The following is a 57,671-nucleotide window of genomic DNA, read 5'->3' as shown; positions in this document are numbered from 1 at the left end:
TTGGTCTTTTCTAGGCGCTTTCTGCGGTATTGGGTTAATCGCATTTTTACAATCTCAATTTTTACCTAAACTGGAAAACACCTTTTTAGTAGGGTCGTTTGGAGCTTCTAGCGTTCTAATTTATGGTGCGATTGAAAGCCCTTTAGCGCAACCTCGAAATTTTATTGGTGGCCACATCATATCTGCTATTATAGGCGTTACGGTTTACAAACTATTCCCAGACATTATTTGGCTAACAGCACCGCTTGCTGTTTCGCTGTCTATTGTTTTTATGCAAATTACAAAGACGCTTCATCCACCAGGAGGCGCCACAGCTTTAATCGCAGTAATTGGTACAGAAAAAATAAAGTCGCTAGGTTATTTATATGTGTTATCACCCGTTTTATCGGGCACACTTATTTTGTTAATGGTAGCTTTAATTTTTAATAATGCCACGTCCAATAGAAGCTATCCAGCATCAAATAGAATAAAATAAAAAAGCAAGCTAAAATTAGCTTGCTTTTTCGTGGGGAGAGCAGGATTCGAACCTGCGAAGATGAAATCAGCAGATTTACAGTCTGCCCTCGTTGGCCGCTTGAGTATCTCCCCAAAACCGAGCGCAAATATATCATTGTTTAGCAATTATGCAAAATAAAAATGCAATAACTTCTCGACTTATTTCAAAATAAAAACATACATGCTCAATATGAGCTATTTAAGTAGCATTATAATTCATAACGCAACCTAAATGATACAAATAGCGGCTGTATAAAATATTCGGTAGCACTTACAGATACCACCCCTGTATTACTAGTACTTTGTGACTTGGTATTGAATAAGTTAGTCGCTTTAATTTCATATTCAAACTTAGCATCCTTATCTTTTTTGTATGCTAACGATGCATTTAAAAACTCATAACTATTAATCGTTTTTTCATCATCACTAAAATTATTATACGAGTAATCTGTTTTAAATGTTAGTGTTTTGAACATAAGCGCATCAAACTCTATAGATGGTGATTTTGTATAATACTTGGTATTATTATTACCTTGGTTGTTATCTTGAATGCTATAACGATAACCTAACTCAACATTAGGAGCTGTTTTGAAATTGGTACGCAGTTCTGTTCTATAAGTTTGAGAAAAACTCTCGCTCACCGATTGCAAATTCTGAATAAATTGATTAAATTTTGAATAATTAAAATTACCATTAATAGAAGCTCTAATTTTGCCAAATGTACGTTGAAAACGTCCGTTAGCACTTGCACTTTCATCTGCAAGTCCTGAATTAAAAGGCGAACTTACGCGTACCACGCTTCCTGGCTCGAAAATGGACGTATTTCTAATATTATCAATGCTTTTATTATAATTAAGACTTGCGTACACATTCGTGTAATTAAACATGTTAAAACTGTAATAAGACAGATTCACATTGTGCGACAAGGCACTTTCCAAGTCTGGACTACCAGAATACAGAGAACTATAACTATTTAACACCAAACCACTCGCAAACTTAGACACGTCGGTAAATTGGGTTTGCATGCGGTAGTTTAAAGTTACTTGCTCACTCTTTTTTAACTGCATAAGCATATTAAAATCGGGCAATAATCTAAAAAAGTTGTCGGTTGTTTTTGTACTAAACTGTGTATTGTTTGTACTGTAAGCATGTGCCGACACACCAGGAGTAAAGGTGAAAATTCCAGATTTTAATCTGTAATGTGCTGCTAAATAAATATCACTAAAATTGTATTTGATATCATTAACATCTAAACCATCATTAATTGTTGGTGTTGGATTATATTTTGAATCATCATCTAAAAACTGAAAGATATCTGAGTTAAACTTTTGACTACTTAAAATGGTTCCGAAGGTGAAATTAATATCACTTTTTTTATTCAGAATGTTCCAATAATCCAATTTAGCATCGACTTGATTGGACTGCACACGCTTATCTTGAGTGATATTATAACCTATTTGAGCGCCATCTAATCCCAAATTATTTGCCGTTCCTTCATAGTTATCTTTATCTTCTAAAATCGCGTTATAAAAAGGATCTTCATCTTGTAATAAATGCTGAACCTCTAAAGCAAAAATATTAGTAGCATCAAGCGTATAGTAATAATTTAAGTTTTGATTAATGCTGTAAGGTGTCGAACCTTCCAACTCATCAATATTCCCATTAACTGTTGAGAAAAAATTCTGGTCTTGAGATTCTTTTGAAACACGCCCCAAAATATCATAATCTAATTGATTACTAGCATTAGGTTTATACTTTGCAGACAGTTTAACCATACCCAAATCACTACGTTGCATGGTGTTACTTTCTGTGCTTTCATTAGGAATACCTAACTCAGGATCGGTATACTCGACATCACGATTTTCCTGCATCTCTGTTTTACTATTAGAAAAAATAGCAAACCCACTTAAATCCAATGCTTTGTTTGGCGACCAGCTAAAATTGGCTGCACCAAACTTGGTATTAATATCTTTAGCCCTGTTATTTTGCGCTGTTAAAAAGCCTAGGCTATTTCCACCTAAACTAATATTAGTACCACTACTTCTACTTGGGTTTCTAAAACCACCTGTAAAGTTGAAATAATCACGACGTGAAAAAGCTATTTCACCTAAATTATTTAAATCTGTAATGGTATTAATGCTATATGTTGGACTGTAATAAAACAACTTTGGCTGCAGTAAATACAAGCCATTTTGGTTTGAAGCACCACCACCAACTGTTACATTACCAAACCAAAAATTCTTTTTACCTTCTTTTAGTTTGATATTAATAGCCACATTATCTTGATTATTGGTTACACCACTTAATTGTCCAACCTCAGCATAATTTTTAAGCACCTGTACCTTATCTACCGCATTTGATGGAATATTTTGAACAGCTAATTTGGTGTCGCCATCAAAAAACTCTTTACCATCAACCATAATTTTTGAAACTGTTTTACCTTCCACTTGTATTTGTCCGTCGTCATTAATTTCAACTCCGGGTAAATTTTTAAGTACATCTCCTAATTTTCGTTCCGTTCCTTTATTAAAAGAATCGGCATTATAAATTAAAGTATCACCTCGAACAACCACAGGCATTTCGTAAACGATATTGACTGCATCTAGGGTATTATCATTCAATAATGTAAAATCCTTCACAACATCCTCTCCCTTCGATTCGAATATATTCTCGCCTGTTTTCATTCCTATATAACTTATTTGAAGTTTATAGGTCGCGTTCTTTTTCAAAGTAAGCTTATAACGCCCTTGGTCGTTTGTAATGCCATAACCATCTAAGGCTTTCGTTTCTTGATTTATGGCTACAACATTAGCTAACTCTAAAGGATTCCCGATGCTATCTTTTACAACACCTTCTAATTTTATTTGCGCAAAAGCGACCGAACTTGTTACTAAAAGTAGTAACACAGATATTTTTAGTTTCATTAATTTTAAAATGGAATTAATTATAGATTTTATCTACGGCCACCGCCGCCACCTCTATTAGACCTAAAGTTTTCGCGCATTTCTTCGGTTTTCTTTTTCACAATAGCATCGTACTCTGCTTTTGTAACTTCTTTCCCTTTTGAAGGCGCTTTAATAGCATCTTTATCTTCTGGGTTTAGCACTATTTTAGAACATAAAATAGTTGTTTTATCTGCATTTACTTCCAAAATTAATCCTGGTAATCCCCAATAATCATCAGGTCCTAAATTCACAGGAATCTGCATGGTATACCAGGCGACTATTTCTATCTCTTTAGTTGCTGGTGCAGTTTCCTCTTCGCTGTTTGGCGGTCTTCTAAAACTTGTAAAATCTGTAGCATCAATCGTTTTGGTTACCGTGGCTTTAAAACATGTATATTGACCTATTTGTTTTGTTTCACCTTCCATTTTCCAATTTAATTTGGGCAATGAATCTTTTATTAAAAATTGCTTTCCAAAAAACTCTTGTTCTTGTAAAAGCAATCTGTTTTTAACACTTTTATATTGTGGCCCGCCTGTAAAGCTTCCCATCATAGCACCCCATCTGCTACCTCCACTTCCTGGAGCTTCTAGCTTTTCTTCTTCCTTATAAAAAGATTCCGATTGGTTAAAGGTTAATATGAATGATTTTTCAAGCATACTTTTCATGCGGTCTGCAATTTGTTTTCTGCGTTCATCGCTCATATCACCGCCACCAAAACTGCTCATATCCACAGAAGTTTTAGATTCGTAATAGGCTTTTCCTTGAAAATCTTTTTGAGCAAATGCCATAACGGAAGCAAAAATGGCAAAACAAGTTATACTTATTTTAATAAAATGGTGTTTCATAGCTTATTAGCTTTTTAAATTCTGATTTAAAATTAATTAGACTTAATTCGCAGTATTTAGTTTAAAAACAGAAATGTTAAAGTGTTCTTAAATTAATTAACACCGCTAATTACCAACGAATGTCTGAATTATTTTGTGAAATTTCGTATTTTTCGCTTCATTATGAAATACTTCTTACACATCCTTTTTATTGTTTCCCTCTCGGTAAGTGCACAAAACCCCATTGAAGCCTTATTGATTGAAGAAACCAAGCTAGATGCTAACGTTTTTGTGAGCACCAATAACTTTAATACCACTTTCTACATTTTAGAAAATGTATTATTTAAGCAGACTACAGAAACCAAAGGCATTGATATTGGATATAGCAACTTTCAACTAGGCAACATAACCACTGTAAACACCTTCAACCCTTTAAAAATCAATGTTTTTTACAAAGATTTTAATACGGTTTTAATTTTAGATAATCGCTTAGCCGAAATATTTAAAGTTGATTTTAATAGCCTTCCCGATTACAAAAATGTATCGCACGTTTCTACAGGGGCTGATAACACTTTGTGGATTTTTAATGAAAACACACAGCAATTAGAACTGTTCGATTATAAAACCAAAACCACGCGCGCGCAAACTTTACCCATAAAAAATACTGTTATAGACATAAAAAGTAACTACAACCAGTGTTGGGTACTTACCAAAACACAACTATACGTGTATGATTATTTTGGAAATCTATTAAAAAAGATAGGAAACAAGGGATATGAATCACTAGCAACAGACAACGAAAACCTTGTTTTTAAGAAAGATAACCGTTTGTTCTATTTAAAAAAAGATACAGATACAATCACCCCTATTGCACTGCCTAATTTGTTGATAAATCAGTTTTTTGTAACCAACGAAACCTTGTATATTTACAGCGACGAAACCCTACATAAATACCAATTAAAAATCGACTAACCTTATGCATATTGCAATTGCTGGAAATATTGGCGCCGGAAAAACCACACTTACAAAGTTACTTGCTAAACATTATAAATGGGAAGCCCAACTTGAAGATGTTGTAGACAACCCATATCTAGATGATTTTTATAACCAAATGGAACGTTGGAGTTTCAATTTACAAGTATATTTCTTAAATAGCAGGTTTCGTCAAGTTTTACAAATTCGAGAAAGTGGTAAAGACATTATTCAAGACCGAACCATTTACGAAGATGCTCATATTTTCGCACCCAATTTGCACGCCATGGGTTTAATGACCAACCGTGATTACGAAAACTACAAATCGCTTTTCGATTTAATGGAATCGTTGGTAAAAGGTCCTGATGTCATGATTTACCTTAGAAGCAGTATTCCTAATTTAGTAGCGCAAATTCACAAACGTGGCCGCGATTATGAAAACACCATTAGTATTGATTATTTAAGCCGATTAAATGAACGTTACGAAGCTTGGATACATGGTTATACTAAAGGCAAACTTTTAATTATTGATGTTGATAAATTAGATTTTGTAGACAATCCTGAAGATTTAGGCTATGTAATTAACACCATAGATGCAGAAATAAACGGTTTATTCTAGCTCCTATTTATTCAACAATAAAACGACTTGTAACCCCATCTACTTTCACAAAATAAACACCTTTTGTGAAGCTACTTACATTGATTTTTTCAATATTGGAATCACTCGTTTTTTTCAATAATATTTTACCGGTCACATCAAACACTTCTAACGTTTTAATGGTATTTTGTGAAGATGAAATAGTTAATTCATCCATAGTTGGTACTGGATAAATTTTAAGAAGAGGTTTCACCTTAGCATATTCATTAACCGAAAGCGCATTTAAAGCTCCAAAACCAAGTTTTGTCCCAATATCGGACACCTTGTATGGTTTTAATGTTCCGGTAGCACCAAACTCTTCTGCTCCAGCATCAAAGGCAACTTCTCGAGTACCACCAAGAATATCGGCTGTTAAAAAGGTATAACTTCCAACACCTGTATTTATAGCAGGGCTTCCAGACTGTATTCTATAAAAATCTGTTCCGCTCGTTAATAACCCTGAACTCACTGTTTTATTAGAATTCACATTATTTGTTAAATCCCAAGAACCATTTTGAGTAATATTCCCTTGATAGATTGAAGATGCTCCTGTTGGTTTAGTTGTTTCCTGTAATGCTGAAATACTAGAATTCAACATGATATTATTCGCTACTATTAAATTTTCTGGAGCTAAAGTTAAATCGCTATTTATTTTAGTACCAATACGCATAGACAAATCGCAATTAACCATGGTGTTATTTACAATTTGTACGTTTTTAACTTGATAATACTCATTAAGTGCAGAACTTGGTTTTCCGTTAGAAACACTAATTCCACCTGTAGCACTCGAGCCTGAACCTCCAGGTTTTTTATAATTCGTGTTTTCTATGTAATTATTATATATTTTATGCCCTTCGCCTATAATGCGTATGCCTCCAGAAAACTCTCTGTTATTGGCAAAAAAGTAGTTGCCATAAACTTCAGAATTATTACCGTGCCTTAATGTTAAAGTGCCTTGATATTCTCTAAACGTATTGTTGTAATACTTATTTCTTCCACTTTTATTTGAAATAATTTCAACTTCACCAGACCAATTGTTAAATAAATTATCATAAACTTCAGTATAAGAGTCTGAAAGCGATGTACTACTACTTCCAATTCGAATGGCATCTTGGTCATTCAATCCGTTTACATCATTATTAACAGGAACTCTATCAGCAAAATAGTTGTGATGAATTTTAGAATAATTAGCATTAGTACCATCGCGATTATCATTAATAATACTACCAACACCATTTTTACCTATGAAAGAACAATAGCTTATTTGATTGTAGGTTCCATAAAGAACAATCCATTTAAAGGTATCAACTTGCTGAGCAACCGTTCCGTTATAGGAATCAATCTTCACATTTCGAACTTCACAATTCGTACAACTCGCATTACTAGAATCTCTAAATTCAATTATAGGTTCAATCTTTCCACTACTTGAAATAAGTCCTGAAGCATTTCTAAAAACAATACCTTCAAAAATAACATAGGCGCCCCCTAAACTAATATTTGTTCTCCCTTCGAAAAACACACTCCCTGGGTTTTGAGCTTTTATAATACAAGGTTGAGACTGGGTTGCAGTCACTTTAATAGAAATTTGGATGCTATTCCAAGTACCATCCGTTAACTCGATAACAGTACCCGCTTTCGCATTAGAAATTGCTGCTTGTAATTGCGTATTATTACTAACCACCTGTGACTGTGCCTTAAAAACAAATAACAACACGATTAAAAAGACTCTGTTTTTCATGATATATTATATTTTAATTGGAAAACCAATCTGGTTAACCAATTCAAATATAGTAACTTTTACCAATTATAAAGTGGAAAAAAGAAAAATTAATATACAGAAAAAAGAAAACCACGCCTTAAGCGTGGTTTTTATTAAATAATTATTATTGAAAAGCCTATTTTACGACTTTAACTTCAATCTCATTATCTTTTAAAGAAGCAATACTTGCTCTCACTTCAGTCTCATCACCTTGAAAGGTTTCATAACTTGTAGATTTCTCACCGTTTTTAGTAGTTACTGTAGTAACTACCGCCTTTACAGTGCCATCATCATTTTTATTCATATCTACATTTACCTCTTTTATAATTTCAGTAATCTCCGGAGCATTATTTGAAACATAAGCTGCAACAACATCAGAATCTAAAGCAATACTTGGCGCAATAACTAAAGCTACCACAGACATTAACTTTAATAGAATATTTAAAGAAGGTCCTGAAGTATCCTTGAAAGGATCTCCAACAGTATCTCCAACTACAGCAGCTTTGTGAGCATCTGTACCTTTCTTTCCTTGTTCTTCAATGGTTTTCTTAGCATTATCCCAAGCACCACCGGCGTTCGATTGAAAGATAGCCATAAGCACCCCACAGGTAGTAACCCCTGCAAGTAAACCTCCTAACATTTCAGCACCACCAATAAATCCTACAGCTACTGGCACAACAATGGCCAATAAACCTGGTAATACCATTTCTTTAATAGACGCTTTTGTTGAAATATCAATACATTTTCCATAATCGGCAACACCATCAGCAGCATCAAAAATAGCTCTATCTTCAGCTGACGCTTTAGTCATATCTGAATCGTATTTACGCATCACTACTAGTGCCGCTTTTAATTGTGGAATATCTCTAAATTGACGTCTAACTTCTTCAATCATGGCCATAGCCGCGCGACCTACTGCATTCATTGATAACGCAGAAAATACAAATGGCAACATACCACCAACTAATAACCCAGCCATAATTTTAGGCTGAGATACATCAATAGCCGTTACACCTGCTGTTTTCATAAAAGCAGCAAATAATGCTAAAGCTGTTAAAGCGGCAGAAGCAATAGCAAAACCTTTACCAACTGCAGCCGTTGTATTACCAACAGCATCTAATTTATCGGTACGCTCACGTACTTCTTTTGGTAATTCAGCCATTTCAGCAATACCACCTGCATTATCACAAATAGGTCCGTAAGCATCAACAGCCAATTGAATCCCTGTGTTTGCTAACATACCTACCGCTGCAATAGCGATACCGTATAAACCTGCAAAATGATGAGACACCATAATAGCAGCAGCAATTAAAAGAATAGGAATCATGGTCGACATCATTCCAACACCTAAACCAGCGATGATATTTGTAGCTGCGCCTGTTTCAGACTGCGCAACAATAGACATTACAGGCTTTTTACCTGTGGCCGTATAATACTCTGTAATTTTACCAACACCTAAACCAGCAACTAAACCAGCAATGGTTGCCCAAAACACACCCATAGCACCGAAAGGTAAACCTTCTACAGTTTCAGGAATTAAAGCATTAATAATAAAATAAGAAGCTATAACCATTAATCCGGCTGAACCAAATTCACCAATATTTAAAGCTGTTTGTGGGTTTCCTCCATCTTTTACTTTTACAAAGAAAGTACCTAATATAGACATTACAATACCTACTGCTCCAAGTACTAATGGCAAATACACAGCCCCAAGCCCATCAAAATCAGGTGTTAAAATGAAAGCACCTAACACCATGGTTCCTATGATAGACCCAACATACGATTCAAATAAATCGGCCCCCATACCAGCAACATCACCAACGTTATCTCCAACGTTATCTGCAATAGTTGCAGGGTTTAACGGGTGATCTTCTGGGATACCAGCTTCCACCTTACCAACAAGATCGGCACCAACATCGGCAGCTTTCGTATAAATACCACCACCTACACGTGCGAATAAAGCAATAGATGATGCACCTAATGAAAATCCTGAAAGCACATTTAATACTAAGGTTAGATTTTCAGCACCAGGCCATAACTCTTGATATACCATGAATAAGCCACTTAAGCCCAAAATACCTAAGCCTACGACACCTAAGCCCATAACAGCACCACCAGCAAACGCAACTTCTAAGGCACGCCCTAATGATGTTCTTGCTGCTTGTGTTGTTCTAACATTCGCTTTGGTTGCTACTTTCATACCAATGAATCCAGCTAAGGCTGAACAAATAGCCCCTACGATAAATGATAGCGCTACCATTCCGCTAGAACCTACCTCTGAAGTACCTTTAAAATATAATAAGACAGCTACTGCTACCACGAAAATTGCTAAAACCTTGTATTCTGCTTTTAAAAATGCCATGGCTCCGTCTGCAATATTCTTCGCTATACGTGACATTTTTGCATCACCCACTTCTTGTTTATTTACCCAAGCACTTTTTACAAATACAAAGGCCAGTGCTAAGACACCGAAAAGCGGTAAAAATTTTACTATTAATTCCATATTAAGTTAGTTAGTTTAAATTAATTATTTTTTTTAACGGAGCTAAAAATAGGAAAATATAAGTGATAAAAAAAACCACCTTTAATTAAAGATGGTTCATTTATTTTTAATAATACTGAGAATATCTCAATTATATAGTGAAAGTTCGCTTTTTCTTGTGGTCACTATCATCGTATCGTTTTACACATTCATGGTAAATTCTAACGGCTTCTGAAGCATCTCCCCAACCACCAACATCAACTTTCTTTTTCTCTAAATCTTTATAAACTTGGAAAAAGTGCTCAATCTCTTTAAGTCTGTGTGGGTTTAATTCAGAAATATCTTCTCTATTACTCCAAACAGGGTCTGAAACTGGTACACAAATAATTTTTTCATCAGGACCTTTTTCATCCGTCATATAAAAAACACCAATAGGCTTCACTTCCATAACAACCATTGGAAAAGTAGGCTCAATACCTAAAACTAATACATCTAATGGATCTTTATCTAAAGCTAAAGTTTCAGGAATAAAACCATAATCACCTGGATACATCATAGATGAAAACAAGGTACGGTCAAAACGAATTTTATGTAAAGTAAAATCATACTCATACTTATTTCTACTTCCTTTAGGTATTTCAATTAATACATCAAAAGTTAATGGGGTTATTTCGCTCATATATTTATTTCTTATTTATAGGCACAAAGATACTGAACACCTTAACCTTAAGCAATAAAAACAGAATGTTTTATATTAATAATTTGTTATCTTGTACGTGACTAATTCAACAATTTTAATTTATGAGACATCTTTATTTAACATTAATTTCATTCCTAATAATTACCATCACCCAGGCTCAAAACCAACCATGGCAAGGTAAGTTTGAACCTATTGACCAAATGATAGCGCCACCTAACACGTATAGAACTGCGAGTGGGGCACCAGGCAAAGACTATTGGCAGCAACAAGCGAATTATAAAATAAAGGTTATTCTTAACGAAAAAAACAATACTATTTCTGGAGAAGAAACCATTACTTATTTTAATAATTCGCCCGATGATCTAAGTTATTTATGGCTTCAATTAGAACAGAATGTTAACAAAAAAGGCAATGAAGATTTTGGTTCTTTTTCAAACAATATCAAAGATTCCATCACAACTAGGCAAATGCAATTTCTTACAAGAACTATCGATTTTCCAGCTGGTTATTCCATTAAATCCATACAAGATTCCGACGGGAAAAACATGAAATCGATGGTTAACAACACCATGATGAAAGTGGCTTTGAACACTGTTCTTAAATCTGGAACATCCACTAGTTTTTCAATTGCTTGGTCCTACCCTATTACAGATAGAAGCATGTACTTATTATCTAGAGAAGGTTACGAATATTTCCCCGAAGATGACAACACCGTCTATCTTATCGCGCATTGGTTTCCAAGAATGGCTGTTTATAATGACACTGAAGGTTGGCAAAACAAACAATTTCAAAAATTAGGGGAATTTGCTTTAGAATTCGGAGATTATGAGGTTGAAATCACCGTGCCAGAAGATCACATTGTTGCAGCAACAGGCACCCTACAAAATAGTGATGCTGTATTAACTAAAACACAACGTAGCAGACTAGAAAACGCTAAGAAATCATTCCAAGAGCCAGTAATGATTATTACACGAGAAGAAGCCCTTACTAACGAAAAAAACAAAGCTAGCAAGCAAAAAACATGGAAGTTCAATGCCACCAATGTTAGAGATTTTGCCTTCGCATCGTCTCGTAAATTTATTTGGGATGCTCAAGCTGTAAAACTACCAACCAACACCGTCATGGCCATGTCTTTTTACCCAAGTGAAGGTTTACCTGTTTGGAAAGAAGAATCTACGAAGGCTGTGAAGCATGCTTTAGAAGTATACTCGGAAGCTACATTCGATTATCCCTACCCAGTGGCTATTTCTGTAAACACCTCGAATATCGGCATGGAATTCCCTATGATTAGTTTTAATGGCGGACGCCCAAAAAATGGTAAAATAAGCGACGCCGCAAAACAAAGCATGATTGGAACTATTATTCATGAGGTTGGACACAATTGGTTCCCTATGATAGTGAGTTCAGATGAACGCAAATGGATGTGGATGGACGAAGGTTTAAACACCTTTTTACATCAACGCACCGTCGCCGAACGTTATCCCTCTTTCAATAGTACAACACCAAAAAGCATCGTACCATTTATGAGTGGAGATAAAAATATTTTACGCCCCATCATGACAACTTCAGATACAGAACTCTTAAATCAATTTGGAAATAATTTCTATATTAAACCAACAGTGGGCTTACAAATGCTTAGAAATTCGATAATTGGTAAAGAATTGTTTGATGAAGCTTTTAAGGAATATGCAAACCGTTGGAAATACAAACACCCTAACCCAAGTGATTTATTTAGAACCTTGGAAGATGCTACAGCTACCAATTTAAATTGGTTTTTAAGAGGCTGGTTTTTCACTACAGATCATGTAGACATGGAATTGAGCGAAGTAAAATGGTTTAAAGTTTATGAGAAAGACAGTAATATCGAAGATCAAAACAAACGCAAAAAGGTAAAAATTACGGCTCAAGGGAAAAACACAAATAGTGAAGCTAAAGATTTCTCTAATGGCCCCGAAGTTATCACGATGACCACAACCCCTGATAATGCTTATGGCGAATTCTTGTCCCGTTTAAATGATACAGAAATAAGAAAACAATTAGTCGATAAAAACATTTATGAAGTCACTATAAAAAACATTGGAGGCCTTGTAATGCCTGTAACCATAGAATGGGTATATACTGATGGTAGCACCGAAATTGACCGTTTACCAGCAGAAATTTGGAGGACTAACGAGTATGAAATTAAAAAAACATTCATTAAAGCCAAAGAAGTACGAAAAGTAAATTTAGACCCAAATTTTGAATTCGCTGACACCGATACCACCAATGATAGTTTTCCGAAAGAAGAAACCAAATCGGAGTTTGAAAATTTTAAAAATAAAAAGACTGGGAAATAGGTTTTCCGGTTGCTAATTACAACATATAATATACTCCTAATTTACCTTAAAGTAAATGTAGTATCTATTCTAAAAAACATTAATCAAAAAAAAAGCATCATAACTCCCTGTTAATAAGCAGAATAAAAGCAAATGAAAGCATAAAATTGCATTTCAACGAAAAAAACAAAAAAACAAATAATTATTAGATATTTTTATTATTATAATATTCTTATATCTATAAAAAATGAAAACTAAATATACCTTTTATTTAAAAAATCTAACTTTTTTAACAGCAATTTTAGCGTTTACGGTTAATTCATATGCTGGTAATGGTAAGAACGACAAACCCAAAGTAAACGGTAACAACGGTAATGGAGTCGGTAATTATGATGGGGCAGCAACAGGAAACACGGAACATGGTGGAAATCAAGGAAATGATAAGCCTGTCGGAAATACGGGACCAAAAAAAGATAAAAATAATGGAGACTCTATTCCTTTAGATGGAGGTCTTGCTATTCTTTTAGTTGGAGCAGCTGCTTTTGGTATTAAAAAGTTACGCAAAACACAAGATTAAAAAATTAAATTTATATAAAAAAAAGGGCTTTTCAATAGAAAGCCCTTTTTTTTATAACGAAGTCTCAAAATAAGATAAACATATAATCTTAAAAAATGGAATCCAAAAGATCCTTTAGTTCCAAACTTATGAATATTTTAATTTTTAGCTTCATTTAAAAAACAGCTAAAATTCATCGAAAATACTTTTATTAATTAGAAAAAATCCAGTTTTAAAGAAAAAAAAAGGCATTATAGCGAATAAATTAATGATTACTTATAATTCATCTTACTTTTGCAGTCCCATTTAACATTCACATGATGTCAACAACAAAATCTTTTTTTAAAATATCTGTTTTACTTTTAGCTTTAGCAGCATTTACTTTTAGTCCAGACGCAAATGCTTCAGGAAATGATAATTATAATATCAGCAAGAGCAAACAACCAAAGCAGCCAAAACAACCAAAGCAGCCAAAACAACCTAAACAGCCAAAACAGCCTAAATATCCTGGGGACAATGATCACGGAGCAGACTCTATCCCTTTAGATGGAGGTCTTGCTATCCTTTTAGCTGGAGCAGCTGCTTTTGGTGTTAAAAAGCTACGCAAAACACAAGACTAAAAAAATTAAATTTATATATAAAAAAAGGGCTTTTCAATAGAAAGCCCTTTTTTTTATATAACGAAGTCTCAAAAATGAGATGAACATTTAATCTTTAAAAATGGAATCCAAAAGATCCCGTTATTCCAAACTTACGAGCATTTGGGTTTTTAACTTCATCTAAATAATTACCCCTAAAATTAAAGTCTATTCTAAATACTTTAAAAATATTACCTACACCAAAACTGTATTCATAATACATATTTTGATTTGGAGCTATTAAAGGAATACTGTTTGGATTTGAAGTGGTATTTAATATTATATTTTCATTTGAAATTTCTCCCCAAACACCACGAATACCAACAATTTCTCGAAGGTTTAATTTTCTTAAAAAAGGAATTCTTGAAAAGAAGCGTCCGTTAAAATTATGCTCTAACTGCATAGATGTATACGTATCAGACACAAATTCATAATAATCTAACTGAGAAAATGTATTATAAATTGAAAAATAAGATTGGTTTCCAGGAATAGCACTTAGTAAACCAAGTGGTACTTCTCCAAAAGTTTTCCCTGCTTCAATAGTTGTTGTTAACCTACCAAAACCACCCACCTGCCAAGGTTGTATGTATGAAAATTGAACTTTGGTATAATCAAAATCACTATTAAATAATGTTTTATCACCACGACTTACCTGTGCAAATAGGCTAGCAAAATCGTCATTAGCAGTAAGACGCTCAACTCCAAAACCTGTCATTTTACGTTTTGGGAAGTAAGACACTGAAAAAGTAGATTCGTATTGTATAATATCCGATTCAATACCTGTAGGCGTATTATAGTCTAAACTAAAGGTTGGGGATGCTGATGACAAAGTTCTATAACTAGCGCCTAATCGCATAACAAGATTTCTCCAAGGCTCCATTTCGATGGCTAAACTGGTTAAATTTATAGAAGTTAATTTATCATTAGAACCTGTTCCAACAACCGAAGAGGATGCTAAACTTCTACCTAAAACATCGGTACTAGTTGTTAAACTCGCTCCTGTTTGCTCGACATCACGCCTATTACCTCCAGAAATAATAAATCGGCTTTTCTTATCAACCAACCATTTTCCTGACATGCCATACTTAAATTTATCATCTTTAAAACCATAGGCTAAGAAACCTTCCAATCGCCAAAGATCATTTTTGCCAAAGTACGTACGCCCACCAGCTCTTAAACGCAGTCCTTCCACTTCATTAAAACCAAAGGTGGAGAAAATGGGTCCATAATCTAAAGGTAATTCGTTAAACTCGATATACCCGGAAGCCAAAATGCTTCCAAAATTATAAAGTCTTTTGAATTTTTTTACAGTTTTTAAGGTGTCTAACATTTTGTAAACCCCTTTTTCATCTTTATTTAATGCTTCCAAACGGTTTTCAGACCAAAAATTAGCATCACGGTCATACACGTCCTTATCGTAATTATAAACTTCAGTTTCGTAAAACTTCTTGTTCTTTTCAATATCAAATTTATAATTATCATACAAGGTTGTACGCTTACCGTAAACACCTCTTGATTTTTCTTTCTTATTAAAAGCAAAATCACTCATCATATAATCGCGCTTCACTAGAAAAATAGAATCGTTTAAAACATCGAATTCTTGCTCGATATAAATTTCTTTAATCCAGTTAATGTTCGCACTTTTTGACGCCTGAAGTTTTATTTCTTTAATAGCATAAGTCGTGTCTGCTACCCAAAAATCACCCTTAAATGTTAGTTCATTTTTTCTACGCGGATAATAAATAATGTTATAACACCATTTATTTTCTATAAACGCACTGTCTTTAAGCACATAATTATAGGTGTTTATTCCGGTTCTCGACAACGGACTTACAAAGCTTTTATCAAAAAACACTAGGTAATTGTCGTAAACATCGTAGTCGGAATACAAATCATCAACAAAATCAATAATTATTTGATTGTCGCTAAACCCAGAATTTTTATTTCCTTTTAAAACTTCTTTTTCTTTTTTAATTAAGTTATCACCATATACGGTTGAAACGGCTTCATTAATAAATATAGGCAGATAGGTTTTTCCGGTAACTCGCGAGGTATCTACTTCGTTAAAAACAAATTCCATACCTCTAAACAACTTGCTTTTTATAAGTGCACTATCGATGGTGTTGATATCAAATTCAACTTTCTCGTATTTATTATACTCGAATTGTTTAAAATGCTTTAACCCATTTTTACGTTTATGCTCCCATATTTTACGAAGTATGTCTATTGCAGGATTATTCTTTTTTGATTGTTTTCCTGCCACAATAAACACTTGACCTAACTCTGAGGTTGCTTCTTTTAGAATGAACTTTAATTCATAATTCACCTTTTTTGTTAAAGGAATCTCTAAAGTTTCATAACCTAGGAAAGACACGATAAGAGCACTCCAAGTATCTGAAGACTCTAAATAAAACTTACCGTTTTCATCTGTAATGGTACCTTGTGTAGAACCTTTATATAAAATATTGGCAAATGAAACAGGCTGATTAAATTCATCAAACACATAACCGCTTACTTTAGTTTGGGCGAATGTGGAAATAATTCCGAAGAAGAAAAATGTTACTAGTAGCTTTGGGCTCATAATACAAAAAAACTTCATTAACAAAATTGCTAATGAAGTTTATATAACGTAAAAATTAATATTTTATTTATACAATACTTTTTTCACAGCTTTAATAACTTCTTCACTGTTTGGTAACCATTCGGCTAACAATACAGGTGAATAAGGTGCAGGTGTATCAGCAGTATTGATTCTTACAATAGGAGCGTCTAAATAATCGAACGCTTCCGCTTGAACAAAATAAGTAATTTCCGTTGAAACATTTCCAAAAGGCCAAGCTTCTTCTAAAATCACTAATCTATTTGTTTTTTTAACCGATTTTAAAATAGCTTCTCTATCCAAAGGACGTACGGTACGTAAATCGATAATTTCACATGAAATACCTTCTTTCTCAAGTTCATCAGCAGCTTTATAAGCTTCTTTTATGATCTTTCCAAAAGATACGATAGTCACATCAGTTCCTTCACGTTTAATATCAGCAACACCTAAAGGTAAAATATATTCACCTTCTGGCACTTCACCTTTATCACCATACATTTGCTCACTTTCCATAAAAATAACCGGATCGTCATCACGAATAGCTGCTTTTAATAAGCCTTTTGCATCATACGGGTTAGATGGCACTACCACTTTTAAACCTGGCGTGTTTGCAAACCAGTTCTCAAAAGCTTGTGAATGCGTTGCTCCTAATTGCCCTGCAGATCCTGTTGGACCACGAAAAACGATAGGACATTTAAACTGACCACCAGACATTTGTCTGATTTTTGCTGCATTATTAATGATTTGATCAATACCAACCAAAGAGAAGTTAAAAGTCATGTACTCTACTATTGGTCTGTTCCCAGTCATGGTCGAACCCACCGCTATTCCTGCAAAACCAAGCTCTGCAATAGGTGTGTCGATAACACGTTTTGGTCCAAATTCATCTAACATACCTTTAGATGCCTTGTAGGCACCGTTATACTCTGCTACTTCCTCGCCCATTAAGTAAATGCTCTCATCTCTGCGCATTTCTTCACTCATTGCTTCGCAAATAGCCTCTCTAAATTGAATTGTCTTCATTAAATATATTTTAATTCGAATTGCAAAAATAACAATAAATGAGTTACGATTTTAAAAGAATTATTTAAAATTTATTATGCATGCATAGTAAATATTCAGAATAAAATAATTAACTTCGTATCCTCAATAACTTTATACCTATCTAATACCTTATAATTATGAAAATATTAGTGTGCATTAGTCATGTTCCAGACACCACATCTAAAATCAATTTTACTGAAGGTGATACAAAGTTTGACACCAATGGCGTTCAATTTGTTATCAACCCAAACGACGAATTTGGTTTAACACGCGCCATGTGGTTTAAAGAAAAACAAGGCGCACAAGTTACTGTTATTAATGTGGGAGGTCCAGAAACCGAACCTACATTACGTAAAGCCCTAGCTATTGGTGCCGATGGCGCCATACGCGTAAACACACCAGCTACTGATGGATTTTCGGTTGCTAAACAATTAGCACATGTTGCTAAAGATGGTGGTTACGACTTAGTTATCGCTGGTCGTGAATCTATAGATTATAATGGAGGCATGGTACCTGGTATGATTGCGGGGTTAACCAATGCTAACTTTGTTAATAACTGCATCAATTTAGAAATTGAAGGAAATGCAGCTACCGCTATTAGAGAAATTGATGGCGGAAAAGAAACTTTATCGACCTCTTTACCTCTGGTAATTGGTGGACAAAAAGGCTTAGTTGAAGAAAGTGATTTACGTATCCCTAACATGCGTGGAATCATGATGGCACGTCAAAAACCATTAACAGTTTTAGACCCTGTTGATTCAGCGAACGAAACCGCTTCAGTTAAATTTGAGAAACCAGCAGCCAAAGGTGCGGTGAAATTAGTAGCTCCAGATAATTTAGACGAGTTAGTAAGCTTACTTCATAACGAAGCCAAAGTGATTTAAAAAATAAATTCAAACAAATCAAATTCCAGAATCCAACACTTAAAATTGGAATTTGGTGCTTGAAATTTTAAATATCAAAGAAATTATGTCAGTTTTAGTATATACAGAATCAGATCAAGGAAAATTTAAGAAAGTTGCTTTTGAAGTCGCTTCTTATGCCAAAGCCGTTGCCGACCAATTGGGAACTACGGTAACAGCCATAACCATAAACGCTACGAACATTTCTGAACTAGGAAATTACGGTGTCGATAAAGTTTTAAATGTATCGAACCCACAATTAGACGTTTTTAATGCAAAAGGGTATGCCGAAGCCATTCAACAAGCAGCCGAAAAAGAAGCAGCAAAAGTTATTATTGTAAGTTCAAGCGCTAACAGCAAATATTTAGCTCCCCTTTTAGCTGTAGGTTTAAATGCAGGCTACGCTTCAAACGTTATTGAAGCACCGTCAAGCACAGAGCCTTTTACAGTGAAAAGAACAGCATTTACAAATAAAGCGTTTGAAATGACTGCCATTAATACCGATACGAAAATTGTTGGTGTATCTAATAACTCATTTGGGTTAGTTGAAAAAAGTGGTAGCGCTTCCGCGGAAGATTTTTCGCCTAGTATTTCAGATTTGGCTGTAAAAGTAGAATCGGTGGATAAAGCTTCAAACCAAGTAAGTATTGCAGATGCCGAAATAGTTGTTTCTGGCGGACGAGGTTTAAAAGGTCCTGAAAACTGGGGAATGATTGAAGAATTAGCCTCTGTTTTAGGCGCAGCAACAGCCTGCTCTAAACCCGTTTCCGATTTAGGTTGGAGACCTCACAGTGAACACGTTGGGCAAACAGGAAAACCTGTAGCTTCCAATCTATATATTGCCATAGGTATATCTGGCGCCATTCAACATTTAGCAGGTATAAACGCATCAAAAGTGAAAGTGGTAATCAACACAGATCCTGAAGCTCCTTTCTTTAAAGCAGCCGATTATGGTGTTGTTGGAGATGCTTTTACGGTTGTACCTCAGCTAATTGAAAAATTAAAAGCATTTAAGGCGCAACAATAAATTAATTTTTTATAAATTGTATTGTTTAAAGAACTGCTTAAATTAGTATTATATTTTTAAATCTGCCTTAGCAGTTGGTAAAGTCCTAATTTAAACGGTTCTTTGCGTTTTTGTAAATTTATGAGTTTAGTAAGATTAAATATAAAAGGAATATCCTATAGCCAAACCCAAAACGGCGCTTACGCATTGATATTAAACGAAGTAGATGGCGATAGAAAATTACCTATTGTTATTGGTGCTTTTGAAGCCCAATCTATAGCTATTGCCTTAGAAAAAGAAATTCGCCCACCAAGACCTTTAACGCATGATTTGTTCAAAAATTTTGCCGATCGATTCGATATTGTTGTCAAACAAGTTATTATACACAAATTGGTTGATGGTGTTTTTTACTCTAGTCTTATTTGTGAACGCGATAAAATTGAAGAAATTATAGATGCTAGAACCAGTGATGCTATTGCATTGGCACTTCGCTTTGACGCACCTATTTTTACATATAAAAACATTCTAGACAAGGCAGGTATTTACTTAAAAGTAAATCCTAAAAAGGAGGATGAAGATGATGATCAAGACAGCATTTTAATGGACGATTTAATCGCCAATGAACTTGAGCCCAATACACCTCGTGAAAATTTCAAAGGAAAAACACTTCAAGAACTAAACACCTTATTAGAAGAGGCCGTTGCTAATGAAGATTATGAAAAGGCTGCACATATTCGTGACGAAATTTCAAAAAGAGACTAACACACCAAACGATTTCGACTTCTTATGAAAAAGATATTTTTGTCTATTGCCCTTATTTTATTAGTTTTTTCATCACCATTAAACGCACAAGACAAAGATACTACCATTCTTCAAGATACTCTTCTAATAAAAGAGACAGAAACACCCGTTTTAGAAAACAATACGACTGACACTTTAAACGTTAGCTCACAAGAAAATCCAGAAAAAAACGTAGCAGAAAATGTTACCCCCATAACACCTAGCCAAGGTTTCTCGGTAACGAGCCTATGGCGTGGCGCATTAGGTATGGCTTCTCTAATTTTTATTGCCTTTTTATTTAGCAGTAACCGAAGAGCCATTAATTGGAAAATAGTAGGCGTTGGTTTAACTTTTCAACTTTTAATAGCCATTGGTGTTTTAAAAGTTGATTTCATTAAATCTATATTCGAGTTTGTAGGCGGACTTTTTGTAAGCGTATTGGATTTTACAAGAGCTGGAAGTAAATTCTTATTTGAAGGACTCGTGGTAGACATGGATACTTTTGGCTTTATTTTCGCTTTTCAAGTATTACCCACCATTATATTTTTCTCAGCTTTAACCTCCGTTTTATTTTATTTAGGTGTTATTCAAAAAGTGGTAAAAGCCATGGCCTGGTTACTATCAAAAACATTAAAAATATCTGGAGCAGAAAGTTTAAGTGTTGCAGGAAACATTTTTTTAGGACAAACGGAAGCTCCGCTTCTTATAAAGGCCTATTTAGAAAAAATGAATAAGTCTGAAATGCTCTTAGTTATGATTGGTGGTATGGCCACTGTTGCAGGAGCCGTTTTAGCTGCTTACATTGGCTTTTTAGGAGGCGACGATCCTGTTTTAAGACTCTATTATGCTAAGCACTTACTAGCAGCATCAGTGATGGCTGCACCCGGCGCTATTGTTATTTCTAAAATTCTATATCCACAAACAGAGGATGTTAATACCGATGTAAACGTATCTCAAGAAAAGATAGGTTCAAATTTTCTAGACGCTATTGCAAACGGAACCACTGAAGGCTTAAAATTAGCCGTAAACGTTGGCGCTATGCTTTTAGTTTTTGTGGCATTCATAGCTATGTTCAATGGTATTTTAGGTTGGGTTGGTGATGTATCTACCATAAACCAATGGGTCATTAACAACACAGGCTACCAAAACCTATCCATCGAACTTATTTTAGGTTATGCCTTTGCGCCCCTCATGTGGCTAATTGGTGTGGCTAAAGAGGACATGGCTTTAATGGGCCAATTACTTGGTATTAAAATTGCTGCCAGTGAGTTTATTGGTTATATTCAATTAAGAGAGTTAAAAGACGTTGCCAATGCAACGCACCTTACCTACGAAAAATCTATTGTCATGGCCACTTACATGCTATGCGGTTTTGCGAATTTCGCTTCTATAGGTATTCAAATTGGCGGTATTGGATCACTAGCACCTGGACAACGTAAAACATTATCTCAATTTGGGGTTAAAGCTCTTATTGGCGGTAGTATCGCATCATTAGTTTCTGCTACTATTGCAGGAATGATTATTGGATAGAAATTCCTTCTAAAACAAGAACCTTCACAAGTGTAGTTAATAACTTTATAATAATATATTCTCATGAGGGGCGTCTAATTTTGATGCTTTTTATACTTTTATTTCCGAAGAAAAGATCAATAAATGAAGCAATATCACGACTTAGTAAAACACGTTTTAGAGAACGGTAACGAAAAAGGAGACCGTACAGGAACAGGCACAAAAAGTGTGTTTGGATACCAAATGCGTTTCGATTTAAGTGAAGGGTTCCCTATGGTAACCACCAAAAAACTACACTTAAAATCTATAGTTCATGAACTCCTTTGGTTTTTAAAAGGCGATACAAATATTAAATACCTTACCGAAAACGGTGTTCGCATTTGGAATGAATGGGCTGACGAAAATGGTGATTTAGGTCCGGTTTACGGCCACCAATGGCGTAACTGGAACAGTGATGAAGTTGACCAGATTAAAGAGGTTATTGAAACCTTGAAAACCAATCCAAATAGCAGACGTATGTTGGTTTCTGCTTGGAATCCATCCGTTTTACCAGACACATCGAAAAGTTTTAGTGAAAATGTAGCGAATGGTAAAGCAGCATTGCCTCCATGCCATGCCTTTTTTCAGTTTTATGTTGCCGATGGAAAACTATCATGTCAACTATACCAACGTAGTGCAGACATCTTTTTAGGTGTTCCTTTCAACATAGGCTCTTATGCATTATTCACCATGATGATGGCACAAGTTTGTGGCTATGAAGCTGGTGAATTTATTCACACTTTTGGTGACGCTCATATTTACAGTAATCATTTTGAGCAGCTGGAATTGCAACTATCTAGAGACATTAGACCTTTACCTAAAATGACTTTAAACCCAGACGTTAAAGATATTTTTGACTTTACTTTTGATGATTTCACCTTAACAGATTACGATCCACACCCACATATTAAGGGTGCGGTTGCTATATAAAAAAAGCGCTTTCAAATAAATGAAAGCGCTTTTTGTTTAGTTTAGGATTTAACTAAACGTTTACTACACCGTTATCCGCTGAAGCAAAATCGTTCCAAACATAAGAATCTGCAGCATCGTCATTTACAAATGCACCATCAATTATGTATTTAAATTCATAAGATTTGTCTTGATCTAAATCTACAGTACCTTTAAAAGTTCCGTTTTTCAATTTTTTAAGAGGTGCTGCTTTGGCATTCCATTCGTTAAAACACCCTACAACAGATACTTTTTTAGCATCTTCTGCTAGTATAGAGAAGGTTACTTTACAAACTGGTTTGCTTTTTAAATATTGTTTTGTAATAGCCATAATTTACTTTTTTGTGTTGTTTAATGCCACAAATTTATAAAACAATTCTTCAGCCATTATCATTTAATGCATTAAACAACAAAGAATTATCAATTTAATAATATCAATTAACAAATATTTAAAGTTCATAATATTTCTAGCACATTCTTTGTGTTATTATCAATGCTAAAATCTAACTTTTTGTTCATTTTCAGACATTTTAAGCCGAATTACTTTACATGAAATGATCAAACTAAGATTCTAAATATATCTTTATGAATCGCTAAAAAGCATTAACTTTACCCATATTTTTAAGTATTATGTTCGGTAAAAAGAAAGACATCCCACAAATAGACAAAGATCAATTAGAGCTTATTCAAAATGCTCAAAATCGAATTAAACAAAAAAAGCGTTTATACATTCATTTTGTTGTGTTTTTAATAGGTGCTGTATTTTTAATAATGGCAAATACCGTTTTAGGTATTGGTGAAAATTTTAAAATATTTGAACTGAATTGGTTCGTTTATGCCATTTTCATCTGGTTATTCTTATTTATTTACCACCTTTTTAATGTGTTTATCACCCATAAGTTTATGGGTAAGGCTTGGGAACAAGAACAACTTAATAAACTAGTTGCTAAACAAAAAGACGGCATAGAGAAATTAAAGCAAACACTTCCAAAGGAAGCGGTACCTGCTCCTAAAATTGAAACAACAAAAACGTCCAACCAAGCACTTACTATCATAGTGGCAGCAGCCGAAAACGATGCCATAGGGAAACATAATAAGTTAATTTGGCATATAAGCGACGATTTAAAACGCTTTAAAAGTCTTACCAGCGGTCACCATATTATCATGGGACGCAAAACATTTGAAAGTTTCCCTAAACCGTTACCAAACAGAAGGCACGTGGTAATTACTAGAAATTCTAATTATCAGGTTCCTGAAGGTGTTGTGGTTGTGAGTTCGTTAGAAGCTGCCATTAAAGCCTGTGCAAGCGACCCACAGCCTTATATTATTGGAGGCGGTGAAATTTACAAACAAGCTATTTTGGTTGCCGATAAACTTGAACTAACACGTGTGCATGAATCGTTTCCTGCCGACACGTTTTTCCCAAAAGTTGATACAACTGTTTGGAAAGTTACCAATTCAGTGATTCACAAAAAGGATGATAAAAATGAGTTCGATTTTACGTTTTTAACGTACGAAAGAAAATAATTCTGTTTAGCTCCTATCTTAAATTTCGTTAATTTTAACGCATGATAAAAGAACTTCAGCTTCGTATTTCACTTAAAGAAGAAGAACGCAGTGATATTTTGATCCAAAAAGTATCCCGTATCCTTGATATTGACAAAGAAGATATCACCGGTATTAAAGTGCTTCGGAAATCTATTGACGCTCGAAAGCCTAAAATTATATTAAACTATAAAGTCGCTGTTTATATTCGTGAAGTACTGCCAAAAACATCCGAATATCAATTTGAATATAAAGATGTTTCCAAAGCAAAACCCATCCATATTATTGGTTTTGGACCTGCTGGTATGTACGCAGCCTTACGCTGTATTGAACTTGGGTTTAAGCCCATTGTTTTAGAACGTGGTAAAAATGTAAAAGATAGACGTCGTGATTTAAAAGCGATTAATCAAGACCATTTTGTTGATGAAGATTCTAATTACTGTTTTGGTGAAGGTGGTGCTGGAACTTATAGTGACGGTAAACTTTACACCCGAAGTTTAAAACGTGGTGATGTACGTCGCATTTTTGAAAACCTAGTTTTTCATGGCGCAACCGACCAAATTTTGGTTGATGCCCATCCGCATATTGGAACCAATAAACTGCCCAAAGTGGTTCAAAACATTCGTGAAACTATTTTAAATTTTGGTGGCGAAGTGCATTTTGAAACACGCGTGACCGATTTCGTTATAAAAAACAATAAAATCCAGGCTATTCAATTAAACCATAGTAGCGAAATGCCTGCTAATCGTGTTATTTTAGCAACAGGCCATTCCGCACGTGATATCTTTTATTTACTTCATAAAAAAGAGATTGCTTTAGAAGCCAAATCGTTTGCTATGGGCGTTCGTGTAGAACACCCTCAGCATATTATCGATTCCATTCAATACCATTGTAGCGACCAACGCCATGAGTTATTACCTGCAGCATCTTACAGTTTGGTACAACAAGTAAATGAGCGTGGTGTATATTCATTTTGTATGTGTCCAGGTGGCTTTATAGTACCTGCAGCCACAGCCAATGGTGAAGTGGTAGTAAATGGCATGTCGCCTTCAAAACGCAACAACTTGTTTGCAAATTCAGGTATTGTGGTAGAAATTGACGTTAACCGAGATTTACCTAAATATGAACACTTTGGCGCATTGAAAGGTTTAGAATATCAAAAGAACTTAGAACGTATGGCGTTTACCGCTGGTGGTAGAAGTCAAGTAGCACCTGCACAACGCTTAACAGATTTTGTTGAAGGGCGTTTGTCTACAGATTTAAACCCTACCTCCTACCAACCTGGATTAAATTCAGCTCCATTGCATTCCCTTTTACCTAAATTAATAGGGAGTAGATTACGTAAAGGGTTTGAATCATTCGGACAAAAAATGAAAGGTTATTATACAGCCGAAGCTAATATTATAGGTGTTGAATCTAGAACTTCATCGCCGGTTAGCATCCCTAGAAATAACGATTTAGAACACCCACAAATTGAAGGTTTATTTCCTTGTGGTGAAGGTGGTGGTTATGCAGGAGGTATTGTATCGGCAGCTATGGATGGCGAACGTTGTGCTGAAGCTGCGATAAAAGGTTTATAGTCTTTCAGATTTTTAAATCTTGGTAGAAATGGACTTGATTTTAGCAGCGAAATAAATATAATTTATAGTAATGCCGCTGCGACGGGTTTTGCATTAGGGATAGAAGTGAAAATCCTTTTTGTGAGGCACGAACAAAAAGATTGTAACGGATAGCCCGACCCTTGTGGTAACGCCCAAATGTTTAGTCGTTTTTTGATATGCTAAACTCTGTTAGCTTTAATCTCCCATCTAAAAAAAATATTCTTATTTTTGCTGCACTTAAAAATTAACCAACTATGAACGCATATATATTTCCCGGTCAGGGCGCACAATTTACAGGAATGGGTTTAAACCTTTACGAAAACTCACCTTTGGCTCAAGAATTATTTGAGAAAGCAAACGCTATTTTAGGTTTCAACATTACAGACATTATGTTTGAAGGAACACCTGAAGCTTTAAAAGAAACCAAAGTAACACAACCTGCCATATTTTTACACTCAGTAATTTTAGCTAAAACTTTAGGTGCTAGCTTTAAACCTGATATGGTTGCTGGCCACTCATTAGGTGAATTTTCAGCCTTAGTTGCTAATGGTGCTTTAACTTTTGAAGACGGTTTAAAATTAGTATCACAACGTGCTTTAGCGATGCAAAAAGCCTGCGAATTACAACCAAGTACTATGGCTGCTGTTTTAGGTTTAGATGATGCTATTGTTGAAAAAGTATGTATTGAAACGGAAGGTGTTGTAGTTGCTGCTAATTACAATTGCCCAGGACAATTAGTTATTTCTGGTGATGTGGATGCCATTAACAGAGCCTGTGAAGCTATGAAAGCCGCTGGTGCTAAACGAGCATTAGTTTTACCTGTTGGTGGAGCTTTTCACTCTCCTTTAATGGAGCCTGCACGTGAAGAACTTGCAGCTGCCATTGAAAACACAACATTTAGCAAACCTAACTGCCCAATTTACCAGAATGTAACAGCCAGTGCGATTATTGATGAAGCTGCTATAAAAGCAAACTTGATATCACAATTAACGGCTCCTGTGCGTTGGACACAATCTGTACAACAAATGATTACAGATGGCGCTACTTTATTTACTGAAGTAGGTCCTGGAAATGTTTTACAAGGTTTAGTGAAAAAAATAAATAGAGAAGCTCAAACCGCTTCAGCAAGTTTATAATGAAGTTTACAAAACGTACTATTTACATATTTTTAGTAATTGTTGTTACAATTGCTATCGATCAAATTTCAAAAGTACTGGTAAGAACAAGTATTCAACCACGTACTGAATTTCAACCTGGTGAACGCATCTCCGTTATTAGAGATCTGTTCATTATGATGAATGTTGAAAATACAGGCGCCTTTTTAGGCATGGGCAGCGATTTAAACCCAACCCTTAGAATTATCTTATTACTTATTTTACCCATTCTAGTTTTAGGGTTTGTTTTACGTCATATTTTAAAAGATACATCTTTAGATAAATGGTCGCTTTTTGCGTTTTCTAGCATTATTGGTGGTGGTATCGCGAATGTTTACGACCGCATTGTTTATGGATCGGTAACCGATTTTTTCTTCATCGATTTAGGTGGAGTTTTTAGAACGGGCATCTTTAATATGGCAGACTTATCGGTAACAACGGGTATGATTATTTTGGTGTTTGTTAGTTTTGGGCAGAAAAAAACAAGTGACAAGTAAACAACAGATTACTCGTAATTTCTTCATTAAGACAAACAAAAATATGCCTTATAAATTTTTTGTATTCCTTGTTCTTGCCTCTTTTTCTCCAAAATTATTTTCTCAAATAGATATTACTATTTCGGGTACGGTAAAAGAATTGGAAACACAAGTAGCAATCCCCTATGCCAATGTTATTTTAAAGTCGGAAAACAACCAGACCTTTGTAACGGGCACAGCAACCAATGAAGAAGGCCGTTTTACAATTGAAAACGTATCTTCTGGCAACTACATATTAGAAGTCTCTACTATCGGTTTCAATACCGAAACGCAAGCTCTTTTTGTTGGGAAACTTTCCAAATTTCTCGATGTAAAAACCATTTTGCTTACAGAAAACATAACGTCTCTTAATGAGGTTTTAGTAACCACGGAACAAGACGAGGTGAGCTCCAAAATGGATAAAAAAACCTATTCACTTAAAGATAACATCAGTCAAAGTGGAGGTTCGGTATTACAAGCCATGCAAAATTTACCAAGTGTTACGATACAAGAAGGTAAAGTGCAATTACGCGGAAACGATAAAGTTACCGTACTTATTGACGGCAAACAAACCGCTTTAACTGGCTTTGGAAATCAAAACGGATTGGATAACATTCCAGCTTCGGCCATTGAAAAAATTGAGATAATAAACAACCCATCGTCTAAGTATGACGCTAACGGTAATGCAGGCATCATTAATATTATTTACAAAAAGAATAACATACAAGGTTTTAACGGCAAAGTAGGTTTTACAGGTGGCCTGGGGTCTTTATGGGAGCGTAAAGCCAATTTACCCGACATTAGACCACAATATACCATGACACCGAAAATAAACCCGTCACTCGCTCTTAATTACCGAAAGAATAAAGTGAATGTGTTTTTTCAAGGGGATTATTTATATACAGAAACACTTAACAAAAATGAATTTGTAAATCGTGTTTATGATGACGGTACGATTATCAACAGGCAAACCAAGAGAAACAGAGATACCAAGTTTATTACTTTAAAATCTGGATTAGATTGGAATATTGATGACAGAAACACCTTAACCGTTTCTGGATTATATGGTGGCGAGATTATAATTGACAATGGTGACGAACCTTTTGTTGATGAAAATAATGAACGCCTTTACCTTTGGCGCTTTTTAGAAGACGAGGTTAAAACCACTATTATGGCAACGGCCAATTATCAACATAAATTTAAAGAAGCAGGACGTTTATTAACCGTTGGTTTCAACTACACGTTTCACAGAGAAGATGAAAAGTATTTTTTCGAGAATATACAGCCCACTTTTACAGGTTTAGATTCTTTTAAATTGCTTTCAGATGAACAGGTTTACGATTTTAATATCGACTATGTTAGACCTTTAAAATACGGAAAGTTCGAAACAGGAATCAAGTTAAGAAAACGAAACATTCCAATAAACATGGAATTCTTTCAAGGCCAAAACTCACCTATAGATGCGGGTGCCGGTGGATGGGCCGAATACAAAGAAATTATTCCTGCCTTATATGGAAATTATAGTTTTGAAAATGAAACTTACGAAGCTGAAATTGGTTTACGCATGGAGTATGTCGATTTAAATTACCTTGTAAATCCAGACCACAACACCTATTCGAGTGATGGCTATAATTATACCGAGCCATTTCCTAATATGCGCTTTGCCTATAAATTGAATGAAAACAATAAAATTTCTGTGTTCTATAACCGTAGAGTGGATAGACCTAACGAAGTAGATATTCGTATTTTTCCTAAATATGACGATGCTGAGCTTATTAAAGTGGGTAACCCCGCTTTACGTCCGCAATTCACAAACCTAATAGAACTGGGTTATAAAACCAACTGGGAACAGGGTAGTTTGTATACCGCACTTTACCATCGCTTTTCAGAAGGTACGATTACCCGAATTTCTTCCACCGATGGGTCGAGCAATATTATCTATGCTATTTTTCAAAACGCAGGGAAAAGCTATAATTCAGGATTGGAAATGGTTTTTGAACAAGATATCACAGACTGGTATGCTGTTAATTTAAACGGAAATGTGTATCGCAATCAAATTGATGCCTTTACTGTTGAAAATCTATACCCATCACCCAATACATTTTCGGCCGATAAACAAGAAATAACCTCTGGAAACTTAAAGCTTAATAATACACTAAAGCTATCTAAAAAGGTAGACGCCCAATTAAGTGCGGTGTATTTAGCCAAAGACATCATTCCTCAAGGAAAAATTGAATCGCGTTTTTCAATAGATTTTGGTATTAAAAAATCGATCCAAAAAGGAAAAGGTGAATTGTTTTTAAATGCCACAGACCTTCTAAATACCATGACTGTAAAAACCGAAATTTTCGGACAAGGTTTTAAATATACCAGTAGTAATTATGCCGAATCGCAAGTAATACGCCTCGGCTATAGCTATAAATTTTAATAAACAAAAAAGGCTGCAAATTTAATTTCGCAGCCTTTTTTAATAGTTATAGTTTTTAAGTAAATTACTTATTTCCTCTTACTTTTTGTTCCCAATTCCATGCGGAACTCATAGCATCATCTAGAGACAATTTTGTTTTCCATCCCAATTCATCATTAGCCTTAGTAGTATCAGCATACGCTGAAATAATATCACCTTCTCTTCTACCTACAATCTTATAATTTAGTTTTTTACCAGACACTTTCTCAAAAGATTTCACGACTTCTAATACCGTGCTTCCGGTTCCTGTTCCTAAATTAAAGGTTTCGTAATTAGCTTTGTTTTTGTTATTCAACAAACGCCCGAGCGCTACGACATGTGCATTGGCTAAATCGACTACGTGAATATAATCGCGAATACACGTACCATCCGACGTTGGATAATCATCTCCAAAAACAGAAAGTTCTTCACGTAAACCAATCGCCGTTTGCGTAATAAAAGGTACTAAATTTTGAGGCACTCCAATTGGTAACTCACCAATATTAACAGACGCGTGTGCTCCTACTGGATTAAAATAACGCAATGCAATCGCTTTAAGGCTTGGTGTTACTTTACAGGTATCACTTATTATTTCTTCACCAATTTGCTTGGTATTTCCGTAAGGTGACTCAGCTTGTTTTACTGGTGCATTTTCAGTAATTGGCAATTCATCTGCTTGACCATAAACAGTACAAGACGAACTGAAAATGAAACTTGCTTCAGGCAGTTTTTTCAATTCTTTAAGAATATAAACCAAAGTACTTATATTGTTTTCATAATATAATAAAGGTTCTTTTACACTTTCTCCTACAGCCTTACTAGCTGCAAAGTGTATCACGCCTTTAATATCACTATGTTTTGCAAAAAAAGCTTCAACACCTACTTTGTCTTTTAAATCTAGTTTTTCAAAAAGTGGTTTTTTACCACTAATAGATAAAATTCCATCTAATACACTTATTGATGAGTTTGATAAATCGTCAATTATTACTACTTCGTAGCCTTCTTTTTGTAATTCTACAACGGTATGCGAGCCAATAAACCCTAAACCGCCAGTAACTAATATTTTATCCATTTATAAATTTTATAATTGTTGATGTAATAAATTCTATTTGTTCAGCATCCAATTCGGTGTGCATTGGTAAAGAGATCACATCTTTCACCAATTGATTGGTAACCGGAAAATCGGCTTCATTATATCTTGAATCTACATAGGCCTTTTGCTTATGAAGTGGTATTGGATAATACACACCACAAGGAATCGCCTTTTCATTTAAATGTTTTACCAAACCATCTCTATCAATACCTTTTACTTGTAATGTATACTGATGAAACACATGCGAATCGCCATCACCATTTCTATGCGGAATCGTGATACCTTCTATGTTTTTAAAAGCCTCATCATACTGAGTTGCTGCTGCTCTTCTTTTATTATTATAGGTATCTAAATGAGGAAGCTTTGTATCTAAAACCGCTGCTTGCACACTGTCTAATCGTGAATTCACACCAACCACATCATGGTGGTAACGTTCGTACATACCGTGATTCACAATACCTCGAATGGTATGCGCTAAAGCGTCATCATTAGTGAAAATAGCACCGCCATCACCGTAACAGCCTAAGTTTTTAGAGGGGAAAAATGACGTTGATGCCACATGACCCATGGTTCCTGCTTGTGCTTTTTTACCGTTTTTGAAGGTATAGGTTGCCCCAATAGCTTGTGCATTATCTTCAATTACGAATAAATTATGTGCTTCAGCAATTTCCATAATCGCTTCCATGTTGGCGCATTGTCCAAATAAATGCACTGGTACAATCGCTTTTGTTTTTGGGGTTATGGCCTTTTTAATGGCTTCAATACTAATATTAAAATCATCCGGATTCACATCAACCAAAACGGGTGTTAACTGCAATAAAGCAATTACCTCAACGGTTGCAGCAAATGTGAAATCGGCAGTAATAACCTCATCGCCTGGTTTTAACCCCAGTCCCATCATCGCAATTTGTAACGCATCGGTTCCATTAGCACACGGAATCACATGTTTTACTCCTAAATAGTGTTCTAAATTCTTTTGAAATTGGTGAACTTTTGGACCATTAATATAGGCCGTTGTTTCTAAAACCTCTAGAATTGACGTGTTTACAAGGTCTTTAATTTCGTCATATTGACCTTTAAGGTCAACCATTTGAATTTTCTTCATCTAAAAAATTTCAATTTCTATGGGTTGCAATAAGAATCGTTACAAACTTCCATATTATGAGTTAATAAGCTACGAAATTACAAAATTAGTACGCGGTAACCAATGAAATTATTTTAAAGAAATGTATTTTAGCGACAAAGAAAAAAGAATTGGGTTTTATTTATAACATTGGTATTCATCTGGCTCATTTTGGTTTAAAATGTGTAACGCCATTTAACAAAAAAATTAAAAGCGGCGTTGTTGGAAGGCAGGAAACTTTTAAAACACTTCAAGACAATTTAAAACCGACTGATAAAACACTTTGGTTTCATTGTGCATCTTTAGGTGAATACGAACAAGGACTTCCTGTTTTTAAAGCGCTTCGAGACCAATTTAAATCACATAAAGTGGTGCTCACTTTTTTCTCACCATCTGGTTACGAGATTCGAAAAAATTCGCCTATTGCCGATGTCGTGGTTTATTTACCTCTAGATACAAAGGCAAATGCAATCCAGTTTTTAGATGTAGTCAACCCTGAACTCACCGTTTTTGTGAAGTACGACATTTGGCCTAATTTTTTGAACGAATTAAAAAACCGAACGTTACGTGCCATTTTAATTTCGGCAGCTTTTAGGGAAAACCAATCGTTTTTTAAATTTTACGGTCATCAATTAAGAAACGCTTTATTTGCTTTTGAACATATCTTCACCCAAAACGACCGTTCTAAAAAACTACTTGCATCTATAAATTACAACCAAGTTACTGTTTCTGGAGACACCCGTTTTGACCGTGTGTCTAGTCAGTTAGAAATTGACAATACTTTAGTTTTCATTGAAACCTTTAAGCAAAACAACCTGTGCGTTGTTGCTGGTAGCACTTGGCCGGAAGATGAAAACTTACTGGTGAATTTCATTAATTCTGAAGCTTCAAAACACGTTAAATTTATTATTGCGCCGCATAACATTAAATCGAATCAAATAAAAAACATTCAAGAACGGTTAACTGTTGAAAGCGTACTATTTTCTGAAAAAGATATAAAACCTCTTGAAACCGCACAGGTGTTTATTATTGACACCATTGGTATTCTTTCAAAAATATACAGTTATGCTGATATCGCCTACGTTGGTGGAGCGATGGGAAACACAGGCTTACACAATACCTTAGAACCTGCTGTTTTTGGTATACCGATTATTATTGGAACTCATCATGAGAAATTTCCTGAAGCTCAAGAAATGATTGATATTAATGGGCTCTTTTCAATTGCAAACCAAACAGAACTAGATGCTGTTTTAACGGGATTAATTCAAAATCCAGAAAAACGTTTAGAGACTGGAAATAATAATTCCAATTACATAAAAAGGAATCAAGGCGCTGTTACTAAAATAATACAGTATTTAGACACTAAACTCTAAATACTCAAAATACCTAATAGCACAAAAAAAGCGAGTCGTTTAAATATAAACGACTCGCTTTTTTTTAATATATATTGAATTTCTTATGTGAAATAAGTCAGTACTCCAATAACAATAAACACTAACAAAACAGATAAAACAACATCTATTGTATCATAACTGCCTTTATTGGCTGCTTTTTGTTCTTCGGAAAGGGTTCCAAATGCTAACCCTTTTATAGTTTCATAATTAGGTGCTTGCGATAACATACTCACTGAAATACAAACAAACACTGAAAAAATAAACATAAATATCGCCATATGTGCAAAGTTGATGGTTGCAAATGCATAAGCGATACCATCCACTGTTTCACCTGAAAGTATTTGTGGTTGATAGTATATTTCACTACCCAATCTTAAAATTAATAACACCAACCCCGATAATAAAGTTGTTATGGCTGCTGTTGAATTGACACGTTTCCAAATTATACCTAATAAGAAAACAGCTGTTACAGGAGGTGCAATATAAGACTGCACATTTTGAAGGTATTGATACATAACACCACCTCCAATTTTTTCCATAATTGGTATCCAGATAATACCTAGGATTACAATAAAACCTGTAGCAATTTTACCTGTATTTACTAATACTTTCTCTGTTTTTTCAGGATACAGTTTTTTGTAAATATCAATCGTAAAAATAGTAGAACAAGAGTTAAAAACAGATGCTAACGAACTCATTAAAGCCGCCATTAAACCACCAGCTACCAAACCTTTTAAACCAACAGGTAATAAGGTTTTAACTAGCATTGGGAATGCTCTATCTGCCTTTTCAACCGAAAATACTTCTGGGTTTTGAATAGACAAGGCAAATGCGATAATACCCGGAATTAAGAAAATTAAAATGGGTAGCAATTTTAAATAAGCGCCAAAAATAGCCCCACGTCTTCCTATTTTAATATTGTTGGCAGCCAAAGTTCGCTGTACAATATATTGATCTGTACACCAATACCAAATACCAACAATGGTACCACCAAATAATAAACCTGTCCACGGAAATTCTGGATCATTCATCGGTCTCCACATATTAAAGTGATCTGGACTTACCGCTGTTACTGTTTCACGTAATTGCGACCAGCCGCCTACTTCTTGCAAGCCTAAATAAGTTATAACTATGGAACCAAAAATTAGAATAACCGTTTGCAAGGTTTCCGTATAAATAACAGCTTTCATACCTCCAACAACGGTGTAAATTCCAGTAAAAATCACGATACCAATAGCACCGTACCAAAATGGAATTCCTAACAGTTCTGAAACCACAATACCACCAGCATAAATGGTTACCGATACTTTTGTAAGTACATAGGCCACCAGCGAGAATAATGATAAGAACCAGCGCGACCTACTATCAAATCGTTTTTCTAAAAATTCGGGCATGGTAAACGCACCACTTCGAATATAGAATGGTAAAAATAACCAACCTAAAAGTAAAACAATCCAAGCGTGTAGTTCGTAATGCGCCATAGGTGTACCAGATTCAAATCCAGTTCCTGCGAGACCTACAACGTGCTCTGACCCAATATTGGAAGCAAAAATAGAAGCACCAATAACAAACCAGCCAACATTTCTACCTGCTAAAAAATAATCTTCGGTGTCCTTATTCTTTTGGAGCACGACCCAAACCGCTACCGCAATAAGCGCCAAGAAGTAGATGCCCAGAACAACCCAGTCCCAATTCTCAAGAACCGACTGTATAGCTAAAAAGTGATGTTTCATAAATATTTAGTTTAGTTGGTAACTAGTTACTATTATATATATTGGTTAATTATATTCTCAAATAACTCTTGTTTTCCGCTTGTAGATGGCAACTCACCATTTTCTTGAGCTATTTTGTATAAGTCTTGTAAATTTAATTTACCAGCTTCGAAATCTTTTCCTTTACCTGCATCGAATGAAGCATAACGCTCTGTTCTTAGTTTATTGTAAGATGATGACGTCATAATTTTATCTGCAGTCAATAAGGCTCTTGCAAAAGTATCTGCACCACCAATATGCGCATGAAACACATCTTGTAAATCGGTTGAATTTCTTCTGATTTTAGCATCAAAATTAACACCTCCACCTTGTAAACCGCCTGCTTTTAAGAATACCAACATCGCTTCAGTAGTTTCTTGAATGTTATTTGGGAATTGGTCTGTATCCCAACCGTTTTGGTAATCACCACGGTTTGCATCTAAACTACCTAACATACCAGCTTTAGCAGCTACTTCAATTTCATGCTGAAAGGTGTGTTGTGCTAAAGTTGCATGGTTTACTTCAATATTAATTTTGAAATCTTTATCTAAACCATATTCTTTTAAGAAACCGATGGCTGTAGCCGAATCAAAATCATATTGGTGTTTTGATGGTTCCATTGGTTTTGGTTCGATGAAGAAGTTTCCTTTAAAACCTTGAGCACGCGCGTAATCTCTACACATACCTAAAAATTGCCCCATGTGGTCTAACTCACGCCCCATATCGGTATTTAAAAGCGTCATGTAACCTTCACGACCACCCCAGAACACATAGTTTTCTCCGTTTAAAGCAATGGTAGCATCTAAAGCTAATTTTATTTGTCCGCCAGCACGCGCTACCACATTAAAATCAGGATTGGTAGACGCCCCATTCATATAACGTGGATTAGAAAAACAGTTGGCAGTACCCCAAAGTAATTTCACGCCAGAGTCTGCTTGTTTTTGTTTTAAATAATCGGTAATAGTAGCTAATCTACTTTCAGATTCTGCAAAGGTTGCGCCTTCTTGAACTAAATCATAATCATGAAAACAGTAGTAACCAAATCCCATTTTTGTGATGAATTCGAAAGCCGCATCGGCTTTATCTTTCGCTGCTTGAACTGCATCTGAAGATTTATCCCATTCAAAATTTTGTGTTCCTGGACCGAATGGATCTGAACCTTGACCACAGAACGTATGCCAGTATGCTATTGAAAATTTAAACCATTCGCGCATCGTTTTACCTGCAACCACTTGGTCTGGGTTATAATATTTAAATGCTAATGGGTTGTCTGATTCTTTACCTTCGAATTTAATCTCTCCAATACCTTTGTAGTATTCTTTGTTTCCTATTAATGCCATGTTATAAATGTTTATGCGTTTAATTGTTAATGTGTTTATTTGGAGTTACCGGTTGCGTTAGGGATTGTAGCGGTATCCTTTTTAAACTAATATTCAATGCACTTTATAAAAGTTTAAAACTTACAGATTACCACGATACTCGCTCCGCGTAATGAACTTTAAAAAGATTTAGCGAAAAGCCCGACCCTTGTGGTAACGCCCAAATACTTATTTTTTATTTATTACTATTTCTAATTCGTTTTTCCAGTTTTGATAAGCTTCTTGATACAGCGTTTTATCTTTAAAAGGCATGAAAGTCATAACGTGATCGTTATCGATAATGGTTTTACCAAAACTTTCAAAATCACCCTTATGCAAGTTGGCAGCACGGGCAGCACCTATGGCGCCTGTGGTGTTATAAATTTCAATTTCTTGCTCGATTAAAGTGGCTACGGTATTGGAAAAAATTTCTGAACGGAAAAGATTGTCATTTCCTGCACGGATTACACTTGGCGTAATACCATCTGACTTTAAGATTTCCATACCATACACAAATGAAAAGGCGATACCTTCTAAAGCCGCGCGACACATGTGCCCTTTGTGGTGGTTATTTAGATTTAGATTTACAATTCTAGTACCAATTTCTTGATTGTTTAGCATGCGTTCTGCGCCATTACCAAAGGGGATTAGGCAAACGCCATCGGACCCCACAGGAATTTCAGACGCTAAATTATTCATCTCTTCATAAGAGCTGACATCTAAATTATTGAGCAACCAGCGGTATTGGATACCAGCACCGTTAATATTCAACAACTTTCCTATTCTTGGATTTGATTTCTTATAATTAACGTGTGCGAAATTATTAACACGTGTACTTTCTTTACCTGAAAGACTTTCTGTTACCGCATAAAACACACCAGAAGTACCTCCTGTTGCAGCAACTTCTCCTGGATTGAATACGTTTAGTGACAAAGCATTGTTGGGTTGATCGCCTGCTCTATAAAAAATAGGTGTTCCCGCAGCGATACCGCTTTCCTGTTCTCCTTTAGCATCCACAAGGGATTGTTCTCCAAATGTATCGACAATATCGGGCACCAATGCTTTATCGATACCGTAATGTTCCAAAAGGAAATCTGCTATATTATCGTTCTTAAAGTCCCAAAAAATCCCTTCAGACAATCCTGAGATAGTCGTATTTATGGTGTTAGAAAATTTATAGGCAATATAATCGCCTGGAAGCATGAACTTATAAATGTTTTTATAAATTTCAGGCTCGTTTTCTTTTACCCATTTTAATTTGGAAGCTGTAAAATTTGCTGGTGAATTTAATAGGTGTGACGCACAGAAATCTTCCCCAATTTCTGCAAAAGCCTTGTTTCCAGTTTCTACTGCTCTACTATCGCACCAAATAATACTTTTACGAAGTGGGTTTCCGCCCTTATCAACCACCACCAAACCATGCATTTGGTACGAAATACCAATGCCTTTTATTTGGGTTCTGGTTACATTATGTTGCTTTTTTAATTTCGCAATGGCTTTACAAGCATGTTGCCACCAATCGTTCGGGTTTTGTTCTGCCCATCCATTTTTTTGAGCAAACATGCTCATTTCTTTTTCCGGTTCTTGAACAACTCCTAGGCTTTTGCCCGAAGCAACCTCAACAAGTGCTGCTTTTATGGAAGAACTTCCTATGTCTAATCCTAAATAGTACATAATTTATAATGATTCTCTTAATATTAATTTAGTTGGAATATATGTTTGAATTGAAGCCTCTAGATTTACAAATTCTGCTGCTTTAGCGCCGAGTTCTTTAAAATCTGTTGAAACTACTGAAATGCCTTTGTAGATAAATTTTTTCATTGGGGTTTCGTTATAGGATAAGAAGCCTACATCGGTACCCGGTTCAAAATCATGAATTTTACATTGCTCTAAGAAAGTTCCTAAAATGCGATCGCTTACACTTATATAAGCTTCTCCTTTTACAACGTTAAAATCGGCTGGATTGGTAACCACTTTAAATTTAAACTTATTGGCTTCACAGAATTGTTTAAAGTAAGTAACAGATTCTGTTGGGTGCTTGGTAAATGTTGGATACACAAAAACCAGTTTTTTGTATTTCTTAAAAGGAACAACCGCTTCATTTAAAGCTTCGGAAAATGCATTTCCAAAATCTTGAAACACATAATTATTTGATGCTTTTGAATGGACATTCCAATCGATTAGCAATAATTTATCATTATCAAAATCGGACAATACATTTGGCACTTCCTTGTGATCGAAAGTCATGACCACATATTTGAAGTATTTACCTTTACTATTATTTAAAATAGTTTTAAAATTATTGATATTATAATGGTGAAACTGCACATCTACAATAACCTTTTTAGGTAAATTATTTATAAAAGCATGGTACAAAACTTCTTTATAGGCTTTAAATGTATCTAAAACCAGGAGCACCTTCCGCGTATCATTCGCTACATAATAGCCCTTATTAGGAACAGATTCCACAACCCCATTTTCTTTCAAAATGGTATAAGCTTTAAAAACAGTATCGCGGGACAGTTTATAGTCTTTACAAATAGCATTAACCGATGGCAACGCATCACCACTAGACAGCGTATTATTAGCCAACGCGTCGTTAACCGCATTTACTAATTGCTGATACCTAGGTATCTCACTATTTGTATTAATTTCGAATATCATCAATCCGTTCTGTTCTGTTCTGGTTTGTAAATATATAAAATGTTTTTAATATTTTGATAAGTGTGATTAAAAAAACTGAGTATTGAGATGGAATTAGGGTGTAAAAAAAGCCTCATCAAGATTATGACAAAGCTTTTAGATACATTTGAAGCCAATAAAAAATTAAATCCTTAATATGTTGATAAAGTAAAAGTCAATCATTTATTAAATTCTTCAAAACCAAATCAGATCTCCTTTCAAGAAATTGACGAACAGTTTTTAAGGGTTTTTAAAACTCATCACTTTCATTCATGAAGTTGGCACTTGTTTTTATTTCTAATAGTACTAGACTAATACCTCTTTTAGTTTTTCTAAAACTAAAAGAGGTATTAGATTTAAGCTACATTGTTTTTAAATTGATTTTGACGAATGTTTACCGCTCTAAAGGAAAATATTACCAAAGAAAAAAGTCCGATAAGCGCAAAAATAATAGCCAAAATACTGATGTATAAACCCGTTTTTTCTATGGTGTATAAACCGTTAAGCACTGCAGAAACCAGTAATAGTGCTACAGAAACATAGAAAAACACCATGGACATATTAAGCAATTTCAATTGTTTTAATTTTCTGACGATAATTGTTTTCTCTTTAGAATTATCAATCATGGCGCTTATTTCATTACTTAAGGTTACCATTAAGTTGGAAGTAGAAAGAATGAGCAAACCCAAACCAGGCACAATTGTAATTGGTAAATACCAGTTTTCCATCTTTCTATTTTAAATGATTTCGCACGCCATAACTTGCCAGTACGCCTTCACCAGTAGCAGCAGCCACTTGTGCTATAGCGCCTTCTCTGCAATCACCAGCAGCAAAAACACCAGGTATGTTGGTTTCTCCTAAAGCTGTTGTGGTAATAAAACCGTTTTTGTTTAAATCAATAACACCTTTTACACTGGTTGTATTTGGAATTAATCCGATAAAAATAAACGCACCATCTGCGGTTAATTCTTCCGTTTCTCCAGTGGTTTTATCTTTTACTTCCAGACCTTTAAAATTGCCTTTTTCATCTTTGGTAAATCCTAATGATTCTTTATTCAGATGGGTTTCTATATTCTTTATAGAAGGTAGTTTTTCAATATAGGTTTCCGAAGCGGAGAATGCTGCACCACGGTTTACAATGGTTACTTTTTTACAAAAACCAGCTAAAAAGATCCCTTCTTCCAAAGCACTATTTCCACCACCAATAACCAGAATTTCTTTATCTCTATAAAAAGCACCATCACAGGTTGCACAAAAATGAATTCCGGCACCTATTAAATCCTCTTCATTGTCAATCCCTAATTTTCTATAGGTAGAACCTAAAGCCAATACCACAGATTTACTTTGATATGCGCCCATATTAGAATCGATATCAAATAGGTTTCCGTTTTTAGCAATGCTTTTTACTTCCACACCAGTTTCAATAGTTGCGCCGTACACTTTGGCTTGTTCTGCCATACGTTGCATTAATTTTGGTCCGGAAATCTCTGTAAATCCAGGGTAGTTTTCAATCTTTTGCGTTAAAAAGGCATTTCCGCCAATATTCTTTTTTTCTAAAATTAAAGAACTAAAACGATCCCGCTGAATATAAATAGAAGCGGTTAATCCTGCTGCACCAGCACCAACAATAATACTATCGTAAACCTTTTTCTCCGATTCTTTACCAATATTTAAAACGCCTTTTAAAATGGAATTATCTGGATTGGTATAACTTTTATCGCCAATAAATAGGGTAGGAATTATACGTTTTCCATTATTAATTTCTTCTACTTTTTGCGCAGCCCAATCGTATTTATCGACTTCTATATATTGAAAATTAATATGGTTGTCTTGTAAATATCCTTTTGCTCTCTGGCAATCCGGACACCAATCGGCACCATATAAAATAACACGACCTTCGTCATTAATACCTAATACATTTGCCAAAACACTATTGTCTGGATTGGTATATGGTTTTTCGTTAATTAGAATGGTTGGTATAATTCGTTTTCCATTATTAATACCTTCTACACGAGCGGTTGCATCTTTATCTAAATCGACATCGATAAAGTTAAAATCGACATTGTTTTCTTTTAAATATGCTTTTGCTCTTTGGCAATCTGGGCACCAATCGGCTCCATATAAATCTATCGTATTCATCTATTTTAATTTTTTAACCTGCGGAATGATAACAGGTTTATTATTGTTTTACTTTTGATTTTATGTATATTATTTTCAGTATAATTAAACTACTAAAAAGTACTAACGAATAATAGCACATTGGTGTACCAGATGCTGTTTTTGGGCACTCGGCATGTCCTGTAAACTGCATTATGGAAGCCACTAAAGCAATGCTACCTGCAAGTCCGGTAAAAATAAAATACAAGACATTGGCTTTTCTTAAAAGATGCGCTATTAGCGGAATCACAAAACAAATAAAAACCACCAAACACATAGGGATATGCATTATTTTAGGGCAACCTTCGCCTGTTTTAAATTCTTCTAAAACTAATCCGCCAGCACCAAATAACCCGATAATGAGGATACTAAGAATACTATAATATAAGATTTTTTTTATCAAAATCTATAAGGCTTCTTCAGGGGTTTCTAAAACTTCCACTTGTTTTACTACTTCGGATTTTAAATCTAAAATGCTATTGATTTCTGGGGTATCGATACTAATTTTCATATCGTTTGTTAACCAGATGGTAACGTTAGTCACTTTGGTGTCTTCTCCTAATCCGAATTGAAGCAATGCGGTTTGATCACTCGCTAAACCTTCACCAGATACTAGCCATTCGGTTAGTGTTTTGGTTGGCGTAGTTACGGTTACTTTTGCACCTTGTACTTGCACCGATTCTCCTAAATCTACTTGTAGGTAATTATTACTTCCGCCTTTATTGATATAAGCTAACGAAGGAGTATCAATATTTACCCAAATCATATCTAAATAGCCATCTTGGTTAAAATCACTCACTAAAGATGTAATGGCGTAATACGGATTCACAACACCACTTTTTTCTTCGGTTGGTGCGAAAGTTCCATCTTCTTTTTGCACTAAGAATCGACTAGGCAATCTAAAGAGTTTATTAGGCGCTAAATCTACATAGTTTTCAGCAACCATTAAATCTTGCAAACCGTCATTATTCATATCGGCGAAGGTGCAACCCCAAGAAAATTCGTAATCTGCAATTTTAGTTTCTTCCGCAGTATCTGTAAATTTAAAGTCGCCATCATTTCTAAAGAGAATCCACTTTTCATTAAATAAAGAAGCGTCTTTAATATCTCCTTTTGCTAAAGCTCTTGGTAAGGTGCTTCCGGTATTAGAAAACATAAAATCTACCAAACCATCATTGTTGTAATCGCCAACTGCTAATCCCATAGGATATGCGAATTTTTTGGTTAACGGATTTGGCTTCATCGTATAGGTAAGATCGCCATTATTTTTATAGGTTCTTGCTTCTCCAGTATCATGAACCACTACTAAATCTAACCAAGTATCGTTATCAATATCCACTAAAACACCTTGAAACGTATTGTGTACATAATCTAAACCAGCTTCTTTAGTAATACTTACAAAGTTTTCATTTCCCGTATTTAAAAGTAATTCACTGGTAGAACCATAGGTGTAATCTTCAAAAATGGTTTGGCCTTCCATGAGCTCTTTTTTAAGATAAGTAGCCATGAAAATATCTAAATCTCCATCTTTATCAATATCTCCAACGGTTAATCCTGCAGGTGTTGATTTTTCATTGATAGGAGTATTGATTTTTTTAACGGTTAATTTTCCGTTGGTGTTGTAATAAATGGTTAATCCATCTTCTCTTCCTAGAATAATATCTGTGAAACCGTTATTGTCAAAATCGGCAGAAACTACGCCAACAGTCGTTAGTGTATTTCCTTTTTTAGGTAGATTTACTTCGGAAGAAATATTGACAAATTTATTATCTCGGTATGCAAAAATAGCATCCTCTTGAAACATGCCACCTCCAAAAAATACTTCGTCTATATTATCATTATTAATATCAATTAAAGCGGAAGGTGCAATTGGCAAGGATTTATCGCCATTATATTGATGTTTAAAATCGAGAGTAATTGCTTCAAATTGAGGGATTTTATTATCGGCTATGGTAATGTCGTATTTATCGGAAACGGAATCTCTCCAGAAGAACCCAAGTACGAGTACTAATAGTAAAAGGATTAATATTCCGGTGTATTTTAAAATTTTCTTAAGCATTTTGAGGTGTTTTAGTGTATGTATTTAGTTGATATAAGGATAATGTAAAAAGAATAAAATGGGTGACATTCATTAAGATAGGAAGCATGTGTTTTCCAATAGAAGGAATTAGTTTTCCTAAAACGACTAGTAAAAGCAGTATCACGATAGGGTTAAAAATAGCGACCCACTTTTTATAATATGTGCCTCCTTTTAGGATAGCGATAACAAATACAACAGATAGCGATGCAATGATGATACGAAGTGCTTTTACTAAAATCTCCATATGACTGGTGTAATGTGCTAATAGATTTTGGTAGATAGCTTGGTCCATAGTACCTTTTAAATGCACGATATTACCTATTGATGCTCTGGAGCCTATCCAAATTCCTCCAACAGCAAAAGCTATAAAACCTATAGCTAAAACAAGTCTTGCTAAAGTTTCGTTTCCAGATTTTAGCATTCTATAGATATGTAAGTAACCAGCAAAATAAAAAGGCAAACCAATAACGGCCAAGAAATGTCCGGTTGTAAGATTCTCTAAACGTACATATTTGAAAAATGCATAATCTTCGGCATGTTCTAAAATGTGTGGGGAATAGTGTAAAAAATATTCGCCTAATCCTACAAGAATAGAGGCGAGAAGGCCTAAGTAGCCTAAAATTTTTGTTAATTGCATATATTAATAAAGCGTTAGTTCTGAATTTTGTCGGGAAATGTTAAAATTCCTTTCAAAATAAAATACAGCTCCCTCCATTCTCATGTTACTCAGAACAGGGCTAACTGATTGCCTAAAGGTATTAATATGGTAGATAATTTATTTATGAGAAAGCAGGTTTTCAGTGATTGTATTTCCGTTTTCGTTTAGGTCACCAGATTCTTCTGAAAAAACTTGTTCCAATTCAAATTGCTCTATCGTTATGTAATACACTATGAAGTCTTCGTTCTAACTTTTGAATGCGAAGTGTATCAGTTTTAAGCACCCCTCCTTTTAGTAACTTATCTTTATATTCTATGTAGTAGATTATTATACAAATAAGCCTCGCCTTATGGTGCGAGTAAAATTTGAATGAGTGCATCAAAATATTGAGCTTATGATGTTTATAGATAAATAAAAGCCTTATCCATTAAAGATAAGGCTTAAGTACTGAAGACGGGACTTAAGCCAGTGAATAATAATACGCATTAATATTCTAAGTCCAAAAAGTCAAAATATGTATGCGGTTAATTTAATTGAACAAACTGAAGGAAATCATTGTTTTTGGCAGCAATGATGTGTTTTTTATTTTTCACCTTAATGGTTTCCATTTCTTTTACATCTCCGGGTATAAAAAAACCACTTTCATAGGTTGAAACAGGTAAGAAACCACCCTTATTATTTCCTTTCAAAAATAAGCCATAACCAGCATCATTTCTAGGAGTTTCAATTTCCGATGAATATAAATTCCCTGCAATAACGATATCTAAAGCGCCATCTTTATCAAAATCGTCAACCAAAATCTTGTTTATACTAGATACTTGCGCTTCAACTGGCAATTCATGAATGATAAATTTACCACCCTTATTTTCTAAATATATACTTGCAAAAGATTTCACCTGATAATGTATAGCAGACTCTAAAGCATCTTTTTCATAAACATCAACAAGAGTGGCATTAGAAAAGGTCTCGTAATTTTTAAACTTTTCTTTGATATTTGGGTTTTGCTGCGATGAACATTCACGCCCACGAACTGGATATTGCTTGCCTTCATTATAATAACTTAATACAATGTCTTTTTTATTATCGTTATCAAAATCGTTCATATAAATATCGAAGGTTTCATTTTCTGTGGCTTTGTATTTATAATTCAAACCATTGTTTCCAACTATATAATCCATATCGCCATCGCCATCAAAATCACCTTCATTAATGCTCCACCACCAACCTGTTGTATCCTTGGTAAGCCCTAAGGCTTCTGACACTTCTTTAAAAGTTCCGTTTACATTTTCAAAAACTCGAATAGGCATCCATTCCCCTACTATGATAATATCTTCTGAATCATCACTATTAAAGTCTGTTATAATTGCCGATGTTGCCATACCTAAATTCTGAAATACTTTTGCGTGCATCGCAGTAACGTCTTCAAACTTCACAACACCATTTTTACTCTTATTTTCTAATAAATATGTATTGGCCGCAACTGGATAATGTCCAGGAATTTGCCTACCCAAAACAAGTAAATCTTGTTTACCATCTTTATTAAAATCTAGGTTATAAACCTTTGAACTACTTGTAATCATCTCAGGAAGCGCACTTGATTTCGTAAAACCCCCTGAACCATCGTTCACATAAAGACGGTCTTGAAGCATTTTAGATTTGGACGAGAATTCATAACCACCACTAACTACATACAAATCATTATCGCCATCGTTATCAGCATCAAAAATTAAAGCACCAACATCTTCACTTAATTTATCCTGTTCTAGAACAGAGTTTTCATATTTTTGAAAACCGCTTTCAATTTGAAAGTATAAACTTCCTGTTCTATTAAAAGCACCACCAACAAAATAATCATCTAATCCGTCATTATTTAAATCGCCTACTGCAAGCGCAGGACCAAAGGCAGACATTTTATGTGGCAACAAGACTTGGTATTTAAAATCATCAAAGGTGTTTTCATCATGTTTATGCTCTGGAAAAAGCCCTTTAATATTAGAATTAAAAATAGGGTTTTTGAGGTTTATTTGTTCGTTTTCGAGACTTGCGTTGGAATGATTAAAAACTAGAATTTGATTTGCTGCAACATCCTTTTTAATTTCTGTAGAACCATTTGCCCAAACCACTTTTAGTTCATCAATTTTATCTGATTGACCCAAACCGAAATGTAATTCTGGAGCAACGGAAGATTGGAAACCACGAGTTAGCGTCAACTCTTGCATTTGCGTTTCCCCATTTACAGTAACGAAAACTCGATTTCCTAAACCAAATTTATTATTAGAAGCACCTTCAAATCTAAGCGTAATATGGTTGTTTATTTCTGAACTGTTATTTTGAAAAACAGAGGCTTTATCATCTATATTATTAGTGATAATTTCTAAATCGCCGTCATTATCTAAATCGGCATAAGCCACACCATTTGAAAAACCTTTAAATTCAATTCCCCAATCTTTATTGGCTTGCTTAAAATTTAAATTTCCGTTGTTTTTATAGATGAAATTATCAATTTTTTCTGAAGGAATTTTTAAACTCATCTCCAACGTTTTATCACTATCGATGGTAAAGGCATCATCAATTTGATTGAAGAAATCACGGTTGTTCACTTCTCGACGTGTACCGTTTGAAATGAATAAATCTTTTAAACCATCGTTATCAAAATCTGCAAAAAGTGGACCCCAGCTCCAATCGGTAGAAGAAACACCTGTAATTCTAGATACATTTGAGAAAAACGGATTGCCATCTTTAAAAACACCCGCATTCATTTGTAAACAGTTTTGCATGTATTGGTAATGAAAACCTGCATCAACAACACCCCAAAACAAATCAGGATTCATGCCTGCCATATTTGCCTTTTTACGTTTGTTGGTTTTGGCATCCATATCAACTTGAAAAATATCAAGATTCCCATCATTATTAAAATCTGAAATATCGACACCCATACCGTAAAAAGCGGTATGTGATGTTGCTTCTTTTAGAACTTCCCTAAATGTACCATCTTGGTTATTTATATATAAATAATCAGGAGAGGCAAAATCGTTTGAAATGTAAATATCTGGCCAAGAATCGTTATTTAAATCGCCAACCGTTGCACTTAATGTTAACCCAAAACTTTTAACACCAGCTTCCTTGGTAACATCTGTAAATTTGCCATTATCATTTCTATACAAATGGTCCGATTCTATCTCACTCACCGTTTTCATTTTTTGCTCATAAACATAAACTGAAGCATTGAACTTTGTTACTGGATAATTGGCAACATAGACATCTAAATCACCATCTTTATCATAATCAAAAAACGTTGCTTGAACACTTTGTCCTGCATCAGCCAATCCGTATTCTTGAGCCATTTCCGTGAATGTTCCGTCTTGATTATTAATATAGAGTTCGTTTGATTTTGGTGTGAATTTTCCAGCTACTGAACAATAAATATCTAAAAAACCATCCGCATTTACATCTGCCATTGTAACCCCTGTATACCATCTTTCATCACCTGAGACCCCTGATTTTTTAGTAATATCTTCAAACTCAAGATTACCTTTATTTAAGTATAACTTATTGGACACTTGATTGCCTGTAAAAAAAACATCTTTTAACCCGTCGTTATTGATATCGCCAACAGCAACGCCACCTCCCATATATAAATAAGAGTAGGTGAAATAGTTTAGACTATCGTTTTCTGTAAGGGTGTTTGAAAAATCTATACCTGAAACGGAAGCATCAAGGGTGTTAAATATCTTTTTTATGGAAGCTTCTTTTTTCTCTTTTTCGCAATTGAAAAAGAGCATCAATATAAATAAAAAAGTTACTAAATTTAATGCTCTATTTTTCATATTAATAATCTATAGTTTATTCAAACTCTTGTTCGTAATAGTTTGTTGCATCCTCTAAAAGCAGTTCCATATGTTCTTTTTCTGAATCAATACGTTTTGTACCCCAATCTAAATAATTTGAACAATCATCAAAAATGAGTTTCATATATTTTTTCACACTTGGAATATCGAAATATAATCTTCCTGTTCTACGTACAAAGAAATCTGTTAAGCTATTAGTCATTTCGTGATGTATAGCAAACCAAAGTTCCGCTCTAATTAAACGTTCCAAAACATCTTTATTATCAAATGTTTTTGATTTATCAATAATGATATCTGATTGTTTTCCATAAGTAGTACATAAATACCAAGCATGGTACGTGTCTAAAACACCCAATTCTGAAAGTTTTAGTTCTAATTCCTCTTGATATATTTCAACATTATGTGAATTTTCAAGGGAAGGGCTTACTAAAGGAATTTTCTCGGTTTTTGATTTTTTTAAATCCTTCTTATGTTTACTCTTCATGGTTTTTAAAACCGCTTCAATAACGCGGTCTGCCATTCTGCGATACCCTGTTAGCTTACCACCAGCTATAGAAATTAATCCGCTTTCAGAAATAAATAACTCATCTTTTCTTGACAGTTCTGACGGATCTTTATCTTCTTCATGAATTAACGGTCTTAGTCCTGCCCAGTTAGATTCAATATCATCTATTGACAAATGAACATCTGGAAAGGTGCTATTAATGGCATTTAAAAGATATTCAGCATCGCTTTTAATGGCAACAACACGCTCTAGACTACCAGAGTAATTGGTATCGGTAGTTCCTACATAAGTTGCTCTACCTCTTGGAATGGCAAAAATCATTCTGCCATCAGGAACATCAAAATAAAGCGGTTGTTTCACAGGTAATTTTTCATACGGAAAAACAATATGAACACCTTTGGTAAGATGCAAATATTTATTGTTCATGGAATGGTCTTTAGTCCGTAATTTATCTACCCATGGGCCAGCTGCCGAGACATAATTTCTAGCTTTTATTTTGAAAATATTCCCTGTATTATTGTCTATACAGTTTAGACTTTTAATCTTGGATTCCTCGTTATAATTAAACGATTCCATTTCACAATAGTTGATGACTGTCGCACCAAATTCCACTGCTTTTTTTAATATTTCAATAGTTAATCGTGCATCGTCTGTTCTATATTCTGCATACAAGCCACTACCTAAAACAACATCTTTATTAAGTAAAGGTTCTTTGATGATAGTTTCTTCTTTTTCGAGCATTTTTCTTCTATCATCACCTTTAACATCAGCTAAAAAATCGTAAACTTTAAGCCCTATAGAGGTCATCATTTTCCCATAAGTACCACCCTCAACTAAAGGTAATAACATTTTTTCAGGAACGACTAAATGAGGAGCTAATTTGTGAACAATGGCACGCTCTGATCCAGATTCTCTTACCAAACCAATTTCAAATTGTTTTAAATAACGTAAGCCTCCATGAATTAGTTTTGTCGATTTATTACTGGTTCCCGAAGCAAAATCATTTTTCTCAATTAAGCACACATTTAAACCCCGAGAAGCTGCATCTAACGCGATACCCGCTCCTGTAACACCTCCACCAATAATAGCCAAATCAAATTTTGTAGTTTGAAACTTTTTAATTTGAGCTGTTCTATTTAATACCGAAAATTCTGCGATTTTTTTCATCGTCAACATCTTACTTACTTTTTGTTCGTTTTACAGCTTTTTTCCAGCCTTTATAATTTTTTTTTCGTGTTTTTTTGTCCATTTTCGGACTAAAAACAGTGTCAACCTCTCTTATTTGAGCAATATTGCTTTTAGTCCAAATCCCAGCTTTTATACCTGCTAAAAGTGCTGCACCAAATGCGGTAACTTCAATCATCTTGGGTCTATCAACTTCAACATTCAATAAATCAGCTTGAAACTGCATTAGATAATTATTTTTGCTTGCGCCACCATCTACTTTTAAAGTCACTATTTTTTCCTTGCTATCTGTTTCCATAGCACCAATAACATCCTTGGTTTGGTAGGCCAAAGCTTCAACTGTCGCTTTAATAAGTTCTTCTTTCCCCGTATCTAAGGTCATACCGTAAACACTTCCTTTAGCTTTACAGTCCCAATGTGGGGCACCAAGACCTGCAAAAGCGGGAACAACGTAAACATTATTTAGGGGCGGAATACTGCTGCAAATAGCCTCAGTGTCGCTTGCTTTATCTATAATTTTCATACGATCTCGCAACCATTGAATAGATGCACCGCCAGCAAAAACACTACCTTCTAAAGCATAATTTACAGGTTCTGAATCTAAACTACAGGTTAGCGTAGTAAGCAAGCCTTTTTTTGATTTCACCTGTTTTGTTCCTGTATTTAAAAGAATAAAACAACCCGTACCGAAAGTGCTTTTTGCAATACCTGCTTCAAACCCTCCTTGCCCAAATAACGACGCTTGTTGGTCACCAGCAACACCGTAAATTGGAATTTTAATTCCTTTGTATTCAATAATTCCAAAATCTGAAGAGGACGTTTGAACTTTTGGTAATAGAGAATGAGGGATATTTAACTCTTTAAGAAGTTTTTCATCCCACTCTAGGTTTTTAATATTATAAATCATGGTACGCGATGCATTCGTATGATCGGTAACATGTTTTTTTCCATTTGTGAATTTATAAATTAACCAAGAATCGATGTTTCCAAACATTAATTTTCCTGCCTCTGCTTTTTCTTGAGCACCTTCAACGTTATCTAAAATCCATTTTAATTTGGTGCCTGAAAAATAAGAATCCACTACCAAACCCGTGTTTTTTTTGATATAGCTTGAAAGCCCTTTATCCTCTATACTCTTACAGATACCTGTGGTTCGTTTATCTAACCAAACAATCGCCTTATGAATAGGCTTCCCTGTCTCTCTATCCCAAACAACAGTGGTTTCACGTTGATTTGTAATACCAATAGCCGCAATGTCCTTTGGGTTAATTCCTGAATTAGAGACAGCTTGGTGAAAGGTTTCTAATTGGTCGTTATAAATCTCTAAAGCATCGTGTTCTACCCATCCAGATTGTGGATAATATTGCTTTAATTCCTTTTGGGCTATTGAAACAATAGAGCCTTTTTCATCAAAAACAATGGTTCTGGTACTTGTAGTACCTTGATCGAAGGCTATTACATATTTTTTGTTCATATTTTGCAGTCTTCAATTTAAAAAATTAAATAGGTACTTAACACCAAAATAGTAATAGCTACACCAACTACTTTGGCATACTTCCAGGGCGTAATATCAATTTCTTCTGTGATTTTAGGAGTGTACACCCTCTTATTAGGGTATAGTTTCCCCATTATTAACATAAACCCTACATTAATAACAAAAAGAATACCCATTATATGTAAGAAATGCGGATATGCTTGAGCTTTTATAATTCTTAATTCTTTTGCCCCCGTAATACCATTTGCAGCTGCTTCTGCTAAAGCGTCGTTTATAAAATGTGGACTAAGTACAAACTGACTTACCAAATACATTAACACCCCAACTGTTAATACAATTTTCGCGCCTAAAGCTGGAACATTTTTGGTAGACATACCAACAGCAACCACCGCTAAAATAGGGACACTTAAACTTCCTAAAGATTCTTGAATGTACGAGAAAAGTCCATCAGGAGCATTTGCAATAAATGGTGCGATGCTCATTGAAATTAATGCTAGTAAAAGACCAAATGCTTTACCTGCTTTTACCATTTTAAGTTCAGAAGCGTTTTTATTAAAATATTGACGGTATAAATCGATTCCAAATAACGTTGAACTGCTATTTAACAAACTATTAAAAGAACTCAAAACAGCTCCAAATAACACAGCCGCAAAAAAACCTAAGAATGCCCCAGGTAATACTTTTTTAACTAAAGCAGGGTATGCTTGATCTGCGTTTTCTAAATCATTTCCAAAAATATGCCATGCAATAACGCCTGGCAGTACTACAATTATTGGAATTAAGAATTTTACAAACCCTGCCAATATCATTCCTTTTTGACCGTCGGCTAAACTTTTAGCACCAAATACACGTTGTAAAATAGATTGATTTGTGCCCCAATAATACATTTGAGCAATCATCATTCCTGTAAAAATCGTACTGAAAGGAATAAAAGAATCTATAGCTCCTTTAGCATTAAATTTTTCGGGGTTTTCAGTCCATAATTCACTTAAACCATCTGAAACACTACCATCTCCAATAAGCATCAAACCAAAAACAGGGATTAATAAGCCACCAATTAAAAGTCCTATGGCATTTACCAAATCTGAAACTGCCACGGCCTTAAGTCCTCCAAAAATGGCATAAATAGAACCGATAATTCCGATAGACCATACACATATCCAAATAACTGAAGATTGTGATATCCCTAAGGTTTCAGACAAATCAAACATGGTGCTAAATGCTAAAGAACCTGAATATAAAATTGTAGGCAGCAATACAACACCAAAAGCCACTAAAAAGAGAATGGATAATATAGATTTTGTTTGCGCATCAAAACGTTCTTGAACAAACTCTGGTATGGTGGTAATTCCTGAGCGCATGTATTTTGGCAATAAATAAATAGCTGTTACAATCATAGAAATTGCAGCTAAAGTTTCCCAAGCCATTACCAAAACACCTTGCGCAAACGACTGTCCGTTAAGACCAACTATTTGTTCTGCAGAAAGATTGGTTAAAAGCAAAGAACCCGCAATAGTTACATAACCTAGACTTCTTCCACCTAGGTAATAGCCATCGGCTGAATTCTCATCAGTCTTTCGGGTTGCATACCATGCAATAAAGGCTACCAATAAGGTGAATCCAAGAAATGAAACAATTGATAGCGTATCCATATGTTATAATTTATTTATAGTTAATTGAACTAAACCGCATGCAGGAACTGTAATTTCCAGAACACCTTTGTTTAATTTTAGATTTTTTTCATTTACTAAATCGCCCTTACAATTAAAGATACTACAATTATAGCTTCCTAAATCGCTATTGATTTTTAGTATAATACTTTCAGTTAATTTTGCATTTAAAACATCAAGTGCTTCAAAAGAATTATCCATTTGAACAACATGATCATCATACAAACCAACAAGTAGTTTTTTGCTATTACTAACTTTTTGAATTGGATAATTAGCTAAAGGTCTGTAAGGAGTAAAATGACCTTTTGTAATAAGCTCTCTATTAGTAGTCCAGTATTCAGTATAAAACTTCACCATTTGCAAATGGTCTTTAGGAATATCTTTAAGGATGACTGAAATTTGAGGCACCCCAAAAAGCGTGTTTACCATTTGTAAAGCTGCTATTTCTAATTTTTCGTCATTATGCCATGTAATCATATCTGAATGCACAGCGGTATTTCCTGCTAACATTCTAATATCTGCAATTCGAACACGATTCATTGTTGCATCTCCAGGGCAATCAAAAGCTCTGAACATGTTACCATATTTTCGCATCGCAGGACCTACATATTTTTGTCTGAATTCTATAAAAACCTCCGAATTAATATTTTTTAAAGTTGTGATAACATCTGTTAATAACCTATCAACTGCTGCGTTTATGGAAGTAAAATCCATGGCATCGTTAACTTCTGGTGTATCAACATACAATCTGAAATCATCAATAAAATCAAGTTTGAAACCGTCTAAATTCCAATCTAACAATGCGTTTTTATAGATATTAATAAGATAGGATCTAACTTCAGGATAACGCGGGTCGAAAACAGGTGCCCAACGGTGATTTTCAGTTAAAAACTTTCCTTTAAAACCTTTGTATGCTTTCGATTTTTTTCCGCAGAAAGGAACTGAATACCAAAAACCAATTTTCATACCTGTAGCATGAATGTCTTCAACAAATGCTTTTGTTTTATTTAACCGCTCAGGTTCCCAATCGCCTGTAAAATCATACCCTCTATTACCATCATTGGTTTGCCAACCATCATCTATTATAACAGCTCTATAGCCTAAACTGTAGGCAGTTTTACATTCTTCAATTAAAACATTTTCTTCTAAAGTTTGATGAAAATTATACCAAGTAGAGTATAAGGGCGCTAGTGCAATATCTGGAACCGAAGTTGGTTTTAAATCATCAAAACTCTCCCACCATTTTGAGACTTCCTTTAAAGCTTCAGAAAAGTGTTTTTCACCTTGATCAATTCTTAACTGAATACTGTAATTATCTATTTTAGATTGTTGTTCTAAAAACAAAGTAACATGGCAGTAGAAACAATCATCTTCCTCTCTAATTTCAGCATTGAGCTCTAATTTATTTATGGCATTAGAACATGCGAATGTATGGCGATTACTATCATCATGACCAAACAAACTGATAACTGGTGCATCAATGGAAATTCTAGATTCCATACCTGCCATTTCCCAATCTGCTTGAATACGTTTTGCAAAATCGGTAGTTGGTTTCCAAACACCTTTTACATTATGTGCTGGGATTTTCCATTTAAGTGTTAATGGCTCCGGTTTTTCAGGCGTATTAGAAGTGATTTGAATGTTGAATATAGACACATTTAAATCTTCAGAAATGGTAGTTATTTCAGTTTTGAAATTATTACAGTCACTTTTTATAGTGATGTTTTGTTTAGGTATAATATCGACAATTTGCGTCATGTTACTAATAGGAATTGGTAATTATTGTTATGTTTTATTGAGATATACTTTGAACAATTGATTGGAGTAAAAGCCGAGTCAAACTAAAAACTCAGCTTTTATTCAACCAAAAAAAATAAAAACTAAATCAATTATATTAATTGTAACCAGGATTTTGGTTCAGGTTAGGGTTTGCATCTCTTTCAGAATCTGGAATCCAGATTAATTCATGTTTTCCGTTTTGAAAAGCACCTCCACTTAATGATTTTGGATGGTTACCGTGTAATGACGTTGCCCCCATATAATCGTCGGCAAGCCCCCAGCGTACCAAATCAAAGAAACGATGTCCTTCACCTGCTAATTCCATGGCGCGTTCTTCAATAATAGCTTGACGCATATCTGTTTGATTAATTCCAGGAGTAGTTCCTGCAATTGAAGCTAAACCAGCTCTATCTCTTACCATATCAACAAATGGTACAGCTTCAGAAGTTCTAGCATCTTCATTTAAAGCTTCAGCCAACATTAGCAATACATCAGCATAACGAATTATTCTCCAGTTGTTACCTACGTTAGTTCCTAGAAAGTCAACGGTACTTCTTTCACCTAAATCCATTCCAGAGTATTTTCTAGAAAAAATAGGTTCTACACCTGCATCGTTAGCAACAGCAATATCTGCAGCCATATCTGTTGCAAACGCAACACCTCCATAGCCTGTAGCACCTGCATAATCATAAACCAATGTTTCATTTCTACGGGTAGTATCACCGTTAGCTTCAAATAAACCTTTCAACCAAGGGTTTACTACATGACTTCTATCTGGCGATTTAGTAGGTGGCGCATAATCAATATGAAAATTCCCCATACTTCCAGTACCAGGAATATCAGACCCCCATACAAATGTATCTTGACCTAAAAATTGAAGTTCAAAAATAGACTCACTATTATTCTCGTTAGTAGTCGTGAAATTGTCTCCAAATTGAGCCCCTGGCAATAAACTATATTTACCGACTAAACTGTTTAGTGCAGTAACTGCAGGCCCGTATTGTTTCATATATAAATAACTTTTGCCTTTAAGTGCTGTAGCAGCACCAGAAGTAGGTCTTCCTAAATCGTCTCCAGTCCAATTTTCAGGCAACATATTTTCAGCCATTTCTAAATCTGAAATAATTTGAGCCCAAATAACATCAGAAGTCGCTTGCTTTACTAAAAGGTTATCTAAATCTGGCAACTCTGTAATTAAAGGCACATTTCCGTAAAGATTCGCTAAGTACCAATAATCAAAAGCTCTTAAAAAATAAGCTTGACCAACTAAGTTATCTCTAGTTGTTTTATCAGCAATGCCTTCTTCAGTAACATTAATAATGATATTGTTACATCTTGCTATGGATTTGTAAAGTTCTTGCCAAGGCTCTGTTGCCCAGCGATCTCCAGGATTTCCTTGAAAAGTTGACATTGCCGTATTAGAACCAAATGGAAATACATTAAATTCATCTGAACGCAACATGGCACCTGTGTGTACAATTCTACCCCAGAAAAAAGTTCCTGTTATTGGGTGGAATGCACCATTTATTGCAGATTTTACTTGATCTACAGAAGTACCAAAGTTTGCTGTTGAAGTAGCGTTGTTATTGTTCTGGTCTAAAATATTATCAGAACAAGCAACACCAACTGTCATTAATAACGTAACCGCTATTATGCCTAAAGAGCTTTTTATTTTTATTGAATTTTTCATAATCTTATTTTTTAAAACTTAGCTTGTAAACCTAACATGAATGTTCTTGCATTTGGATATGCTCTTTGATCTAAACCTCTACCAAGTAAAGGGTTTACATTTGACCTTACTCCTGGTACGCCCGAGTTAATATTGGCTCTACCACTATTTGTTGATGCCACATCTGGATCGTAACCAGAATAATCTGTAATTACAAAAACGTTTTGAATGTTTAATGATAATCTTACGCTTTTAATCCAATCTACTCCAAGTACATTTTCACCAAAATTATAGCCAAACTCCATGTTTTTAAGTCTGAAATAAGAACCATCTTCTACGAAGAACGAAGACGGTGCTTTATTTCCAGCAGCATCATCAACAGAGGCTCTAGGAATACTGGTATCGGTATTACTAGGTGTCCAAGAATTCAAGACATCCGTTAATTTACCACCATCTTGCCATAAGATATTATAATATTTACTTAGGTTATAAATTTCGTTACCAGAAACTCCGTTGAAGTTTAAGGCAATATCGAATTTTTTATATTTACCGTTGAAATTAAGACCATAAGTAAAATCTGGTGTTGGGTTACCAATAATCGTTTGATCATCTGAGGTAATACCTGCTACACCATCAGTATCTACTCTTATAAAATCGCCCGTTGCAGGATCGACTTTATCCTCTACTATATAACCATAAAATGCACCTACAGGACCATTAGCTTCTGTCCTATTAACCACACGTAAATCTTCATCAATTCCAGGTCCTAAAATAGTAGCAGGAATATCTTTTGCTTCATTTTTAAGGTTGAAT

Annotated in this window: 43 protein-coding genes and 1 tRNA gene (2 of these 44 cut by a window edge); 17 read left to right on the top strand and 27 right to left on the bottom strand. The window is 34.8% G+C overall.

What is annotated here, in order from left to right; genetic code table 11:
• Positions 1–475, top strand: the 3' portion of a protein-coding gene (locus Q5N74_RS12360; RefSeq protein WP_304389151.1) for an HPP family protein. 86 nt of this gene lie to the left of the window's left edge; 475 of the gene's 561 nt are visible here — the last part of the coding sequence; its start codon lies off the left edge, out of view; the stop codon is at positions 473–475.
• 31 nt (positions 476–506) lie between these two features.
• On the opposite strand, the gene Q5N74_RS12355 is transcribed toward Q5N74_RS12360, so the two are convergent.
• From Q5N74_RS12355 to Q5N74_RS12345, 3 genes are all read right to left on the bottom strand, one after another.
• Positions 507–588 (bottom strand) — tRNA-Tyr (locus Q5N74_RS12355).
• A 116-nt stretch (positions 589–704) separates the two neighbouring features.
• Positions 705–3,419 (bottom strand): TonB-dependent receptor, encoded by a 2,715-nt coding sequence (locus Q5N74_RS12350; protein ID WP_304389149.1) that lies wholly within the window; start codon positions 3,417–3,419, stop codon positions 705–707.
• A gap of 29 nt (positions 3,420–3,448) precedes the next feature.
• Positions 3,449–4,285 carry a GLPGLI family protein gene (locus Q5N74_RS12345; RefSeq protein WP_304389148.1) on the bottom strand — a complete coding sequence of 279 codons (837 nt, stop codon included), beginning with the start codon at positions 4,283–4,285 and terminating at the stop codon, positions 3,449–3,451.
• Positions 4,286–4,447: 162 nt separating this feature from the next.
• On the opposite strand from Q5N74_RS12345, the gene Q5N74_RS12340 reads away from it, so the two are divergent.
• Positions 4,448–5,236, top strand: coding sequence for a hypothetical protein (locus tag Q5N74_RS12340; RefSeq protein WP_304389147.1), 789 nt, complete (start codon positions 4,448–4,450; stop codon positions 5,234–5,236).
• A gap of 4 nt (positions 5,237–5,240) precedes the next feature.
• On the top strand, positions 5,241–5,855 hold the full coding sequence (locus Q5N74_RS12335) for a deoxynucleoside kinase (protein WP_304389146.1): 615 nt from the start codon (positions 5,241–5,243) through the stop codon (positions 5,853–5,855).
• A 7-nt stretch (positions 5,856–5,862) separates the two neighbouring features.
• Here Q5N74_RS12335 and Q5N74_RS12330 read toward each other — a convergent pair whose 3' ends face one another.
• From Q5N74_RS12330 to Q5N74_RS12320, 3 genes are all read right to left on the bottom strand, one after another.
• Positions 5,863–7,611, bottom strand: a complete 1,749-nt coding sequence (locus tag Q5N74_RS12330; protein WP_304389145.1) for a chondroitinase-B domain-containing protein — start codon at positions 7,609–7,611, stop codon at positions 5,863–5,865.
• A 157-nt stretch (positions 7,612–7,768) separates the two neighbouring features.
• Complete coding sequence (locus tag Q5N74_RS12325) at positions 7,769–10,135, bottom strand: sodium-translocating pyrophosphatase (protein ID WP_304389143.1); 2,367 nt, start codon at positions 10,133–10,135, stop codon at positions 7,769–7,771.
• Positions 10,136–10,265: 130 nt separating this feature from the next.
• A complete protein-coding gene (locus Q5N74_RS12320) occupies positions 10,266–10,793 on the bottom strand; it encodes an inorganic diphosphatase (protein WP_304389142.1) in 528 nt (175 codons plus the stop codon).
• Positions 10,794–10,915: 122 nt separating this feature from the next.
• On the opposite strand from Q5N74_RS12320, the gene Q5N74_RS12315 reads away from it, so the two are divergent.
• The 3 genes from Q5N74_RS12315 to Q5N74_RS12305 all read left to right on the top strand — a co-directional run bounded on the left by Q5N74_RS12315 (position 10,916) and on the right by Q5N74_RS12305 (position 14,305).
• Positions 10,916–13,150 (top strand): M1 family metallopeptidase, encoded by a 2,235-nt coding sequence (locus tag Q5N74_RS12315; RefSeq protein ID WP_304389141.1) that lies wholly within the window; start codon positions 10,916–10,918, stop codon positions 13,148–13,150.
• Positions 13,151–13,376: 226 nt separating this feature from the next.
• Positions 13,377–13,706, top strand: a complete 330-nt coding sequence (locus Q5N74_RS12310; RefSeq protein WP_304389140.1) for a PID-CTERM protein-sorting domain-containing protein — start codon at positions 13,377–13,379, stop codon at positions 13,704–13,706.
• A 296-nt stretch (positions 13,707–14,002) separates the two neighbouring features.
• Entirely contained in the window at positions 14,003–14,305 is a 303-nt protein-coding gene (locus tag Q5N74_RS12305) for a PID-CTERM protein-sorting domain-containing protein (protein ID WP_304389139.1), read from the top strand.
• 94 nt (positions 14,306–14,399) lie between these two features.
• On the opposite strand, the gene Q5N74_RS12300 is transcribed toward Q5N74_RS12305, so the two are convergent.
• Both Q5N74_RS12300 and Q5N74_RS12295 read right to left on the bottom strand, forming a co-directional pair.
• Positions 14,400–16,904, bottom strand: coding sequence for a DUF5686 and carboxypeptidase-like regulatory domain-containing protein (locus Q5N74_RS12300; protein ID WP_304389138.1), 2,505 nt, complete (start codon positions 16,902–16,904; stop codon positions 14,400–14,402).
• Positions 16,905–16,967: 63 nt separating this feature from the next.
• On the bottom strand, positions 16,968–17,945 hold the full coding sequence (locus Q5N74_RS12295) for a pyruvate dehydrogenase complex E1 component subunit beta (RefSeq protein ID WP_304389137.1): 978 nt from the start codon (positions 17,943–17,945) through the stop codon (positions 16,968–16,970).
• Positions 17,946–18,103: 158 nt separating this feature from the next.
• On the opposite strand from Q5N74_RS12295, the gene Q5N74_RS12290 reads away from it, so the two are divergent.
• The 5 genes from Q5N74_RS12290 to Q5N74_RS12270 all read left to right on the top strand — a co-directional run bounded on the left by Q5N74_RS12290 (position 18,104) and on the right by Q5N74_RS12270 (position 23,132).
• Positions 18,104–18,850: an electron transfer flavoprotein subunit beta/FixA family protein gene (locus tag Q5N74_RS12290; protein ID WP_304389136.1), complete on the top strand. Its 747-nt coding sequence runs from the start codon at positions 18,104–18,106 to the stop codon at positions 18,848–18,850.
• 85 nt (positions 18,851–18,935) lie between these two features.
• Entirely contained in the window at positions 18,936–19,895 is a 960-nt protein-coding gene (locus Q5N74_RS12285; protein WP_304389134.1) for an electron transfer flavoprotein subunit alpha/FixB family protein, read from the top strand.
• Between the two features lie 120 nt (positions 19,896–20,015).
• Complete coding sequence (locus Q5N74_RS12280) at positions 20,016–20,636, top strand: bifunctional nuclease family protein (protein ID WP_304389133.1); 621 nt, start codon at positions 20,016–20,018, stop codon at positions 20,634–20,636.
• 24 nt (positions 20,637–20,660) lie between these two features.
• Positions 20,661–22,184: a NupC/NupG family nucleoside CNT transporter gene (locus tag Q5N74_RS12275; protein ID WP_304389132.1), complete on the top strand. Its 1,524-nt coding sequence runs from the start codon at positions 20,661–20,663 to the stop codon at positions 22,182–22,184.
• 123 nt (positions 22,185–22,307) lie between these two features.
• On the top strand, positions 22,308–23,132 hold the full coding sequence (locus Q5N74_RS12270; RefSeq protein WP_304389131.1) for a thymidylate synthase: 825 nt from the start codon (positions 22,308–22,310) through the stop codon (positions 23,130–23,132).
• 52 nt (positions 23,133–23,184) lie between these two features.
• On the opposite strand, the gene Q5N74_RS12265 is transcribed toward Q5N74_RS12270, so the two are convergent.
• The gene (locus Q5N74_RS12265; RefSeq protein WP_304389130.1) at positions 23,185–23,481 is read right to left on the bottom strand and encodes an isoamylase early set domain-containing protein; all 297 of its coding nucleotides are present in this window, start codon (positions 23,479–23,481) and stop codon (positions 23,185–23,187) included.
• 299 nt (positions 23,482–23,780) lie between these two features.
• Here Q5N74_RS12265 and Q5N74_RS12260 point away from each other — a divergent pair, with 299 nt between their 5' ends.
• The 5 genes from Q5N74_RS12260 (at position 23,781) to Q5N74_RS12240 (ending at position 30,393) form a co-directional block, all read left to right on the top strand.
• Positions 23,781–24,677 carry a dihydrofolate reductase gene (locus Q5N74_RS12260; protein ID WP_304389129.1) on the top strand — a complete coding sequence of 299 codons (897 nt, stop codon included), beginning with the start codon at positions 23,781–23,783 and terminating at the stop codon, positions 24,675–24,677.
• A gap of 41 nt (positions 24,678–24,718) precedes the next feature.
• Entirely contained in the window at positions 24,719–26,275 is a 1,557-nt protein-coding gene (locus tag Q5N74_RS12255; protein ID WP_304389128.1) for an NAD(P)/FAD-dependent oxidoreductase, read from the top strand.
• A gap of 275 nt (positions 26,276–26,550) precedes the next feature.
• Positions 26,551–27,432: an ACP S-malonyltransferase gene (gene fabD, locus Q5N74_RS12250; RefSeq protein WP_304389127.1), complete on the top strand. Its 882-nt coding sequence runs from the start codon at positions 26,551–26,553 to the stop codon at positions 27,430–27,432.
• A complete protein-coding gene (gene lspA / locus Q5N74_RS12245; RefSeq protein ID WP_304389126.1) occupies positions 27,432–27,947 on the top strand; it encodes a signal peptidase II in 516 nt (171 codons plus the stop codon). The genes fabD and lspA overlap by 1 nt, the downstream gene beginning before the upstream one ends.
• A gap of 43 nt (positions 27,948–27,990) precedes the next feature.
• Positions 27,991–30,393, top strand: coding sequence for an outer membrane beta-barrel protein (locus tag Q5N74_RS12240; protein WP_304389125.1), 2,403 nt, complete (start codon positions 27,991–27,993; stop codon positions 30,391–30,393).
• A gap of 64 nt (positions 30,394–30,457) precedes the next feature.
• Here Q5N74_RS12240 and galE read toward each other — a convergent pair whose 3' ends face one another.
• Complete coding sequence (galE, locus tag Q5N74_RS12235) at positions 30,458–31,483, bottom strand: UDP-glucose 4-epimerase GalE (protein WP_304389124.1); 1,026 nt, start codon at positions 31,481–31,483, stop codon at positions 30,458–30,460.
• Entirely contained in the window at positions 31,476–32,609 is a 1,134-nt protein-coding gene (locus Q5N74_RS12230) for a DegT/DnrJ/EryC1/StrS aminotransferase family protein (RefSeq protein ID WP_304389123.1), read from the bottom strand. Before Q5N74_RS12230 ends, galE begins: the two co-directional genes overlap by 8 nt.
• A gap of 149 nt (positions 32,610–32,758) precedes the next feature.
• On the opposite strand from Q5N74_RS12230, the gene Q5N74_RS12225 reads away from it, so the two are divergent.
• Positions 32,759–34,000 carry a 3-deoxy-D-manno-octulosonic acid transferase gene (locus tag Q5N74_RS12225; protein ID WP_304389122.1) on the top strand — a complete coding sequence of 414 codons (1,242 nt, stop codon included), beginning with the start codon at positions 32,759–32,761 and terminating at the stop codon, positions 33,998–34,000.
• 83 nt (positions 34,001–34,083) lie between these two features.
• Here the strand turns inward: Q5N74_RS12225 and Q5N74_RS12220 are convergent, their stop codons facing one another.
• The 16 genes from Q5N74_RS12220 to Q5N74_RS12145 form a co-directional block, all read right to left on the bottom strand.
• Complete coding sequence (locus Q5N74_RS12220; RefSeq protein WP_304389121.1) at positions 34,084–35,754, bottom strand: sodium:solute symporter; 1,671 nt, start codon at positions 35,752–35,754, stop codon at positions 34,084–34,086.
• A 32-nt stretch (positions 35,755–35,786) separates the two neighbouring features.
• Entirely contained in the window at positions 35,787–37,112 is a 1,326-nt protein-coding gene (xylA, locus tag Q5N74_RS12215; protein WP_304389120.1) for a xylose isomerase, read from the bottom strand.
• 207 nt (positions 37,113–37,319) lie between these two features.
• Positions 37,320–38,804 (bottom strand): xylulokinase, encoded by a 1,485-nt coding sequence (locus tag Q5N74_RS12210; protein ID WP_304389119.1) that lies wholly within the window; start codon positions 38,802–38,804, stop codon positions 37,320–37,322.
• Positions 38,805–38,807: 3 nt separating this feature from the next.
• Positions 38,808–39,794 carry a GntR family transcriptional regulator gene (locus Q5N74_RS12205; RefSeq protein ID WP_304389118.1) on the bottom strand — a complete coding sequence of 329 codons (987 nt, stop codon included), beginning with the start codon at positions 39,792–39,794 and terminating at the stop codon, positions 38,808–38,810.
• 374 nt (positions 39,795–40,168) lie between these two features.
• A complete protein-coding gene (locus Q5N74_RS12200; protein ID WP_304389117.1) occupies positions 40,169–40,540 on the bottom strand; it encodes a hypothetical protein in 372 nt (123 codons plus the stop codon).
• A gap of 4 nt (positions 40,541–40,544) precedes the next feature.
• The gene (locus tag Q5N74_RS12195; protein WP_304389116.1) at positions 40,545–41,951 is read right to left on the bottom strand and encodes an FAD-dependent oxidoreductase; all 1,407 of its coding nucleotides are present in this window, start codon (positions 41,949–41,951) and stop codon (positions 40,545–40,547) included.
• 40 nt (positions 41,952–41,991) lie between these two features.
• Positions 41,992–42,372 (bottom strand): hypothetical protein, encoded by a 381-nt coding sequence (locus Q5N74_RS12190; protein ID WP_304389115.1) that lies wholly within the window; start codon positions 42,370–42,372, stop codon positions 41,992–41,994.
• A gap of 3 nt (positions 42,373–42,375) precedes the next feature.
• Positions 42,376–44,028, bottom strand: coding sequence for a VCBS repeat-containing protein (locus tag Q5N74_RS12185; RefSeq protein ID WP_304389113.1), 1,653 nt, complete (start codon positions 44,026–44,028; stop codon positions 42,376–42,378).
• Complete coding sequence (locus Q5N74_RS12180; RefSeq protein ID WP_304389112.1) at positions 44,021–44,686, bottom strand: DUF6796 family protein; 666 nt, start codon at positions 44,684–44,686, stop codon at positions 44,021–44,023. The genes Q5N74_RS12185 and Q5N74_RS12180 overlap by 8 nt, the downstream gene beginning before the upstream one ends.
• Positions 44,687–45,231: 545 nt before the next feature.
• Positions 45,232–48,534, bottom strand: coding sequence for a CRTAC1 family protein (locus tag Q5N74_RS12175; protein WP_304389110.1), 3,303 nt, complete (start codon positions 48,532–48,534; stop codon positions 45,232–45,234).
• 16 nt (positions 48,535–48,550) lie between these two features.
• Complete coding sequence (locus Q5N74_RS12170; RefSeq protein ID WP_304389109.1) at positions 48,551–50,227, bottom strand: glycerol-3-phosphate dehydrogenase/oxidase; 1,677 nt, start codon at positions 50,225–50,227, stop codon at positions 48,551–48,553.
• A gap of 10 nt (positions 50,228–50,237) precedes the next feature.
• Entirely contained in the window at positions 50,238–51,719 is a 1,482-nt protein-coding gene (gene glpK / locus Q5N74_RS12165; RefSeq protein ID WP_304389108.1) for a glycerol kinase GlpK, read from the bottom strand.
• 17 nt (positions 51,720–51,736) lie between these two features.
• A complete protein-coding gene (locus tag Q5N74_RS12160) occupies positions 51,737–53,392 on the bottom strand; it encodes a solute:sodium symporter family transporter (protein WP_304389107.1) in 1,656 nt (551 codons plus the stop codon).
• 3 nt (positions 53,393–53,395) lie between these two features.
• A complete protein-coding gene (locus tag Q5N74_RS12155) occupies positions 53,396–55,168 on the bottom strand; it encodes a glycoside hydrolase family 36 protein (RefSeq protein WP_304389106.1) in 1,773 nt (590 codons plus the stop codon).
• 136 nt (positions 55,169–55,304) lie between these two features.
• The gene (locus tag Q5N74_RS12150) at positions 55,305–56,879 is read right to left on the bottom strand and encodes a RagB/SusD family nutrient uptake outer membrane protein (protein ID WP_304389105.1); all 1,575 of its coding nucleotides are present in this window, start codon (positions 56,877–56,879) and stop codon (positions 55,305–55,307) included.
• An 11-nt stretch (positions 56,880–56,890) separates the two neighbouring features.
• Positions 56,891–57,671, bottom strand: partial view of a TonB-dependent receptor gene (locus Q5N74_RS12145; RefSeq protein ID WP_304389104.1) — the end only. It continues 2,234 nt past the right edge of the window; only the last 781 of its 3,015 coding nucleotides appear in the window; the start codon falls outside the window, past its right edge; the stop codon is at positions 56,891–56,893.

The organism is Mariniflexile sp. AS56 (assembly GCF_030552475.1).
Classification (GTDB): domain Bacteria; phylum Bacteroidota; class Bacteroidia; order Flavobacteriales; family Flavobacteriaceae; genus Mariniflexile.
This window is presented reverse-complemented; position numbering and strand designations above follow the sequence as displayed.

What these genes read in the sequence shown, in the direction of transcription:
- Q5N74_RS12350 (WP_304389149.1), bottom strand. Translation starts at nt 3,419, where the DNA reads ATGAAACTAAAAATATCTGTGTTACTACTTTTAGTAACAAGTTCGGTC.
- Q5N74_RS12345 (WP_304389148.1), bottom strand. Translation starts at nt 4,285, where the DNA reads ATGAAACACCATTTTATTAAAATAAGTATAACTTGTTTTGCCATTTTT.
- Q5N74_RS12340 (WP_304389147.1), top strand. Translation starts at nt 4,448, where the DNA reads ATGAAATACTTCTTACACATCCTTTTTATTGTTTCCCTCTCGGTAAGT.
- Q5N74_RS12335 (WP_304389146.1), top strand. Translation starts at nt 5,241, where the DNA reads ATGCATATTGCAATTGCTGGAAATATTGGCGCCGGAAAAACCACACTT.
- Q5N74_RS12330 (WP_304389145.1), bottom strand. Translation starts at nt 7,611, where the DNA reads ATGAAAAACAGAGTCTTTTTAATCGTGTTGTTATTTGTTTTTAAGGCA.
- Q5N74_RS12325 (WP_304389143.1), bottom strand. Translation starts at nt 10,135, where the DNA reads ATGGAATTAATAGTAAAATTTTTACCGCTTTTCGGTGTCTTAGCACTG.
- Q5N74_RS12320 (WP_304389142.1), bottom strand. Translation starts at nt 10,793, where the DNA reads ATGAGCGAAATAACCCCATTAACTTTTGATGTATTAATTGAAATACCT.
- Q5N74_RS12315 (WP_304389141.1), top strand. Translation starts at nt 10,916, where the DNA reads ATGAGACATCTTTATTTAACATTAATTTCATTCCTAATAATTACCATC.
- Q5N74_RS12310 (WP_304389140.1), top strand. Translation starts at nt 13,377, where the DNA reads ATGAAAACTAAATATACCTTTTATTTAAAAAATCTAACTTTTTTAACA.
- Q5N74_RS12305 (WP_304389139.1), top strand. Translation starts at nt 14,003, where the DNA reads ATGATGTCAACAACAAAATCTTTTTTTAAAATATCTGTTTTACTTTTA.
- Q5N74_RS12300 (WP_304389138.1), bottom strand. Translation starts at nt 16,904, where the DNA reads ATGAGCCCAAAGCTACTAGTAACATTTTTCTTCTTCGGAATTATTTCC.
- Q5N74_RS12295 (WP_304389137.1), bottom strand. Translation starts at nt 17,945, where the DNA reads ATGAAGACAATTCAATTTAGAGAGGCTATTTGCGAAGCAATGAGTGAA.
- Q5N74_RS12290 (WP_304389136.1), top strand. Translation starts at nt 18,104, where the DNA reads ATGAAAATATTAGTGTGCATTAGTCATGTTCCAGACACCACATCTAAA.
- Q5N74_RS12285 (WP_304389134.1), top strand. Translation starts at nt 18,936, where the DNA reads ATGTCAGTTTTAGTATATACAGAATCAGATCAAGGAAAATTTAAGAAA.
- Q5N74_RS12280 (WP_304389133.1), top strand. Translation starts at nt 20,016, where the DNA reads ATGAGTTTAGTAAGATTAAATATAAAAGGAATATCCTATAGCCAAACC.
- Q5N74_RS12275 (WP_304389132.1), top strand. Translation starts at nt 20,661, where the DNA reads ATGAAAAAGATATTTTTGTCTATTGCCCTTATTTTATTAGTTTTTTCA.
- Q5N74_RS12270 (WP_304389131.1), top strand. Translation starts at nt 22,308, where the DNA reads ATGAAGCAATATCACGACTTAGTAAAACACGTTTTAGAGAACGGTAAC.
- Q5N74_RS12265 (WP_304389130.1), bottom strand. Translation starts at nt 23,481, where the DNA reads ATGGCTATTACAAAACAATATTTAAAAAGCAAACCAGTTTGTAAAGTA.
- Q5N74_RS12260 (WP_304389129.1), top strand. Translation starts at nt 23,781, where the DNA reads ATGTTCGGTAAAAAGAAAGACATCCCACAAATAGACAAAGATCAATTA.
- Q5N74_RS12255 (WP_304389128.1), top strand. Translation starts at nt 24,719, where the DNA reads ATGATAAAAGAACTTCAGCTTCGTATTTCACTTAAAGAAGAAGAACGC.
- fabD (WP_304389127.1), top strand. Translation starts at nt 26,551, where the DNA reads ATGAACGCATATATATTTCCCGGTCAGGGCGCACAATTTACAGGAATG.
- lspA (WP_304389126.1), top strand. Translation starts at nt 27,432, where the DNA reads ATGAAGTTTACAAAACGTACTATTTACATATTTTTAGTAATTGTTGTT.
- Q5N74_RS12240 (WP_304389125.1), top strand. Translation starts at nt 27,991, where the DNA reads ATGCCTTATAAATTTTTTGTATTCCTTGTTCTTGCCTCTTTTTCTCCA.
- galE (WP_304389124.1), bottom strand. Translation starts at nt 31,483, where the DNA reads ATGGATAAAATATTAGTTACTGGCGGTTTAGGGTTTATTGGCTCGCAT.
- Q5N74_RS12230 (WP_304389123.1), bottom strand. Translation starts at nt 32,609, where the DNA reads ATGAAGAAAATTCAAATGGTTGACCTTAAAGGTCAATATGACGAAATT.
- Q5N74_RS12220 (WP_304389121.1), bottom strand. Translation starts at nt 35,754, where the DNA reads ATGAAACATCACTTTTTAGCTATACAGTCGGTTCTTGAGAATTGGGAC.
- xylA (WP_304389120.1), bottom strand. Translation starts at nt 37,112, where the DNA reads ATGGCATTAATAGGAAACAAAGAATACTACAAAGGTATTGGAGAGATT.
- Q5N74_RS12210 (WP_304389119.1), bottom strand. Translation starts at nt 38,804, where the DNA reads ATGTACTATTTAGGATTAGACATAGGAAGTTCTTCCATAAAAGCAGCA.
- Q5N74_RS12205 (WP_304389118.1), bottom strand. Translation starts at nt 39,794, where the DNA reads ATGATATTCGAAATTAATACAAATAGTGAGATACCTAGGTATCAGCAA.
- Q5N74_RS12200 (WP_304389117.1), bottom strand. Translation starts at nt 40,540, where the DNA reads ATGGAAAACTGGTATTTACCAATTACAATTGTGCCTGGTTTGGGTTTG.
- Q5N74_RS12195 (WP_304389116.1), bottom strand. Translation starts at nt 41,951, where the DNA reads ATGAATACGATAGATTTATATGGAGCCGATTGGTGCCCAGATTGCCAA.
- Q5N74_RS12185 (WP_304389113.1), bottom strand. Translation starts at nt 44,028, where the DNA reads ATGCTTAAGAAAATTTTAAAATACACCGGAATATTAATCCTTTTACTA.
- Q5N74_RS12180 (WP_304389112.1), bottom strand. Translation starts at nt 44,686, where the DNA reads ATGCAATTAACAAAAATTTTAGGCTACTTAGGCCTTCTCGCCTCTATT.
- Q5N74_RS12175 (WP_304389110.1), bottom strand. Translation starts at nt 48,534, where the DNA reads ATGAAAAATAGAGCATTAAATTTAGTAACTTTTTTATTTATATTGATG.
- Q5N74_RS12170 (WP_304389109.1), bottom strand. Translation starts at nt 50,227, where the DNA reads ATGAAAAAAATCGCAGAATTTTCGGTATTAAATAGAACAGCTCAAATT.
- glpK (WP_304389108.1), bottom strand. Translation starts at nt 51,719, where the DNA reads ATGAACAAAAAATATGTAATAGCCTTCGATCAAGGTACTACAAGTACC.
- Q5N74_RS12160 (WP_304389107.1), bottom strand. Translation starts at nt 53,392, where the DNA reads ATGGATACGCTATCAATTGTTTCATTTCTTGGATTCACCTTATTGGTA.
- Q5N74_RS12155 (WP_304389106.1), bottom strand. Translation starts at nt 55,168, where the DNA reads ATGACGCAAATTGTCGATATTATACCTAAACAAAACATCACTATAAAA.
- Q5N74_RS12150 (WP_304389105.1), bottom strand. Translation starts at nt 56,879, where the DNA reads ATGAAAAATTCAATAAAAATAAAAAGCTCTTTAGGCATAATAGCGGTT.